The organism is Paraprevotella xylaniphila YIT 11841 (assembly GCF_900683745.1).
GTDB lineage: Bacteria > Bacteroidota > Bacteroidia > Bacteroidales > Bacteroidaceae > Paraprevotella > Paraprevotella xylaniphila.
In genome coordinates this window covers 3183428-3241098 of the sequence record NZ_LR215980.1, presented here as the reverse complement: position 1 = coordinate 3241098, position 57671 = coordinate 3183428, and the positions used below count along the sequence as shown (strand labels likewise).

Here is a 57671-nt window from a genome sequence, read left to right as displayed (position 1 = left end):
CTTGATTGCCTATCGGCTCAAACAGGAATCGATGGTGGAACGAGGCCCGGAAGTAGACATGCCTACCGACTACGGGCACTTCCGCGACATCACTTTCCGCCAGATCAGCAACGGACTGGAACACGTGGCGCTTATCAAAGGAGAATGGGAACCGGACGAACCGATTTTAGTGCGTGTACATTCCTCGTGCGTCACCGGAGACATATTCGGCAGCCAGCGTTGTGATTGCGGAGCACAACTCCACAAAGCCATGCGCATGGTAGAAGAAGCAGGAAAGGGCGTTATCCTCTACATGAACCAGGAAGGGCGCGGCATAGGTCTTTTCAACAAGATGAAAGCCTATAAATTGCAAGAAGAAGGTATGGACACCGTAGATGCCAACGTACATCTCGGTTTCTTGCCCGATGAACGCGAATACGGCGTCGGAGCTCAAATCCTGCATGAATTGGGCGTACATAAAATGCGCCTGTTGACGAACAATCCGGTCAAACGTGTAGGTTTGGAGGCCTACGGACTCGAAATCGTGGAAAATGTTCCCATCGAAGTTCCGGTCACCCCTTACGACGAAAAATACATGCGAACCAAAAAAGAACGCATGGGACACACATTGCATTTCAATAAATAACCCTACTCTCAACGACATAATGGAAACTAAAAACATATATGCTTATAACCCGGAAGAGACGGTACAGGCTTCCGTGTTTTCCAAACTCATGCGCAATGTCTATCGGTGGATGACATTCGCTTTGGCCATTACCGGACTGACAGCCGCATGCGTGGCAGGCAATGCCACACTGATGCAATTCATATTGGGGAATCAGGCCGTTTTCCTCGGACTTATCATTGCCGAACTCGTCGTAGCCTTTACCCTGATAGGCCGTGTCAGCAAGTTGTCATTCACCAACGCCTCTCTATTGTTCATTCTGTATTCCATCCTTACCGGTGTTACTCTGTCTACCATTTTTCTGGTATACGAAATAGGTTCCATCGCCTCTACTTTCTTTGTCACGGCCGGCACATTCGGAACCATGTCCTTAGTAGGATATTTCACTCATAAAGACTTAAGCAAAATGGGAACATATCTCATCATGGCACTTATCGGACTTATCATCGCGACCATTGCGAACTGGTTTATAGCCAGCACTACGCTCGACTGGGGCATCACGTATGCCCTTGTACTCGTTTTTGTCGGACTGACAGCATACGACACCCAGAAAATCAAGGCCATGTTGCGTGAACACGGAATGGGACTGGACGAAAGCACGCAAAAGTTGGCTTTAATGGGTAGTTTCACTTTGTATCTGGATTTCCTGAATTTGTTTCTCCAACTGCTGAAAATCCTTGGAAAAAGAAAATAACAGCAGGGAATAAGATTGATTTTACACCAAAAAGTCACCTTTTTCATCGAAAAGGAGTTAAAAGTGTAGCACATATCCGCAGAATTGCCTAACTTTGCAACATCAAGCCACGAGAATCAATAAATTAAGAAACATATATGAATCAACTATCAGACCGTTTGAACAGACTTTCTCCCTCTGCAACTTTAGCTATGTCTCAAAAAAGCAGCGAGCTGAAAGCACAAGGTGTAGATGTAATCAATTTAAGTGTCGGCGAACCGGATTTCAACACCCCGGACCATATCAAAGCGGCTGCCATCAAAGCCGTAGAAGAGAATTATTCACGCTATTCTCCCGTACCGGGCTATCCCGCACTGCGCGAAGCCATCTCTGCCAAGCTGAAAAACGAAAACGGCTTGGACTATGCACCGGCACAGATTCTTTGCTCCAACGGCGCCAAACAATCTGTATGTAATGCCATCATGGCATTGGTCAATGCCGGCGATGAGGTGATCATTCCGGCTCCTTATTGGGTCAGCTATCCCCAAATGGTCAAATTGGCCGAAGGAGAACCCGTCATTGTAGAAGCGGGCATAGAACAAGATTTCAAGATTACACCCGAACAGCTGGAAGCGGCCATCACGCCGAAAACACGTGCGTTGATTCTCTGCTCTCCCAGCAATCCGACCGGTTCGGTATATTCCAAAGAAGAGTTGGCCAGTCTGGCTCGCGTCCTCGCACGACATGAACGTGTGATTGTCATTGCCGACGAGATTTACGAGCACATCAATTATATCGGCAAACATGAAAGCATCGCCCAGTTCGCGGAAATAAAAGACCGCGTAGTCATCGTCAACGGAGTATCGAAAGCATACGCCATGACGGGATGGAGAATCGGTTTCATTGCTGCTCCCGAATGGATTGTAAAAGGCTGTAACAAGCTACAGGGCCAGTACACTAGCGGTCCTTGTTCCGTTTCGCAAAAGGCAGCCGAAGCCGCTTATACGGGTTCACAACAGTGCGTAGAAGATATGCGCCAGGCTTTTGAACGCCGTAAAAACCTGATTGTCAAATTGGCTAAAGAAATCCCCGGATTGGAGGTGAACAGCCCGGAAGGCGCATTCTATCTGTTCCCCAAATGCAGTTCGTATTTCGGTAAGAAAGACGGTGAACGTGTAATCAACAACTCCACCGATTTTGCCATGTACCTGCTTGAGGTGGGTCATGTGGCTACAGTGGGCGGTGACGCTTTCGGCTCTCCCGAATGTTTCCGCATGAGCTATGCCACCAGTGACGAAAACATTGTCGAGGCCATGAAACGGATTAAAGAAACTCTGGCCCGTCTGAGATAAAAAGAAGTACGTCTTTAAATAATCTAATGCAAAGTATCTCGTCGGAAAACACTGTCGGGGTACTTTTCTTTTTGCACAAAAAATGAATAGTATTTTGGATTAAGACATAATTATAAGTATTATATAGAACACAAGGAATGAGAAAAAACATAATATGGATAAGCCTGTTTTCTTTCGCTATGACCACGATAGCGGAATCTTCTATTGCATCTGCAAATACAGGCATTTTTCCCCTTCTGGCAAAAAACAGAAAGAAAGCAGAGCCCAAAGACTCGGTTGCATCTGATTATAAAAAGCTGACAGGAAGAGACTCGGTTGCCCTCAAAGGAATTGCCAATATCATAAAGAAAAACGGCAGTTTCTATCTGGAATTCCCGACCCGACTGTTAGGACGTGAATTTCTGGTTACCAACCGCTTGCAGAAAGTGCCTTTGGAATTGAACGAGGCCGGAGTGAACAAAGGCATCAATTATGAGAATCAAACCGTCACTTTCGAATGGCAACGCGAAGGGAAGAAATTATGTATCCGCCAACAACGTCTCACTCCTGAAGTTCCTGCCACGGATGCTTTAGCCTCATCTGTAGCGGACAACTATATCAACCCGCTTATTGCCAGTTTGAAAATAGAGGCCGTAGCACCGGACTCCAGTACAGTGGTGGTCAAAATAGACGAGTTGTTCAATGGGAAACAGACCGGTCTTAATGATGTATTCAACAATATCAATCTTGGCACATCCGCTAATTCCGACCTTTCGCGCATTCTGGACATCAAAGCATTTGAAAGCAATATCACGGCCACTTCGGAACTGACTACCATCGTAAGGGAAGGCATGAGTAAAGTAAACGTGACCGTAGTGGTCAGTTCATCACTCAGCCTTTTGCCTGAAATCCCGATGAGAGGACGCAAAGAGAGCAAAAAGGTCGGATATTTCACGAGCCACCGCCTCAGCTATTCCGACCGCCAACAAGAACTTGAAACCCGCCACTACATCACGCGTTGGCGTTTGGAGCCAACAGACGAAGCGGCTTATTTACGCGGTGAGTTGACCTCCCCGAAGAAACCGATTACATTCTATATCGACCCGGCTACGCCGAAGCAACTGCGTCCCTATATCCGTAAGGGTATTTTGGATTGGAACACGGCTTTTGAACAAGCCGGTTTCAAAGATGCCATACGGGTGGAGGAATATACCGACAGTATGGCAGCAGAAGGAGACGATTTGAAATATTCCTTGTTCACCTACGCTGCCTCGGAAAAATCCAATGCCATGGGGCCGTCGGTCATCGACCCACGTACAGGCGAAATCATCGAAGCCGACATCATCTGGTGGCACAACGTCGTATCTTTATTGCGCGAATGGATTGTCATACAGACCGGTGCTGTCAATCCGGCCGTACGGAACCCGGAACTGCCCGACAGCCTGATGGGAGATGCAGCCCGTTTCGTGGCTTGCCATGAAGTTGGACATTCTTTGGGTCTCAAGCATAACATGATTGCATCCTGGGCCTACCCGACCGACTCCTTGCGTTCCCCCGGATTCATGTCACGGGTCGGAGGCACGGCATCTTCCATCATGGACTATGCCCGCTTCAACTATGTGGCCCAACCGGAAGACCACGTACCTTACGTCTCCCCACACATCGGTCCCTACGACCGCTTTGCCATCGAATGGGGATACCGTTGGTATCCGGACGAGGAAACGGAAAAAAGACAGCTCCGTGCACTGTTGGACAGCCATACGGAGAAAATATACAAATATGGAGAGGAACAATCGGCACGCGAAGCGGTGGATCCCCGTTCCCTCAGCGAAGATTTGGGCGACGACGCCATGAAATCGGCAGGCTACGGTATAGAGAACCTGAAACGTATCGTTCCGGATATCGTCAAATGGACAACCACCGGAGAAGAAGGGCAGACCTATAAAGACGCGGCCAAGCTTTACGCCGGAGCCGTCTTCCAATGGGGTCTATATCCTTATCATGTCATGGCCAATGTAGGTGGAATCTATTTGGAAAATACGGAAGTCGGCGACGGCCAAAAGACTTATACTTTCGTGGAAAAGGAGAAACAGAAAGAAGCCGTACAATTCCTAATCGATCAGTATATCACCTATCCGGCTTGGTTGTTCGACACCTCTATCTCGGACTATACCTATATATTAAAAGAGACTCCGCTCGGCACATTGGAACAAAGCCCTAACGCCATGTACAAGAACACGCTGAACTACTTGCTATGGGACTTGTTGGACAACAAGCGTATGGTTCGCATGTTTGAAAATGAATTCCAGAACGGCGAGAAAGCCTTTACCCCCGTGGAAATGGTAGGCATGTTGCACAAACACATCTTCAAGCCCACCATAGCCGGACAAAAACTCGACGTAATGACCCGAAATCTGCAAAAGTCGTTCGTCGATGCACTCATCACGGCTGCCGCCGAAGAGGAAGGTGTGAAAATCAACAAACGCCTCCACGCCCCCCTGCCGGCTTTGAATACCACGGCCTTACCCTGTGCCCACGGATGCTCTTCTGCCATGAACGGCGATAATCGCAATGCCCGCCTCATCGACATGTATAGTACGCAAATCAACCGTGTCAGCGACGCTATCAGTGTCAAACGCGGAGAATTGATGAGCATCCTGCAATTGCTGAAAAACAAACGAAACATTTCCGACCCCGCCACCCGTTTCCATTACGAGGACATGATCCTGCGTATCCAAACGGCACTTGGGTTGACTAAATAAAAACAACGAAAGGAATGAATATGAGAAGAATTGAATGTATCCTCTTGTGTCTGTTCATCGGGATTCTGTCCATGGCGGCACAGACCCGCACCGTCACCGGCTCTGTCTTCGACAAGGCAGACAACCAACCGGTTATCGGTGCCACCATAGCGGTCATGAGCGCACAAGGTACCGTGGCGCATGGCACGACAACTGACTTGGACGGTAAGTTCAAACTGGAAGTACCCTCAGGAACCCAAAACCTGACTTGCCAATTCATGGGTTATACAACGGCCACGATTCATCTTCAGGCCGGAAAAGACAACTATACAGTCTACATGGAAAATGATTCCAAACAGCTGAATGAACTGGTCGTCACGGGTTATCAGGCCATTGACCGCCGCAAGCTGACCTCGGCCGTCACAACGATAAAGATGTCCGATGAGATTATCGGTGGAGTCAACAACATAGACCAGGCTTTGGCCGGACAGATTGCCGGACTGTCTAGCGTGACCTCTTCCGGCTCACCCGGCGCACCGGTCAAGTTACGTATCCGCGGTACGTCCTCCATCAACGGGACGCAAGACCCGCTCTGGGTGCTCGACGGCATTCCATTGGAGGGCACAGACATCCCGTCCATGGAAGATTTACAAGACATAGACAACATCTATCAGACTTCCATCGCAGGTATTAACCCACAGGACATTGAAAGCATCACGGTACTGAAGGATGCAGCAGCCACGGCCATTTATGGTGCCCGGGCTGCAAACGGTGTAATCGTTATCACCACCAAAAAAGGGAAAGCAGGCAAGCCACAAATCAACTTCTCCATGAAGTTGACGTACAACCCCAAGACAGACATAGACCGCCTCAACCTTCTGAACTCTGATGAAAAGGTTGACCTTGAATTAGGCCTGTTGCAGTCCGATTATACCTACCGCGAAAACAAAGGCGACGTAGCCCGCATCATTGCAGGCTACGGGCTGACCGATGCCTACAAGGCCGGAGGCTGGAACGCCCTCTCGCCCGAGGCACAGGCCGACATCAATGCCCTGCGGGCTGTCAATACGGATTGGAACGACATCCTCTTCCGGGACGTGTTCAACCAAGAATACAACGTAAGCCTGTCCGGCGGTTCGGAAAAGGCCACCTACTACTCCGCCTTAGGCTACTATGTGGAACAAGGCAATGTGGAAAGCGTAAAGAACGACCGCTTCAACCTGACACTGAAAACCGACTACCGCATCAACAACAAACTGAAAGTGGGTGCCTCCGTATTTGCCAACCGCCGTAAGCAAAGGTCGTACCTGACCTACGGTGATGGGTTCACTAATCCTGTTTATTATTCACGCATCGCCAACCCCTACCTGCGCCCGTTCGATGATGAAGGGGATTATATCTATGATGTCAACGTACAACATAGCAAAGGCGACATCGTATCAGACTTCAACATTTTCGAGGAACGCGCCAACACATCCAACATCAACACAACGACATCTTTAATGTCCATCTTCGACGCAGAACTCAAACTGGACGAACATTTTAAAATTACGTCCCAATTCGGTTTGCAATGGGACGAAGGCACTATCGAAAAATATGCCGGGGAAAACAGCTACGCCATGCGACGGGAGAAAGAACAAAACACATATTCTTACAGCGATGGCAAACGTACCTTCCTTCCCGATGGAGGAAGCAACAAAATTACGGACAGCCACCAAACCCAATGGACATGGAAAGCCATGGCCGAATATGACAACCGTTTCAAGGATATCCATGAATTGGAAGTGATGTTGGGTACGGAAATCCGTCATAATGAATACAAATCCTTGTTTTCTGCCGCATACGGATATGATAACCGGACACTGACTTCCGTACCAGTCATATTCCCCACGGAAAACTCGGCAGAAGCCCTGCCTCTTCATACCGAAACATTCACAGAAAATGCATTCGTCTCATGGTTTGCCACCGGTTCCTATACGCTACTCCACCGCTACACACTCGGAGGAAGCATCCGCTTTGACGGATCGGATATTTTCGGTGTAGCAAAGAAGTACCGTTACCTTCCGCTCTATTCCGTCAGCGGATTATGGCGTATCAGCGACGAACCGTTCATGAAGAATGTCACGGCCATAGACAATTTGGGACTCCGTGCATCATACGGTCTGCAGGGTAACATTGACAAGAACACTTCCCCTTATCTTATCGGAAAATATGTGCAAGCCACTATTCTGCCGAACAACCCTGAAGATGCATTGCGTCCGCAGAATGCTCCTAACCCTGACTTGCGTTGGGAAAAGACACAAAACGTGAATGTCGGAATGGACTTGTCACTTTGGGACAATGCCATCTCATTGAGCGTGGACTACTATTATCGTAAAGGGACAGACCTTATCGGCATGCGTATGCTGCCCTTGGAAACCGGTTATTCTTCTACCACGGTCAACTGGGCCAGCATGGAGAACCAAGGCGTGGAAGTGGCTTTGACCACACGGAACATCCACACCAAAGATTTCACATGGTTCACCAATCTGAATTTCGGTTTCAACGACAATACCGTCTTACAGGAAACCGTGGCCGAAAACTCCACCACGCCGAGCCGCGAAGGTTACCCCGTGGGAGCTATCTTCGCTTACAAGACAGCCGGACTGGACGATGAAGGCTACCCCTTATACCTTACAAAAGACGGGCAAAAGCTTTCTGCTAAAGACTTTTTCCAACTTAATAACGCCGGTGCCAGTTCTCTGAGCGCAGAAGAACAACGTAACCTGTTGACCTACATGGGCAGCACTGACCCGAAAGTTTCTGGCGGATTCACGAATACATTCAAATACCAACGCGTGACATTGAGCGTCAACTGTATCTTCAACTTCGGGATGCACGTGCAGACCACGCCAAGCTACAGCCTGACCACTTATGACCGCGGTCTGAACACAAACCGCGACATCTTGGACCGTTGGACGCCGGATAACCCTGACGGGAAGTTCCCGAGGCTCATCAACAGCAGCGACAGGCCGGAGGAATATTCTTTTTATGACAACTATCCCATCCTGAACAATTTGGATATTTACGTCAAGAAACAGAACTACTTCCGTTTCCAAAGCATCCGCCTTGCTTACGACCTGCCTACACGTTGGTTGAAGCCTATCGGAGTGAAAAGTGCGTCTGTATCGTTGGAAGGACGTGACCTTTGGGTCATCGCCAGCAACTATCATAATTATCTTGACCCGGAAACGATGGGGAATCCGTACGCCTCCCCCATCCCTAAAAGTTTCATCTTCGGACTTAACGTGAATTTTTAATTAGGAGAATGAACAATGAAGAATAAATGTTTTAACATAGTGTGGCTCATAGCCATCTTACTTTCATTCACAGCTTGTAACGACTTCCTTGACATCCAACCCGTCGGCAAGGTCATGCCCAAAACCGGGCAAGAGTTTCGCGACTTGCTCACCGAAGCCTATTCAGCCATCCCCTCAGACCGCGGTATGGCCACATTCCGAAGCGATGAGTTAACCTTGGAAGGCGAACAAAACCAAGAATCACTAAACTCCTATCTGGATATTTGGTGTTGGAATGATGTCGCCCCCGACCAAACCACACTTTCGTTCGGTTGGCAAAGATACTATTACGTAAACTATATTGCCAATTCCGTCATAGAAAACAAAGACAATATCACTGAAGCTACACAAGCCGAACGCAACCAACTGGCCGGAGAAGCCTATATGTTACGCGCCTACATGCACTTCATCTTGGTTAACCTCTACGCAGCCCCTTACACACATTGCAATCCGGCTGCCACCAAAGGCATCCCGTTGAAACTGAACAGCGATGTCCGCGAAGTGCTGTCGCGCAATACCGTGGCAGAGGTCTATGCCTCCATCTTGTCTGACATAAACGAGGCCGAAAAACTGCTCAACGTAGAGAATTGGCCGGAAGGCGAGACCTACCGGTTCAACACGCTTTCGGCCAACGCTTTCCGCGCCCGAGTGTACTTGTACATGGGAGACTGGGCTAACGCCTATGACTATGCGACAGATGTCGTGAACAGGCATGGTGAATTGGAAGACCTCACCACATCCTCCACATTGCCCAACCACTACCAGTCTGTGGAAGCCATCCTTTCCATGGAACGCCTTTTCATTGCCTCGTCCCTCGGAGTGGGATACGTGAATCCGGAATTGATGTCCCTTTACCGTAGCGGTGACATGCGCCGAAGCAAATTCTACCGGCAGATTTCCGCCAGTGCGACAGAAGTCCTCAAAGCCGGAACCAATGAGTTCCGCTGCACATTCCGCTCTGCCGAGTTCTACCTGACCGCCGCAGAAGCCGCCTTGGAACTGAACGACATGGACAATGCCCGCCATTACCTGACGGAACTGATGAAGAAACGTTACCTTGCAGCCATCTACCCCACATACGAGGCGGAAGTCCTGGCCATGACGCAAGATGAGTTGCGGGAAGAAATCTACAACGAACGTTTCCGCGAACTGGCTTTCGAAGGCCATCGTTGGTTTGACCTGCGTCGTACCACTCGCCAGGAACTGACCAAGACCTATAAGGGAGAAACTTACGTATTGCAAAAGGATGACTCACGCTATACGTTACGTATCCCCTCCGAAGCCATTGCAGCCAATCCGGGACTGGAGGAAGAGTAACCTCCTCCCGGACCCAATATGACAATACTTAATATTCATTTTTTAAATTATCCATTATGAAAAGAACATTACTTATCGCAGCTTGTAGCCTGTTCTTGACGGGCACGCAAGCATTTGCAGCCGACCAACAGAAGTGGTCCAAGTCGGTAGAAAATACCGTGTCGAAATGGGAAGAACTCAACCTCCAAGCCCCCACGGCTGTGGACAATGCAGGCAACACCTACGCCACGGGAGCATTCACGCAACCGATTGTCATCGGAAGCACCGTTCTTGACCCGATTGCCAACAGTGCCTATCTGGCCAAATACGATGCCAACGGCAACGCTCTTTGGGCTGTCGGTCTGCGCGGTGCAGCCACCATTACGGCCATCACCACCGATGAGCAGAACAACGTCTACGTGGCCGGGACTTTGGCCGATGCCGTGGAAGTGGGAAGCACGGATGGCAAAGCGCAAACCGTCAACGGCAAGGCCGGAGAAGTGGAAAACCAAGTGTCCAGTTTCATTGCGGCATACAGTGCCGAAGGTGCGTTGAAAGCTACAAAAGTCATTTGGCCGGAAGCCAATGCAGAAATAGCTTCCAGTGGGCTTTACTTTCCCCAAGAAGGATTTCCATATATAAAAATCAACCACATAGAAGCAAACAACGGAAAGTTGTACGCTTCAGCCATGTATACTGGCGACGTAACTATAGACAATGTACAATGGAAAGGCATATACATGAATATATTTGATTTCATGTATGATGACCTCATCAGTGCCGGTATTTTCTCATTGGATGCATCTGCACTAGACAATGCAGAATCCGTAGCGCAAGTCGGTGTTAAAACCCAATTGGGAGGTGATCAAATGGGAGTAGAAAGTATCAACTTCACGACAGAAAGCAATTCCGTATATTTGTGTTTTGCGGCCCAAGGCACACTGACATTCACTTATCCGAATGGAAGCGAAGACATTACTTTGGCGTTCGATAACACGAATGGAATGGTGGAACATGCTTTCATCACGGCTGCCATCCAAGATGGCAAGGCCACAACAAAAATATTCCATGCAGACTCCCATAGTAATGGAGCGTCTTATAACAACATCGGTAAAATGCAAATAGCAGACAATACCCTCTACATTGGCGGAACGTTCCATCAAATGATGCCTTTCGACAACAAGCTCACCCATGTAGGAGGATGCGACTTGTTTGCCACGGCATTGGACAAGAATTCATTAGAAGTACAATGGACTGCTCAAAGTAGCCTTGATGAAGGCAATGGCGACACCCAACACTTCAACGAGAACTTCACAAGCATGGCAGTAAACAACGGGGAGGTTTCTTTATATGGTTATGTCATTCAAGACCAAAACAGCGAGAAAACCATTACCCAATCATTGGCTTATACCTGCTCAAACGGTACGGCCACAAACAATGATGTCCCCCTGTTGGTAACCGGGGCCGCCACGAACGGCACAACCAAGGCCCTTCTCTCTGCCAACATCACAGACTTCTCCACAACCCTTGCCGCATACACTGTTAGCGGAGGCGACGGTATCAACGGTGTGAAGACTTTGTCTGCCCAACGTGTAGGCAATACGTTCTACTTCGCAGAACCAAACGACATTGCTGTCTACGACCTGCAAGGCCGCATGTTGAAACAAGCGAACCATGCGACTTCCGTCAGCATCGACGACCTGAACCAAGGCATTTACATCCTTTCAAGCGGAAAGAACACACTGAAAGTCCAAAAAACAAGTTTCTAAAAACAGATACTTTTCACACAAGCAAAACCCATCATTCCCGGCACATTCCGGAATGGTGGGTTTCTTTTTACAAAGCCGCACAAGTAAAATCAAGACCGAACCATTTACGGCTAAACACCTTATCTTTTTGAAGCGTCTTTCCGCAATTCACCTATTCCCCAAATAATGCCTACCAACATCAATATTCCAAAAGCTGAAATAAAATAAATCAATCCCATAACTAATTTGTTTTTTTATTAGACAACACGAATAAGATACAACCAAAAACGACAGCCAACAAAACAAAAACAAATCCGATGGTAAAAAGCCACGCCGTATTGATTTCAAGTTGCATTATAGCTGCAAGAATAAATCACTCTCCATCCTTTCATAAAAGCAAAGATATACGTTTTCCCCAAACCCATCAACAAAACAAAGGAATTTGTCTCCCAAAGTTTTCCCAACCGTTTTTTAGTTCGCATTCCGACAAACTGTCAAAACGACAGTTCCACCCTCACGAGAATGCTTCATTCCGAGCCAGGACGAGACGACGATAAAAAGAAACGATTCTCGTGCACCGGACGAAAGCCTTTCTGTCAGTCATTCCACGCCTCCCGCTAACCTTTCGCACACCGGAAAGGCAAGCCGTACGCAGGCCGAAGAGACATGGGAAAGCCAAAGTCGGCATTTGCCTGTTATCGTGTCATCCGGATTTTGACAACAACCGTCTTCCATTTAGAGAAAAAAGGTCCATAAACGTCGTTTTTCGTCCCCCTTTCAGTCGGCTTTTCCACCGGAAAACGGACTTTCCTGCCCAAACATGAGGAGAAAAAAATGTTTTTCTGCGCCGAACGAAAAATCATTCTCATGCGATTGATTCTTAAAATCCATCAACAAAACCCGTAAACAAGGGCACAATGTGAAAATATGTGTTTAAACGACAAGCAAAACCCGTATACATTGCCTTTTTCAAAGGTCTTTTTCCATCCACAAAAACGGCTGTGACCTTACCCCCTGCCTCCCCAATAAGCATTTTAGCGTCAAAAAGACAAAACAAGCCTCTGCCAATAGGACAGGCAACGGTAAGATTCAGCGCATTAAAAAAACACCTATTTCCTGCACAAGGCACGCCGCATCCCTGAAACAATCCAAACGGACACGACGAACGGGGCCGTCAGCGTAGTCATTCCCAAACTCATCCCCCAAACCTGCAAAAGGACTGAGAGCGTGACGGACAATGTAGCCCACGCTGCCCCTGCCCAGGAACGGTCGCCCAAAGCAATGGCGCAAAGCACAGCGTTATATCCCAACAGACCTGCATTGAAAGCTGCATAATCGGAACCGACCATCCAGACCATGCCCAAAGGCAACAAGGCACCCCACACCGTATACAAGGCATGGACGCGGGAATTGAGCAATATGCCGGCCAAAAAGAAAAGTCCGGAAAGCACCGTGCCGCCTTGGAACATCACCTGACCGATATTCAGGCTAAAGGCCCGGAACCAGTCGGCTGCCGTTTCTTCCGGCATCACAGAAGATGACAACAATGAGGGGAACCACCCACGGCAAAGGGCCTGCAACAACCATACGGCAAGGATGAAAGGAGCCGTGAAACCGGGCAGAAGTTTCTGATAAGCGAACACGCGGGCTATCCATGTGGAGAGCATGGAACCCGCCACCAACAAAAGGAGGGAAGCCACCCCCGGCTCCATAAACACGCCGACGGCAATGCCCACCAACGTACCGTTGAAACCATACAAACCATCCTCTATATCTTCTTTTGAATATCCGGAAAAGAATGCCGTCACCGTACCGACAAAATTCCCCAAGAGGGCCAAAAGAGCCAATAGCCACGAGTTGCAAGCTATTCCCACTAACATCAACAAACCCGAAACCGCATTGTTCTGGAACATGACCTGCCCCAACCCTCTGCCTACAATCAAAAATCCCTCTTGCATACCTCTTGTCCTTATAAACGGAAAACCTTCTCCCCCTTTCGGAAGAGAAGGCCTTTCTTGTCTAACTTTTTAAAGATTATGTAATCTCCCCTGTCTTAGAGAGAAATTGCACCCGAAGGACAAACATCAGCGCAAGTACCGCACTCCGTGCAAGCGTCAGCGTTGATTACATATTTTTCACCTTCAGAAATTGCGCCTACCGGACACTCGTCGATGCAAGTACCGCAAGCTACACAATCATCACCAATTACGTAAGCCATATTGATTAGAATTTAAATTATTAATGCCTTGTTTTATTCAAACGATACCGCAAAGTTAGTATTTAAATAGAATCCCCCAAAATATTTTCTCACTATTTTTAGTGATTTTCATCCGAAAAGCCACGGCCAAATGCAATAAGCTGCGTATCTTTGCGTTGTTTTCTAATAAATATCAATGATTCATGAAAAGAATTCTGGCCGTCCTCCTTTGCCTATTGTCCGCGTATGGCATGATGGCACAGGAGCGTAAACTCCAGCATCGTCCGTACATCGACCAAAGGAGATTCCACTATGGGTTCCTCTTCGGCGTACACATGCAGGACCTGGAACTGAAAAACAACGGCTATGTAGACCCGGAAACCGGCGAGCAATGGTATGCCGATGTGGACAACTACAGTCCGGGATTCAGTGTGGGCGTATTAGGTGAAATGCGCCTGAACACCTATTTGTCCCTGCGCCTCGTCCCTACCCTGCATTTCGGACAGAAGCACGTGTCTTTCCATGAACAAAAAACGGGGCAGGACAGTACGCAAAACATCAAATCGACTTATATTTCCGTCCCGTTGGACTTGAAGTTCGCCGCCCCACGCTATAACAACTTCCGCCCTTATTTCATTGCAGGCGTGAACCCGATGGTAGACCTGACTACCAAGAAACAAAAAGCCCTGCTCATGAAACCTTTCGACTGTTATATCGAAGTGGGCATGGGCTGCGACATCTACCTGCCGTTTTTCAAGCTCATCCCCGAACTGAAGTTCTGTTTCGGCTTGGCAGACATCTTACAAAAAAACCGCAACGATTTGATAGACAATTCGCTGCGGAAATTCACCAATTCTTTGGACGGGGCATCGTCGAAAATGATTGTACTGACGCTCTATTTCGAATAAGGGTCAGTCTTCTGTCGGCGACATCTCCAACAGCAGCATGCCGACATAACGCCCGTGCTTGCCCATCTGGTTGCAATACACATCCTTCCCTTCGGCATTTTTCAACACCTCGGGATGCTCGAAATAAGTATGCGAATGGCCGCCCAGCACAATGTCGATATGGCGCGTGGCCGGCACCAGTTCCGTGTCGTCCAGGCCGTCGATATCCCACCCTAAATGGGAAAGGCACACCACAAGGTCGCAGTGCTCCTTGTTTTTCAGTTCGTCGGCCACCCGGTTGGCAGCCGTAACCGGGTCCTCATACGTCACCCCCTTGTAATTCTCTGAAGCAACCATTCCCTCCAACTGCGTGCCCAATCCGAACACTCCGACCTTCACTCCCTTACGTTCCAATATGACATACGGGCGTACCAATCCCTCCAACACCGTGCCTTCGACATGATAATTCGCACAAACGATAGGGAAATCAGCCTCGCGGAATATGCGCGCCATGTTGTCCAACCCGAAATCAAACTCATGATTCCCGATGGTGGCCGCATCATAACGCATTTCGTTCATCAACTTTACTTCCACATCCCCTTTATACAAATTGTAATAAGCAGAACCTTGTGAAAAGTCACCGCTGTCAAAAAGCAGCAAGTCCGGGTCTTCTGCACGCAAATCGCGCACCAGTGCCGCACGGCGCACAAAACCGCCTTTATCCGCCAATGCCGTATCGGACGAATTAGGGTTGACCGGCATCACACAACTGTGCGTGTCATTAGTGTGCACGATACGTAATTCCACTTCACCGCCTTGCGCCGCAAACACGGTGCTTGCCAATCCGCACAAGACCGACCACATCATAATCCTTACCTTTTTCATTGTCCGGTTTCTCATTGTTTGACGATTCTACCCTCCATACGGGCCGTGATTTTATGCCCCTGCGCAGCCGTCCGGCGAATAGACTCCATAATCAAATCGCGTACAGCTATATCCGTGACATTCTTCGACAAATTATCTTTCAGGGCATACATCTTGTCATTACCCTCGGCCAGATAGTCCAACGTGGAAATCACATATATACCATTGGGGTCAATCGGTTTTCCCCCGACCTCGGCACTCAACAAGCGTCCGTCTGCGGTAATGACCAGACGCGCACCGCTGATCCCCTCGCCCCCTACGGCAGCTATCTGTTCCATCAGCTCCGTCAGTTTACGCCCGTCCAAAGAGAGGATGCACAGGTGATTCTCGAACGGGGCTATTTCCAACACATCTCCATACGTCACCTTGCCCTTAGGCATCGTGCTCCGCAGCCCGCCGATATTGCATAGGCCGATATCGGCCATCTTCCCCACCCGGAGAGAACCCTCACGCAACACGTCGGCCACAAAATTCGACAAAAGGCTCTCGGGACGGTCTGCCCGCATAGCCACTTCGCTTTCTCCCAACACCGGCGACATCATGCTGTCTACGGCATGACGATAAGGAGCCACCACGCGCAAAGCCCCGCTATCGGGATTGGCGTCCAGACGACGGGTCACCTCATAACGCCCGGCTTTCACGTCTCCCAATTCGTAACGTTGGGCAAACGTTGCCACAGACCACCCGCAACATACGTATAAAAACAAAATTCTGAATGTTCTCATCATATTTGGTTTGTATTCCACGGCCAAATTTACGAAAAAAAAGTCCATGCCCTGTCAATCAGGCTGAAAAAACACATAAGCCTTTGGTTATTCCATAAAATAGCCGTACCTTTGCACCGCTTTCCGTACAATCGCTGGCAGGATGCAGAGTTCCCTGTTATGTTGTATTGGGACGACAAACAATTTAATGATTAAAACAAACAATGGCAGATTTAATTAAAATTGCAGAAGAAGCGTTTGCTACCGGTAAGGAACATCCCCAATTCAAAGCAGGCGACACCGTTACCGTGGCATATAAAATCGTCGAAGGTAACAAAGAGCGTATCCAGCAGTACCGTGGTGTGGTCATCAAGATTTCAGGCCACCAGAACAAAAAACGTTTCACGGTTCGCAAAATGTCCGGAACGGTGGGAGTAGAACGTATATTCCCGATTGACAGCCCGAACATTGACAGCATCGTAGTGAACAAGATTGGTAAAGTTCGCCGCGCCAAATTGTATTACCTGCGCAAACTTACCGGCAAAAAGGCCCGTATCGCAGAAAAGCGCACAATCGGCGGCGACAAATAAGCCTCATACGTTTCAAAACCACACAGCGTCGGAAAGCATATCCCATGAAGGGAACTTTCCGACGCTGATTTTTTATGCCCTATCTTTCCGGAAGGTCAGACCAGACGCAAGCCCTCGTCCGTGATTTCGATAAGCCTTTTCTTATAAAGGTCGCCCACGGCTTTCTTGAAAACTTTCTTGCTGACACCGAACATCGCGTAAATTTCTTCTGCCGGACTCTTATCACACAAAGAGGTACGGCCGGCATTATGCTGCAAGTGTTCCAAAAGCACTTGCGAAAAATCGTCCACCGCTTCCCTGCCCTGTTTCTGCAAGGTGACATCCAGTTTACCGTCCGGACGGACTTGCTTTATATAAGCCTGCATACGGTCTCCCGTATGTAAAGGCCGGAACAAGTCATTGTCGTAAACCAAGCCGGAAAAACGGTTGTCCACAATGACCTTGAAACCCAAATCCGTTTTTTGCCAGACTAAAACCTGCACCTCATCGCCTTCGCTGTAAGGAGGCATCTCGTCCGACAAATAATGTTCCACTTTGGCCGAAGCCATCAGGCGGTAGCTTTCCTCGTCGATATGCAGATGCACGATATAACTCCGCCCCTTCTGCATCTTGAGCTTCTGCTCACGGAATGGCACGAACAAATCTTTCATCAGCCCCCAATCGAGGAACGCCCCGTAATTGTTTACCCACGCGACCTGCAAATAAGCAAAATCTCCGACTTGGGCCAAAGGCGTCTGCGTGGTAGCGACCAAACGTTCTTCACTATCCAAGTACAAGAAAACATCCAACTCGTCTCCCACGCTGCAACCTTCCGGCACATAACGTGCCGGAAGAAGAATCTCTCCTGCATCGCCTCCATCCAAATACATGCCGAAATCCACGGCCTTAACCACCCTGAGGCGGTTCATCTTTCCTAATTCTATGTTCATAGGGATATATTTTTATCATCGGTTATCAAACCGTCTTTCATGTGAATGGTACGGTCTGTCAAACGTGCCAACCCGTCATCGTGGGTCACAATGACGAACGTTTGCCCGAACCGTTCCCGTAAATCGAAGAACAGCTGATGTAGCTCTCCCTTGTTTTTCGTATCCAGACTCCCCGAAGGTTCGTCGGCAAAGACTACGGAAGGATGGTTGACCAAAGCGCGTGCCACAGCCACCCGCTGCTTTTCTCCTCCCGAAAGCTCGTTAGGCTTGTGGGAAGCCCTGCCGGACAGTCCCATGAAGTCCAACAGTTCTTGTGCCCTCGCCTTGGCTTCGCTTGTGGAAGCACGCCCGATGTATGCCGGAATCATCACGTTCTCGAGTGCAGTGAACTCGGGTAACAACTGATGGAACTGAAACACGAACCCGATGCGCCGGTTACGGAAATTCGCCATTTCCTTGCGGTCCAAGCTTTCCATGGCAACCCCGTCGAGCCGGACACTTCCGCTGTCCGGCTTATCCAACGTCCCCATAATCTGCAACAACGTGGTCTTTCCGGCCCCACTCGGCCCCACGATGCTCACCACCTCGCCCTTACTGATATCGAGGTCGATTCCTTTGAGCACTTCAAGCGAACCGAAACTTTTCCTTATACTCCTGACTTCTATCATAATCCTTCTATAACCTGCTTATCACGTATTGTGCCAAGTAACAGCCGAACACGGCCGGCATATAACTCACCGTGCCCGTCGTGGTCTTCTTGTTCCGTTCTCCCTCTACCTGGACCAAAGCGGCCGGGTCTGCCTGCTGGGCGCAAAACACCACCGGTAACGGACGACGCATGCCGTCTCTTTTCAGCCGGGTCCGCACGGCTTTGCTCAACCCGCAATGAAACGTCTCCCACAAGTCGGCAAAACGGATTTGGGTAATATCCGTTTTCGCCCCGGCCCCCATGCTGCTCACGATCCTGACGCGTCTTTTCATCGCCTCTTCTATCAAAGCACATTTCGGTGCTATCGTGTCGATGGCATCAACGATAAAGTCAAACTTCGCGCTGTCCAGTAAAGCACCGACCGACTGCTCTTCCAGAAATTCATCCCGCACGGTCAAGCCGAGTTCCGGATTGATATCCTTAAAGCGCTGCTCCAACACGCGGACTTTTTCCTCCCCGACCGTCGAATGCAGGGCACACAACTGGCGGTTGATATTGCTTGGTTGCACCCGGTCGGCATCCAACAACGTCAACCGGCCGACTCCGGCACGTACCAACATCTCGGCGGCATACGCTCCTACGCCCCCCGTACCGACCACCAAGACATGTGCCCGGCGGAAACGTTCCATCTTGCCTGGTCCCATCAGAAGCGACGTACGCTCTAACCAATCCGGTGTTGTCATTGGCCATCCTCCTTTCCGTTGCTACGCGACAACCAATTCTTATACCACTCCTTGGCCGCCTCGTAACGCAAATCGGTTGTCAACGGCTCGTTCACGCTCACATCCTTCGTCGCAGCCTCGGCATACACGTCCGGGAAAATCAACATTAACCCCGTATTCATATAGTACTTTTTGATTTGGCGGGGAATGTGGTCGAATGACGGACGGAAAGAAATAGACCCTCTACGCGCCAACACGACCACCAACATGTGGTCTTCTCTGACCTCCCGCGAAATACGTTTCAACTCATTTCCGCCATCGGTCTGGACATATTCCGCACGGATAGACGCGTGGTAAGTTCCCAGATAACGTTGTAAAATCCGAATCGTATCGGGATGGGCGTGGTAAATAATCCTACAGCCCAGTCCTACAGCCAAACGGGCCACGCGCTCTACCCAATGATAAAAACCGGCCTCAAACTGGGCCTTGGCCGGTACGGCAACATGAATGCGGCGAATCGTATTGACCGGCACCGTACAGCGTATCATCGTAATCTGACGGTTCAGGCGGTTCAACAAACTGATCAGCACCGGCCCGAAAAACGACTCGGAAGGAGAATTCTGCATGTGTAATCCTACCACTAATTCGGAGTAATCGTTCTCCTTCATGCAATGGATAATACCATTTGACAAATTAGTAGCCAGACGCACTTTGGTCTGCATCTGCACGTTGGCAGCCGAAGCGATGGCAGATGCAGCCTCCAACAGTTTCATCCCCTGTTCACGTGCCTTGTCATCATTGTCCAACACCACATTGACAGCACTCATCGGAGCCTCCGACTTGTCCTTCCGCATCAACAAAGCCATGTTGACCAAATAATCCACCGTGTCGGGATAGGCCAAGGCAATCAAAGCCGACTCTTCGTCCAACGGACGCGGTTCACTGATATTACCATCCTGTAAAGCCAACCTTCGTGCCGCCACATCCGTAATCAACGAACTGACCACACATGTCACTAATATCAATAATATCGTACCGTTCAGCACATCTTCATTCAACAGCCTCCCGCCGGAAGGCAAAATGATATTATAGCCCACCAATACCGCAGCAAGCGTAGCCGCCGCCTGGGCGTTACTCAGACCGAACATCAGTTCCCGCTCCAATACCGACATCTTAAAGACCTTCTGAGTCACCCACGAAGCGATCCATTTTCCGGCCAACGCCATGGTTATCATCACACCGGCTACTTTCAATGCCTCACCTGACCCGAACAACACACGCAGGTCGATAATCATGCCGACCCCGATAAGGAAATAAGGAATAAACAAAGCATTGCCCACAAATTCCAAATGGTGCATCAGCGGTGCGCTATGCGGAATAAGCCGGTTTAATACCAGTCCGGCCAAAAAGGCCCCTAATATCCCTTCCATCCCAATGAGTTCCATCAAGCCGGCACTCAAAAAGACCATGGCCAACACAAAGATGAACTGAATGACCGGATCGTTGTACCGACGGAAAAACCACCGGGCAATACGGGGAAAAGAATATACGATGAAGAGGGAAAGCAAGATGACTTTCAACAAAAGTACAACGCCGAACCAACCTCCGTGCACCTCCTCACGGAACATGCCCGAGATGAAAGCCAATACCAACAAGGTCAGCGTATCGGTCACAATAGTTCCCCCCACCGCAATACTCACACTGCGGTTACGCGACACCCCGTATCGAATCACGATAGGATAGGCTATCAAGGTGTGCGAGGCATACATACTGGCCAACAGAACGGAAGTCACCAGGCTGTATTTCAGGAGGAACACATTGCTGACGACACCCATCGTCAGGGGAAAAACAAATGCCGCCAACCCCAACGTCAACGCCTGCCAACGAATCCGTTTCATGTGCTGCATATCCATCTCCAAACTGGCCAAAAACATGATGTAATACAAGCCCACGTTCCCGAACAGTTCAAAACTGCTGTCCTTGTCCAACACATGCAAACCGTATGGCCCAATCAACACACCGGCCAAAATCATGCCGACAATGTGGGGTATCTTCAGTTTACCCAATAAGATAGGTGCAAACAGAATGATGCTCAACACTAAAAAGAATATCCACGTGGGATCCGTGACGGGAAAATATGTAGACAAGTCGGGCATCTGCATGAGTATCTGTATTAATTTAAGATGCAAAGTAACGAAAAAGTTTCCATTTTGTATGTCCAATCGTAATAAATTATCTATTTTTGCAACCGGAATCATCACAACTTTTAAAAATTATATGAAATGAAAGTAGCTATTGTAGGTGCGAGCGGCGCGGTGGGTCAGGAATTCCTGCGTGTGCTCGAAGAGAGAAACTTCCCATTGGACGAACTCGTTTTATTTGGTTCAACACGCAGTGCAGGTTCCAAATACAAATTCCGTGGCAAAGAAATCGAAGTGAAGCTTCTTCAGCACAACGATGATTTTAAAGACATCGACATCGCTTTCACCTCGGCCGGTGCCGGCACATCCAAAGAATTTGCCGAAGACATCACCCGTTACGGTGCAGTCATGATAGATAATTCAAGTGCATTCCGCATGGACAAGGACGTGCCTCTCGTCGTGCCCGAATGTAACGCAGCAGATGCCTTGGAGCGTCCGTGCGGCATCATCGCCAACCCGAACTGTACGACCATCATGATGGTCACGGCCCTGCAACCTATCGAAAACCTGAGCCATATCAAACGCATCCACGTGGCTAGCTATCAGGCTGCCAGCGGAGCGGGTGCCGCTGCCATGGCCGAACTGGAACAGCAGTACCGTGAAGTACTGGAAGGCAAACCCGTCACCGTGAAGAAGTTTGCCTATCAGTTGGCTTATAACGTTATCCCCCAAATTGACGTATTCCAAGACAACGGGTATACCAAAGAGGAAATGAAGATGTTCAACGAGACACAGAAGATCATGCACAGCGACGTGCAATGTTCGGCCATGTGTGTGCGCGTACCGGCCCTGCGTTCCCATTCGGAAGCCATCTGGTTGGAAACGGAACGTCCGCTCACGGTAGAGGAAGTGCGTGAAGCCATCACCCACGGCGAAGGCGTGCAACTGATGGACGACCCGTCCACACAGACTTACCCCATGCCGCTCTTCCTGGCCGGAAAAGACGATGTATACGTAGGCCGTATCCGTAAGGACCTGGCCAACGAAAACGGCATGACGCTTTGGCTCGTAGGCGACCAAATCAAGAAAGGTGCCGCACTGAATGCAGTGCAGATTGCCGAATACCTGATTAAAGTGGGAAATGTGAAGTAACAACGACAATCTCATACAAAAAGCGGATAAGATTGATAAAGAATGAATCTTATCCGCTTTATTTTATGATACAACAATATCTTGTACTTAACCTTATTCTTCAAAGATGCAGGCTTGCCTGATGCCGATGCGGCATCCCTTGCTGCCGTAAATCCTCTTCGACTTGTCGGTCCACACGGGACTGATGCCGGTCACTTCCACGCAAAGCGTGTACTTGCCCCGGGGTTTGCAGGGCGTAATGATGCGGATGGCCGTTTCGGGGTATTTGCTGTAATAATCCACGAGCGAGGAATATACCGTATCTCGTTGGGAATCTAACACGCTGACACGGGCATATCCGCCCAACGGGCCGGCTTCCCCGATGAGTGCCGCGTGGGTGCCCTCGAAGCCCATCTCCATTTTGCCGCCCGGGGTGTCCGACACGAGCGCGCCGTCCTCCCTTCTCCAATGTGCGGGGCACCTGATTTTCCCGGAGGGAAGCATCTTGCCCCCTTTCAGGGCATCCGTGGGGCGGAGCGTGCGCATGTCCCATGCCTGCCAGTATTCAGGCATGGATAGTTTTGTGCCTTCCGCCTGCAGGGGCATCCACACGTATGTGGCGGCAGAAGCCTGGCGGGGATACGACCAACGGTCGCCCATGAACAGCGGAATGGTGTCGTTGCCGCGCCGAAGGGGGAAAACGAAAGTGGTCTGCGAGTTGTAGGTGAGCCTGCCTTCCGGGCAGAACAGGCCGCGTCGCGTCCACGGGCCTTCTATCCGTGGGGCGGTGAAGTAGAAATTGTCGTTCTTCTCCCAACTGGTCAGGTTAGAATAGAGCAAGTAATATATGCCCTCCTTTTTGAACATGGCAGGGGATTCTCCGGCACCCTTGACGTGGGCCACTTCGGTTTCCACGGAACGGTAATCGTCGCTCAGACGGTAGACGGGGCCGTGGTGGATGAGCAGGTAGCCCCTGCCGTCGCTGTCCTGGAACGTGCCCATGTCCCAACGCTTGACGGGTTTCCCTTGGTAAAGCAACGGGCCTTGCAACTGGTAGTCCCCGTCGATGGTCTTGCATGTGGCATAACCGATATACGGGTCTTTGTATCCCATGTCGTCGGCGTGCATGAACATGACGTACTCCCCGGTCTTGGGGCATTTCATGACCTTGACACGCTCGCCCACGCGGTTGGGGCCGAGGATGCCGTCCGGTTGCACCCGCAAGACCACGTTCTCGAATTTCCAGTTGACCAGGTCATCGGAAGAGTAGCAGGAAAAGCCCGGGAAGGCATTGCTCTTGTCCGACTTCCATTCGCCGAACAGGTAATAACGCCCGTCCTCTTCCACGATGCAGGCACCATGGGCGTTGACGATGCCGCCCCGGTCGTCGAACCACGGGATGCCGTTGACTATCACCGCCTGTTTTTCTGAATTTAAACAAAAATCCTTGCCTAAGACGAAAACAGGAGAGCAAAAAAGAACTATGAACGATAAAAATATCCTATATTGCATTCCAAGTAAAATTATCTGTTGATATTAAAAGACTCCGGCTATTTCAACGCAGCTATTCAGACACCACATCCGGCCGGATTTGCGAATAGTGTATGTTGTCCAACATCAGATTGATGACATTACGGCTTCGGTTGGATGCCCCCTTCGCTTTATCAACATAGACATCCCTAACAAATATATCTTTAGGCTTCAACCGTTTATCACCAGAAAAATCATAGACATAATCAGCAGAGCCACATTTTATGCCCCTTACGTGAATGCCTTTTATGGAAGTGAGGCGCTCTTCATAAGTAGGCACCAAATCCCTCCATTGGTACATGACATCCATATCCAACCCCACAAGGTAGCCTGTCTTATTACAGGTTATATCTTCCAAATGAATGTTTTCAACAAAACCTCCTCTTCGGCAATTGGTTTTAATGAAGAATAAACACCGTACAGAGCCAAGCACATCACAATGATGCATAAAGATGTTACGTATCCCTCCCGACAGTTCACTGCCTATTCCCAACAATGTATGTCCGGCCAGAATCTTACAATTCCTGATAACGATATTTTCACTGGGCGTATCCAACCTCCACGCGTCCCGGTTCCGTCCCGACTTGATGACTACCGCATCATCCCCTTGGTCAAACGTACAGTTCTCAATCAGGAAATCACGGCTCATTTCCAAATCTATTCCGTCATTGTTATGCCCATTAGCCTTTACATCAAGCCGACGCACAATACCTCCTTTGCACATATAAAGATGAATGGTCCAAAAAGGGCTCTCCCTGATGCTGAAGTCTTCAAGAGGCACATTCCGACAACGATTCAAATGTATCAGATGGGGACGGAGGTTATTCTCCCCTTCAGCCATTTGCCGTTTTTCCACCGCAATATCAGTGGATGCCATCTCATACAGTTTTTTCAATGCATCCATGTGGGCTTGAGGCCGGGCAAACCACTTTTTCCATGTCTCCATTCGCGGAGCCAAGGTCCCGCTGCCCGTAATGGCTATATTTTCACAATCATAGGCATAAACCAACGGAGAATAATTATAACACTCCATACCCTCCCATGAAGTCATGACAGCCGGAAGGTAATCTAAGGGAGCGTCCGTAAAACTCAGCACCGCCCCCTTCTCCAAATGCAGGTTCACATTGCTTTTCAAATGGACAGGCCCGGTCAACCATTCTCCTGCAGGAACGACCACACGTCCTCCACCAACCCGATGACAAGCATCCACAGCCCGTGCTATAGCTTTTGTATTCAATACCTTTCCCCCTTCTTTTGCCCCATACCGGGTTATCGGGAAATCTTTTTGGGGAAATACGCATAAGTACACAGAATCCATAGGAAACGGTGCTTCCACTTCCACTTTCTGATGCTTTACGCCACCAACCCCTGCATACAACGGAAAAAACGACACGAGATATGCAGCTATAAACAAAATTCTCAAAATCATGGCCATATTATTCAAATCAAATTAAAGGACAAAAAACATAATAAACTTCTACCATGAAACCCTTAGTTCCTGTAATCGGGCCGCTTGTGCCCTTACTTCTCCGTCCACAAGGACAAAAAAGCCCTTGCCCCGTCCATACCGTTTGCCCGTACGGTCGTAAAACACAGTCAAGACACGCCCTTGGTAACTCACGCCGTCAAGGCAAAACCACTCCCAAGCTTGTGCCGGCACAAGAGGATGGACGACCACATTATCACCGGTTTGCGGACGGATACCGACCAGTCCGGAAATCAACAAATCGCAATACGTCGAATGGTTATAGTCTTTTCCTCTTTCCACACCTCCTTTTTCCGCAGACCATCCGCCATCCTTCCAAGAGGCCAGTCTCGTACGGGAAATCCAATCACCCGTATAAGGATTCTGGTTTTCGTCTATCCACGGTATGATACGGCCGTCCTCGCAAACCCTCCTTTGAGAACGGCTATATTTCAGGAACTGGTCAAAATAATCCTTCTCGGAAACGACATCCTGGCTATAATTGTTCAACACATTTGCCAATGCCGTCAACGTGACAGAAGTGGCAAAAGGCCAAACCGGTCCGTTCCATTGGCACTCGTGCCCTTCGTAAGACAACCTGAAACGGGGATGCGACTGTTCTGCCGTAGTCAACCCGTAAGGGGCATTGAAACCACTGTCTGACTTCATGAACTTCCACGCCTCTTCAAACCCCTTCCCTTTTTCAGGAAGATTCATGTACCAAGGCGTATATCCTTGAAGTTCGCGCACATCCACAAACGTCCCCTTCCTTTCCGAACGAGTCTTGAAAAAACAGCCCTCTTCATCCCACAAACTGTCCTCGACCAACTTTCTGAGATGCCCGGCTTTCTCGTTATATGCCTTAGCCATATTCCCGTCGCCTAAACATCCGGCCATCTCAGCCAATGCTTTAGCCTCCCCATACATGTAAGCATTGATAGAAGGGCGTTTTCCGCTTCCGCCTATTTGCATCTCCATCCCATCCCGGTCATCATAAGTACTAAACAAGCCATCCGGATTCCGGCCTATAAAATGTCCGCCATTGTTCCACCCCCTTTCCCAAGCCGCGTAATTCTTCACCAGTTCCGGAAACAAATCCAAGACTACATTTTGACGGCGCAATTTATAATACTCCCACAGTGCATTGGAAACCCAAAAGCTATACATTCTCGGATTCCCTTCCGAAAACCAGAAACGAGCATAAGCATTCACGTACCCGGTGTCCCTCAACCAACGGCCTTCATAAATATGATGCGCCGCCGCACAGGCAATCGAGTTATATTTTCCGGACCAATACACTTTCGGAAGGAACTCTGTAAAAATGAATCCATGGGGTATCTTCTTGATATGTTTCCTAAAAGTCCACCAACGAAAATAGTATGTCGTCATCACCTCCTTGTCCGGACAATCAAAAAAGGGAATGTTTTCTTGGAGAAAAGCCCAAGACGAATCGTTAGGAACATGCTGAACATACAATTCATTGTCTTCCTGGTTAAAACGATCTATATAACACTTGTAGTCAGAAGGACGCAAGACATAAAAATCCCTATCCCCGGCATGGGCATAAAGAAGCCCCACGATGACAGCACTTGCCACTGCCATAAACCTTTTTTTCTTCATCTCATTCTTCTTTAAATCACACAAAATATTGCCACTCAGTCCGTAGCCACGGCATAGTCCTGAGGAATAATCAGGAAACTGAAGCCGGCAGCTCCTCCACCCCCGTTCTCCAAGCGGAGCAGGATGCGGTTCCACCCTTGGCGGAACGTGAAAGGTTCGATATGCTCGTCTATATGGTACCAACTCGTACCCTTGTCCTGCCAGACGTCTTTCCCGTTAATCCACACCCGGCCGCTATCGTCCGTCCCGATGGCCACAAGCATGGTCGTAGCCTCATCGAAATACAATTCGGTATAGGCATAATAAGTGGAATGCCCTGTCGTGACAGGCACGGTATTGTGCATGGACTCGCTCTGCATGAATTTCCAACGCAAAGTCCCGTCCAACTGGACTTTCTCGCCTATCATCTTGACCGGGTGTGAATCGGTTTCTTCCGTTCCGATGCCGACTTGCCCATCCGTATAGACGGCATCAAAATCCACTGCGATTTCAGGTTGGTGGACAATGGCAAAATCATCACGACCGTAATTTTCCCATGGCCCTATCATATACCACGTGTTCACATACAGCCATCCCTTACGTTCCGCGTCTTTTGAAAAACGTCTGCCGGGCAAAGCTTGGGCTTTGACCATCATCTCATTCAAACGCGGACCACGATACTCGCTATAAGGTGTCTTTACTTCATCATTGGCATAGTTCACTCCGCCTAAGCCTCCGTCTCCCCATCCTCCGCCGGGACTTCCGAATCCACCGGGCTGGCCTTGTCCGTTCCCAAGTCCACCGCCGGGCTTACCGATGTTTCGCGGAACACCGAAAAGGTTCTCCAGACGCGAACCTGCCAAGCCAACCTGCCGCGAAGCCTGTCCCAACAGCCCCCGGTAATTGTTCAGGTCTGCCGTGCTCCTCACGGACAACCCCGCACTGGCATTACTGCCCGCAGAACGTTTCCACTCCATTCCTCCGGTCTGCATCCGTATCAGTTTCTCAAAATCCGGCATGCGGGTTGCACTTTGTTGCATGGAACTGTATACTTCCGGAAAAGACAATCCCTTCTGCAACGTCTGCTTGGCCGCATTCACTGCCAAGTGGTTTTGTTGGATTTCCCGTTCATACTGCCGTAACATTTCATAGAGTTCCTGCACCGACGGCCGGTTGCCCAACGGAGGTTCGCCGGCCTGCAAGATGGCACGGGCCATGGAAACGTCGTTGGCATCCCTTGGAGCCGACGGCGGAAGCTTACGAGACTCCACTTGAGACAGCAACCGGTTCTTTTGGTTCCTCATCTTTTCCGCCATTTTTTGAAAATGCGACAACTGTGTTTTCAAATTCTTCTTCACGGATATTTCCGACTGTTCCACCAGTTCCTTCGCATACTGGGAAGGTAAAGCCCGGTGTGCCTGCTCCATCTTCATTTTCTCGTTCAATTTGGCCGGTCTCGCCGCACGAGGTTTCAGTGCACCGTGATGTTTCTCCACCGCATGTCCCTCCGGCAATTTCATCGTACCTTGCGTGGAAGATGGAGGGGCAGACAGGATGCCCCATGCCAATGCCGCACAGGCCACAAGCGCTATCCCCCAAGCCACGACGGTGACCTTCCAATCAGTTTTCGTTGTAGTGTTCATCGTATGTTCGTATACCTATATTCGTTAAATTATAAAACTGGCAGGCATCCATCACCTCCACAAAACGTCCGAAAGGCGTATTCTTGTCCATGTCAATGCGTATCCGGCGATCCGGAGTGGCAATACATACATCCCGCAACTGCTCATGCAGGAAATTGGCCGTGCAAGGTTGGCCGTCCCAGTAAAAGTTACCTTCACTGTCCAACCCCACAATCGCCTGTTTGTCATCGGGCTTCAGCTTCACTGCAGCCTGCGATGCCGGCAAGTCCACCGGAATATCCCTGTTCTTGACCTTGGTCATAGTAGACACCAAGAAAAAGATAAGCAGCAGGAACACACAGTCTATCAATGGAGACATGGAAACTTCTGGTTCCTCTTCGTTATTTCCCAAAGGTAGTTTCATAAGGCTTTCCTCCTAAACGGACCCGCGTATGCGTGAATCCTTCTAACTGACATTGATCGAAAATCTCTATTACCGTATTGACCGGAACCGACCGGTAAGCCGCCACCTCTATGGCCACATCCGTCCCCACCTTCTCACGCAAAGCATTCAGATAGGCATTCAAATCCCCGATGGGCAGATAATCGTTCTCCCCGGTATAGGCGTCATGGTTCGCCACCTCATAGACCTGCTTGTCCTCGTCCACGGCTATAATCACGGTATTTTCACCCGAACGGGTCGTAGACAAACTGGAAGTCATCGCAGGCAACGACAGCGGTATCTGCATCTCCCATTTCTTCATCATGGTCGTGACCAAGAAAAAAATCAGCAACAGGAACACGCAGTCTATCAAAGGCGACATCTGGATGTCCACCTTTTCGTCTTCATCCAAAGGCTGTCTCATGCTCACACGGTTTTCTTATTCAAATAAATCGTATTCACCACTTGTTCCACGCCCGTCTCGATTTGTGCCCCCAAATTGGATATCCGGCTTTTGAGGATGAAATATACGGCAATGGAGGGCATGGCCACTATCAAACCGGCAGCTGTCGTAATCAACGCCTTGGAAATGGAGTCGGACAAGATGGAGGCTCCCCCCTCGTCACCGAACAAAGCCACAAGACCGAACGCCTCGATCATGCCCACAATCGTGCCGAACAACCCTAAAAGGGGAGACAGGGAAGAAATGACGGAAAGAGGATAAATGCGTGACAAATGGCCACGGATGTCACGGGCCGCCATGTCACCGGCCGTCTGGCACACCGCCTCCCAGTCTGCATCACGATGCTCTACTATAAAGCCAAGGGCATTACCTAAAGTGGAAGGCTTCTTCCGGCAAAGGGCTACAGCTGCGTCGTAATCTTGCTTCTCGATGCATGCACAAACCTTCTCGGCCAGGCCTTTCGGTGCCAAACGCCCGCGAGTGGAAGTAAAGAAACGCTGAATCGTAATGACCAATGCCAAAATGCCCAATAAGTAAAGAGGATACATGATGAAACCTCCGGCCTTGATCTGGGCCACCCAGTCAATTTGCACCTTCTGCTCCGCTTCTTCATCCGTTTCAACGGGCACATCCTCCAAAGCCACAGAATCCATTGCTGCGTCGTCTATCTCCTCTACAGCCGCCACCTTGCCCGGCAGAATCTTGGGAGCCACATCCGCAAAATCGTCCTGGGTAGCCCCTAAAATGATGTTGTCGAAACCGGCATCCCGACGGGTCGGACAAAGGAAGGATATATCGGTCAGTGTAAAATCGCCAAAGTCCTTCCATAAGTCCCGGGTCACAACCGTCCAACCACCGGTCACTTTGTCGTCCACCTTCAGGCCCGACAAGTCTTTTCCCGGACCGGCCATATAAGTATAATTGTATTTCTTCCCCGGCGCACGTCCTTTCGCGTTTTTCGCGCCCAATTTCAGTCCGATTTCCTCCCCGCCCCATTTAATCCAAGAAAACGTGATATAACGGTATTGTCCCGGACCGGGATTCTCGCGGACAGGAATGGACAGTCCGCTAATCCGTGTAGGAGTTTCGGAGGGCTGCACATAAATATAATGCGTACTCCCTTCCCGGCATCCTCCTTCCCGGACAGCTTTGGGTTCGGAAACCTGCGCCCCCGCCGGCACTTTGTCCTTGAACACCTCATAACGCCCTTTTGCCCCGGCATGGGATGCCCCCAAAAAACAAGAGAGCAACAAAGCCCACACCACCGAACACTTTCTCTTCTTCTGCAATAAATTTCCCATGATTGATAATATTTATATGATTATATGATTCCACATCGGCAAAGATACCGAACACCGCCCTAAAACCGTTCCATTTTTCATTCAAATACATGGCATAAATGTGGAAATTACACTTGATGCCGAAAATGATTCACTTTTGCCCATTTTCATTCAGACAGGCATACCCGGTAAAAACCGCTGCAAGACTCCCTTCTCCATGCCGCTCCCGTCAGCTTCTCCGTCGCCCCCCACACCTCCAGAAAGTTTTCCAAAACATGTTTCATCCTTCAGGAATCCCAATAAAACATTTGTAATTAACCGTTTAAGTCCTGAAAGATGAATAGGCGATGTTTCAGGCCGAAACGCCCCACCCCTACAGGGCGGTTGGAAAAGCCCTTCTTTAGGACGTATTTTTTTTCTGCGGCAAACGATTTTTCATTCTCCTGAGACTGATTTTCCGTTCTGCGCCAAACGATTTCACCACTTACGGCAGGACGGATACATGCCACAACCTGACAAAAGGCTGAAAGATGGAATTATATCCTTCAGCCGCCAAACACGTTGGAATACAAACACTTGAAATCCATTCTGAAAGATGAACCCATTTTTCTGAAAATCCCTTGGTGTATAGACGGGCCATAATGGAGGATACTCATTCAAACAAGACTATGCTGTCCCAATCGAAATCCTTGTTCCAAATCATATAGGGGTAAGGAATCCACTTCCTATCCACATATAAACCGATACGGATATTATCCACGCTCCCGGCACTTCCATCATCCACATTAAGTATGGGCAAAGAGAGATAACGCCCCTGAGCATCCCCTGCATTAATCGCCACATGAACCAACTCCACTTTGAATTTCAAGTCCAACGGACTTCCAGTCGCTTCTTTCGTACGGTCATAATAATAAGTCAAAAGAAAATAAGGTCCCATAAAATCATGCCCATAACGCCGAATCTCAGGCACAGCATAAGCCCGGTAATAATCCGGTTGGAACTGGAGAATGATTTGAGTGGACTTGGCACGGAGATAAGCCTCACAATCCGACTTGGACCAAGTGTCGAGATTATGGTCGGGATATTTCTCCAAATACGTCCGGCAGACGTACGCCACACTGTCTAAAAGTTTCTCCTTCTCGTATGCAGACAAGGGGAATGGATTCTCGGCCACCGTCTTAGTACCCGGCAAAACCACCGGACGGTACCCCTCCATGGCGTAATAATGCCCTTGTACAGATAGAGGCTTCCGTGCGCACGAAACAAATATCAGAGCTACACACGCTATTAACAAATAAAATCTTGTATTCATCATATTCCAACTATTTTTAAATCACCTATATTATTCCTGTCACTTCCGACCATCATTCATATTCCAAATCATATAGGGATAAGGTATCCAATCGTCCAACAATCCACCCTCATAATCAGGTGCATGGAAGCCGTAGCCCAAGTTTTCCAAAATCGGCATATAGAATCCGGAAGCCTGCGCATTCCCAATATTGACGGACACCGCAATAAGCCCCGGAACTACACATGTTTCTCTACCCATTCCATATTCTTCCATGGAAGGATCATAATAATAGGTTAATGTATAATAAGGCACACCATACAAATTCCTGAAACGCCGAATCTCAGGCACAGCATAAGCCCGGTAATAATCCGGTTGGAACTGGAGAATGATTTGGGTGGACTTGGCACGGAGATAAGCCTCACAATCCGGCTTGGACCAAGTGTCGAGATTATGGTCGGGATATTTCTCCAAATACGTCCGGCAGACTTGCGTCACACTGTCCAAAAGCGTCTCCTTCTCGTATGCCGACAAGGGGAACGGATTCTCGGCCCCTGTCTTCTTATCCGACAAGGCCACAGGGCGGTATCCCTGCACCAGATAATAGTGTCGCTTTTGCGCCCGATATTCTTTCAAGACCTTTCTTGAACTGCCGCACCCACAAAATAAGAATATGCCCAAAAGCAATAAAATATTTTTTTCCATCATGTCCATCTTCCTTAACTAATTTAAAAAAACGGAAAGGGTGTGGTGTTCACCCTTTCCGCCTTATGATTTATTGGTCACGCCATTGTTCTTCCATCATATAAGATGACAAGAAGCAATGCCCGTCCAACTCGTCCCCCACAGCATCAGCACCGCACAGCCAATAAATAACCTGAGGTGCAATCAAGATGTTTTCCATCGCCAAATCTCCTGAAGCTAATTTCTTAGGCAATGTATTGGCCATCCTCACAAAAACAGGAGGGGTCTTAAAAACAAAGTCGGGCATCCCTTCCACCCTATTGGGTATTACAGAATCATTTTCCAGTTCTTCCGGAGAAAAACGCCATTCCCCAATCAAATGAGTACGAGCTGAAAAATCGGCAGGCACATCCAACAGACTTGCCAATTCATCTACTTCCACGTCTTCCAATTGAGTATCCCACAAGCGCAAGGAAGCCACATAATAAGGGCTTAACGTGGATGAGGTATTCCCATCATAACCATCATCCCATGCCCAATTTCCACGTCCTATCACAACAGCTGTCGAATCATCCTCAACTCCCATAGCCGACGTTTCTTCGTATTTTTGCCTACGCCCATCATAAGAAACCAAAAACATTCTACCGGCACCAGAGTTCGGTCCCATCCCCAAATAAAGAGAATGCCACCGATCGTCATTGCAAGCCGTAATGCCCTCTTCCAACGTTCCATTACCCGTAACCCTTAATTTCACGACATCACGTTGACGGAACATCCCCCATTGGCCTTTTCCAACCAGATAAGTCCAGTTCGGGCCATTATAGGTTTGTTGTTCCGTAGGAGTATTACGCATATTCATTTCTATGGAAAGTTGTTTCTTATTCCCTATTCCATACAATGCCGTAGTGTCCTCTGCCGTAGCCCATTCCGATGCAGAAAAACGGGCTGCATAAAAAACCTCCCCTTTCATCTCGTACGAAGTATAATGAGGATAATAGAATATGCCGAAAATATCCCGTTCCGGATCTGTGTTGCCGCCGTAGCGACCGTCAGGCGTCCCCCCGTGGTTCGATGTCACGCACACCAACCAGTCTTCATAATAAGCATCTTCGCGAGCCTCAATCGTGGCCAACAATCGTCCCAAACCCGTATCTACCAACTTCAAGGCATTCAGGTATGATGCATTTTCAGCCACGAATCCTCCTGATTTTCCAGCCTCCAACACTCCTTTAAAGGCAGCCAATGTCAACTGGTTATCTCCCTTTTCAAGTTGCCTCTGCAACACCTCCAACGTTTCTTCATCCGAAGAAGTGGTAATCACGGATTGCATCGCGCCGACATAACGGTTTAAGTTGGGCCAGGGAGAAATGCACGACATCAATAAGTTCGGCTCCTTATCCGACACATACTGCACGAGAGTCTTGGCATAAGTAACCGCCGCATCCCCTATCATGAAATCAGGAGTATAAGAATAATCTTTGATACGGTGCATACGGGAATTGATACCTGTAAGCATAGTGGCCCAAGTCAAAGGATCTTCCTCATCATACGACTCACGCCCTTCCGTCAGCAAGGCGTGGTCATCGGCGACCCCCGTCCAAACATACTTGCTATGCCCAAGCATCTTCTGCATGGCCGGGAGGGTTCCTTTCTCCACCTCCTGCTTCACCACAGAACCCACAGCCCCATCTATGTTGAGCCAAAGCACGTAACGTTTCACACTTTTTTTGGATGCCGCCGTGTCTTCTATCCCTCCGGCAATCGACTCAGGTGTATCATACTTCGTGCACGAAACGTACAACCCGCACAGCAACACCAATACGTATTTGAATCGGTTCATTATATCCATATTTCAAATTGTTTTATCGTTTATAAAAAAATGTCCCAAACTCCGAAAACATTTGTTGCCTGTCCTTATGGAAGTTTTCAAAATTCTCTTCATCACCTTCATTCGGTATGAACAAATTGGGCTTGTCGAACACCAAACGCAGGTAACGTGCCGTGACAGGCTGCGGGAAATCTATGAACTGCTCGTTTTTCAACAAACCGTCCACGGTCTGTTCCAAAACATACACGGTGCTCCATTCCTGTTCGCCATGCTGTTCCAAACCGAAGCCTGAAGCATCAGTCGTCTGCAACGTAAATCCGGAAATACAGCGTGCGTCCCCATTCGCATAATAAAAACCATCCATCACCTGCTCCTTTCCCATGTCGATGACCACATAATATGGAAGTTCGCTCGGAGAATCCTGATACCCTCCACTCCAAGGGGAAAGGTAAGAGCTCCAGTAAGAGTAGGGATCGCCATCCAGAAGATTGTCCGCAGTCTTCCAATCCGACTCAGATTTATACTCCTTGTCCTCGTTTTCACGCCCTTCGCTGTCCCAAGCCGCAATCTTCCATGCGCTACGGTTGGCACGGTAACGGAAAGACGAGGTTTCATATTGCTCCACATCCTCAAACGGATCCTCCGCCAACGGGTTTATTTTCCAGATTTGCTTGTCCAATAGAGGATAGCGTGAAGCATATTCACGCTCCGATCCGGAAACAGACATGCCCCAATGTTCATAGAAAGGAGTAAAATCCACCTGATAACGGTCGCAAAGTTCCCTGAAGAAACCCTCATAGTCGTTTCCGGCTCTTCTGTCATGGCTTAATTTATCATAGATGTCCCATTTCGGTTTATCCTGATAATGGTTTTCATATTCGGCAATTTGGACACGCGGTAAAAGATATAGGGACTTTTTTCGGTTCGCCTCTTCTTTAGCCGTATACAAATCCGATGACATCCACTTGGAAGTATCCGCCTCTGCATAGGACAAAGCAACCGGAACTGTAGACTTAAAATCTATCCCCATGTCCGATAATTCTTGTTCCAAACCAATCTCCTTGTTCCTCTCATTCATCCGATACAGAGGCACATAAAAATATTCATCCTCCCATCCCGTCACTCCATTATAAAAATAACTATACTTTTCCGCCACCATGGAATACACATTGATAAAATGCAAATCAGCCACAGAGTCAATATTCAACAGGTCATCATAAAGACTGGCCGTACGTACCAACATCATCCCCTGTTCGTTATCGGAACGCCTCGATTTGTTTTCCCGCAATTGGACATCAAAGACAAAACGGTTGGGAAACATGGGTTGTGGATTTGCCGCATCGGATTCTTTGTCAAAGCCTTGGGTACGATAAATCGTCTCCAACATTTCATCCCACGTAGCCAAACATGCCTCCATTTCCATCGCAAAATCAGGACGTTGGGAGAAATACAAGTCCAACTGGCTTCGCTCTACGGAGAACGCCACGTTTTTTCCTCTCAATTCCAACCAAGGGACTGTCGTAGCTTTCACTTTCCGTTTCCACTCACGCACGTCGGTTTTCCCCAAGACAAAATCCGGAGCCGCATACACATTGCAGAATGTCAACGGGACATCAGCATCCCCTTCTACATCCTGATCGCGCAACACCCAAAGATAACCTCCCAACGAGAAGCGTACGGTATTCTTTCCGGGATACAACGCTTTCCGATAATAGGCAATAGGTTCACGCAAGCCGATATTGTCATTCGTCAAGTCTTCCGTGTGCATACCCACTTGGACGGTCAGTCCCCAAACATTATCCGGCACATAAACCGTCACCAATTCCCCTGCACCCGCATACAACCCACTGCTATAAATGGATTGTGGGCCTTCTTGCATAATCCCCAACTGGATATATTTACGGGATAAATCCAAATAAACCACAGTATCTGCGATACGACGTTCTGAAGCCGTGTCCACCAATCCCGGAAACAAACGGGCTTTCTCGTACATGCTCACATCGATGCCCTGTACCGTATCCACTGTCACACGGGAGGAATCCGCCGCATTATCATCCCACCCGCTATCAAACTCGAAGTCACTGGCTTCACACCCTGAGAACAAAAAAGACATCCCCAAGAAAGCCACTAATATATAGTTCACTAAATATCTCATATTCCTTATGCTTTAATCGTTCGTTGTTAAATCCTTATAGGGAAGCGTACGCCCAATCCCCGTCCATCCCCATGCATCAGGCACGGTAAATCCCAACCATTGGAAAGTTTGGAATGGTATATCGACCAGATTAATGGACGTTTGGAAATAGGTCTTGCTATAAGGCGGTTTGACATTGGTCTCTTCCGACATGCCCTGTTGCCACAAAACATTGGAAGAAAGTGTCATATCCGATTTCCCTGCATTCGGTCCACCATAAATGGAACCATATTGGGAATAGTCCGGCAACACCTCCCCTTCATAATCCTCTTCCCGGTCGCAAGGCCAGTAACCAATCAAATTATCCCAATAAGGATAATCTTTTCCCAGTTCATCCAATCCCGACAGTTTATAATTCTCAGCTATGAAATCAGCCGGCAATGCCACATCGTAGACTTGCACATTGGTCACATAAATCTGTACTGTCGTGGAAGTATTTGAACGGAATATCTGCCCAATGGTAAGGGGAACCTTGTCTCCTGTAGAAACATCCACTGTCAAAGGTTCAAACTCTGCATTCCCATGAAGATCCAAATGCCCGTCTGTATATTGACGGAACTGTTGTTTCTTATAATCAAAAACTACCGTCAATACATGCCATTTTTTATCGTTCAACACCGAAGCCTGGTCTTGAATCGTCCAAATCCGTTTTCCATCGAACCTGGACAAAAGCCTGAAATATTCCGCTCCGGTTTCCCAACCTTCCCCCCCTCGGGGTTCTGTTTGGATGGCCTTAGACACAAAATCCAACCAGTTTTCTCCTCCATTGGGATAGCAGACCATGAATTGGACGGTATAAGATGTGGTGTCTTCCCCCTCTGCCGGCAATTTGAAATCGAACAAAGACGGGTCATTGACTTTGGCATAATCGGTAGCCCCCGTTCCGGAATAGGCCGGAGTGAAATACTTATATACCAATCCCTCATCCGAAGAAGGAGCCAAAATGCGCTCTTCACCGAAACGTTCATTATACATCAAGGTAAATGTATTGCGGTCTTTCATCTCATACACACTTTCGCCCGTATTGTCCGTGACACCTCCATAATTGGACGTTACTACCACCAACCAATCCTCGGCAGCATAATCCGGACGTGCTTGCAAAGCCGCCATGACCCGTCCTATACGTTGATCCGTTTCGGAAAGAGCGACTATGACTTCATCCGTAGGCCACCCGGCACGCTCGCCTTCAGGAACAATAAAACCGGCTTCCAATCCTGCCTGCTGCACTCCATTGTATTCTATAATGGTCAATGAGGGTACCTCGCCCGTAGCCGACAATATTGCCTCAGCATCTTCCGTGATTTGCTCATCCGTACCCCAACAAATCGTATCGGCCTCATCCTTGCATAAGTCGGAAAACTCACGTTCAGATGCCAATACCGCAATACGGCTTTCACCGTCAAGTCCTTTAAGGCGTTCCAAAACCGAAGGCGTATCGGAAGAGCGCTCCAACATTCCTGTCAGCAGATTATCCCATCCCAGACGACTTCCGACCAACGTATCGGAACGGGTATCAGCCAAACCGTCAAACGTATACAATGCCTTTTCCATCATGCCTTTCAGCGTCATCACCTTTCTGTCATTATTTGCCTCCCTTACGGCCGTACCGCTCGCCCCGTCCACCACAATCCAAAGCACATGTTTCTTATGGTAAGCGAAATCCTCATTCGGATAATCCGTCCGCAAACCATCCACCAAGTCATCGTTACAGGCACATAACGTAGCACCCATGCCACAAAAGACAGCCAATTTCCAAATGGTTCTTATCAAAATGTTTCTCATCTTTCTTCTTTTTTACATTAATGATCCAAGTTCACTTCCAACATCAAGACGTTATTGGCTTTCTGGCCATTGAAACGGTCAAAACTTCCCATCAACAACAGTCCATAAGAGCCCAAAGTCGTTTCCGTTTCGGCCACATGATAAAGTTGGCCGTTAAAAGTCCCGGGCACATTGAATTTCTGTTGTGCCGTACCGTCCATTTCCAGAATGAGGAATCCCAATCTCGGCACACCTCCATAAGTAGAGAACGTTCCGGACACAATCACCTTTTCCTTGTCTATCAACTGGGCAAAATTAACCGTACCGCCCCCTATCTCACGAGGTACAAACGTTTCATCCAATGTCCCGTCAGGGTTCAACATGGCCATTTGCTGACGAGGCTGCCCGTTGACATGTTCGAAACCTCCAACCACCATCATTTTATCCAAAGCCTTGTTATAACGCACCATGGTAACATTACCATCCGGTCCCGCACCCAAATTCTCCAAGAAAGCATGGTCTACATTTCCACCCGCATCCAAACGGACCATTCCCGGCACGGGAACACCGTCGAATGAAGTAAAAGAACCAACCAAAACCACTCCATCGTCCTTATCCATGCACGCATCTGCTATGATTCCACCCCCCGCGCCGGAATAGTGCCCAACCTTATCCACCAAACGATAAGTGGAGTCCAACACTCCACAGTCATCCATGCGGAATGCCGATGCGACCGGTGAAATACGCTGTTTGCTATCGACATAAGAAGACGCATATTCATTACATACGTACTGCGTAAGATTACCCACCGCCACTATCTTCTGACCGGAAGTCACAAACGAACGTACAATGGGTTGCAGACTTCCGCCATTCAGTTTGCTAAACGAATAACGGATAGGCTTGCCATTGCTCTCTTTTCCTGCATCCTCGAATACATATTGTTGCGTGGTGTCGGGATGGGCATTGGAACGCAACACCATGATATTGTTAACATATACCCTATCTTTCAAATCATACAATCCACCATTTTTAGGATTATACACTTCAAAAGCAGAGAACATACCGGATACCAACATACGCCCGTCTTCAAAAGCAGATATGGAATTAATATACGGAGGGGTATCCCCTTCAAAGGAGGAAGGTTTCACGCCATAGTCCGTACCAAAATCGGAAGAACTCCAACGGGTCACTACACCTTTGGAATTCACATGCCCGATGCACCAATGTTCATATTGGGCCAAATGCTGGAATCCTCCTACCAGATAGTTGTTTTGAGGCTTGCCATATTGGCTCACCGAACCATACACTATCCCATCCACCACTTTCGCAGACAAATCCCACAACTTATCTACCGAGATATTGCCTTCTATGGGAAAATAAGGGCCGTAAAACACTTGGTTTTCCATCACCAGATAAGTATTGCTCGACACGCACTCATCGGGAACCCTAACCGTCAACGTCGTATCGGTGGCTGCCAATATTTTGGTTTCCTGTTCTCCCAAATAGAATTTAAAAGCATATTCTCCCTTTTCCGGCACACAATAGTTCAATAACCCATCGGCCTTAAACACTACCGTATCTCCAGGATATCCCTTGGCCGGAACCGGATCTTCACTCAGCAACCTGAGGTCGAACTGCACTTTTCCACCTCCATAAGGATCTTCCGAAATGGAATGATCCAGTTCTTCACAACCGGAAAAACCGGTCAGCAAGGATAAAACCCCATATAAGCCCACGCCATATTTCATAACCAATTTCATAACCTATCCTCCTCTTTCTTCCGAATAAGACATTCCTTTTCCCTGCGCTTGACTTCCTCCAAAGGCAAAATACCTGCCCCAATCGCTTTCTGCGCAAAGACATCGCGGTCGAAACCAAAATTATGGTTCGTAAACCTTATGACATGAACCACGCCGTTAAAGGGCTGAATGTCACACGAAGCCACATAAGCATTAATCATATCCATACTGGCAAAATCGTTCACATAAGAATAAAGTATCTGGCGTGGACCGGCATATTTCACTCCAGAGGCATCATAGTACACGACTCCCATGTTCATAGGCTTACCTGCCAACGAGTAATAAGCTCCACCCGGATAAGCTGAAACGGCTGCTGTATCCAACTGGGGGATATCTTTCAAACAGTATTTCCCGGGAATGACATACATGGACAGGAACTCTTTCCATACTTCCGGTCTAATCTGCCGCAAATCTTTCACGCTGTCTTCTCCCATCGTGAAATACAACTTTCTACTCAGATAATCGACCGAAAAACTGATAGACCAGTCTGTCGGGGCAAAAAAGGTTATTTCACCATTTTGGAACACGGAATCCATTCCGGCATAATGGATCATTTCGACCAAGTCCGAAAAATAATGCTTGTCGGGATGCTGTTCCAAATAATCCAATACCGTACCGTTATAATACGGATTGTGTTTGCCCCCATCTTCCAAATAATCGTCATTCTGGCAACCTATGGCAGAAAAAGAGAGCACGACAGCCCCAAACCAAATCAGAAAATTTCTAAGTGAATATCTCATAAATAATAGTTTAAAGTACAACATTTTATTCCCAATAATTATTCAACGTAATCAACGTGTTATTCTCTTGTGCTTTCCTACTGATAGGCCACGTCCAAGCCCCTTCACGGAATTCACTCTTGGTCATGGGATGATAACAATATTGATTGTTATAAACCTTTCCAGTCCGCACCAAATCATAAAAATAATGCCCCTCACCCATTAATTCACGTACACGTTCCCAATAAATGGCATCTTTTAATTCGCTTCCGGACAGCGACAAAGTAGAAGCACCGGCACGTGCACGAATCCGGTTGAGCAAACCGCAGGCTTTTCCATCATCCGTACCTAATTCCGCCAAAGCTTCTGCATACAACAAGATGGCATCTGCCAAACGGAACACAATCTGATTACCCGAATTGGAGGTCACGCTCTTTCCATCATACAAGTCCACATGTTCAAATTTCTTCACTTCTTTAGGGTCTGTGTCCATGGTAGAGTAAATATTCTCATTAAACCAATACGTCACACGCTCGTCCGGTTCAGAAGGAGGATAAATCCGGGTCAGGAAATCATAAGTGTACTGAACGTATGGTTGACTACGGAGATCAAATACAGAATACATGACTTCGTTGGAATAAATGGCATTTTGGTTAAAAACCTCATTCCCGTTAATGTAACTCAGATTCTGCACAATCTCGAAAATACCTTCATTGCTTCCCCCACGGAACAACGTAGCCGTCTGACTTAAAGGCAACAACGTGTAAGCCTCACCGCTTTTTTCCACCAATTGCTCTCCATAATCCACCACAGCCTCGTAATAAGTGTTCTTCTGCGACTCATCAAAACCAGCCAGCCACATGTTCACATGCATCAATAGGGCCAAAACAGCCCCTCTTGAAGCCCGTATGGCTTTTTTGTCAGAGGAGTATTGTGTCCAGGGCAAACAGGTTACATCCGGATCATCCACTAAAATCTGGTTCAAATCCGCAGCAATGTTCTTCAGCACCGTTACCATATTGGTCCGCGGCAAAGGTTCTTGATGATAGGCATCCGTATAATAAGGCACATCTCCAAAATTACGCACTAAGAAGAAATAGGCCAAACCACGCATGAAAACAGCCTCAGCCTTATACGCCTTCTTTTCGTTTTCCGAGACACTCGTACGGTCAATCTCTTTCAAAAGGATATTGGCAGACTGGATAACTTTATAAAAGTTCTTCCATTGCATGATAGCCTCAGCCCGCTCATTATCATCATTCGGATAATGCTCCCTAAGCCCATTCAAATCATTAGACACCAAATCCTTAACATAATCTAAATTCCCATCCGTCTCTAACGGAGCACAACGCAAGTCCCCAGAGTAAAGGATATAACAGGATTTTTGCATCGTAGCGGCACGGAACTCCGTATAGATGCTGTTCACAAACCCTTCTACGGATTGCACGGATGCTTCATCCCACATTTCATCTCCTGACAGGTGTTCCTCACTCGTCGTATCCATCAGTCCACAGCTCCCCAACAAACAAGAAGACAGGGAAGCCACTGCTATTATATATTTCATTTTAAATAATCGTCTCATATTCATTTTTATTCATTATCATAAACCGATAGTCAAACCCATGGAGAAAGTCCGGGCATTGGGATAACCTCCCGACTGGTCCCAACCGATAGAACTTACATTCTCCGGATTGATTCCTGAATATTTCGTAAAAGTGTAAAGGTTGTTCAAACTCATCCGGATGCTGGCATGGCGGATGCGGATAAAGTCCGTCCACTTCTTAGGCAACGTGTAAGATAAGGTTATGGCATTAATCTTAAAATACGAACCATCTTCCAAAAACAATGTCTGGTCGGCACGGAACGGCTTTATCACGCTACTGTGCTGGTAATCGTATGGATTGGGATAATCCGCATGCGTATTGGTCGGAGTCCAAAAATCATACGCACTGATAGGAGTCAGTGCCGCATTCTTATACATCCCATCCCGACCTTCTATATTCGGGTCATTCAAAGATGCGAAATTATTAGCCAATACCTGATTTACAATGTCACGACGAAGCGTGAACGAGCAACTGGTAAACAGAGCCAGATTCTTGTAACGCAGATTCAAAGAAAGACCTCCGATAACACGCGGTTGGGAATTGCCGACAATCGCTTTATCTTTCTCATCTATCACATAATCCCCGTTCAAATCAGCCCAAATAGGATCACCAGCCTTGAAATACGCATTCGGATTGTCGGCCGAAACACCTTCACCTCCGACTCTCAAACGAAGTCCCGTGGCAGGATCGACCGGCACATCTTCGTCTGTGGCATACACACCTTTATATACGTATAAGAAATTAGACATGGCATTCGAACCCAACTTATTCACAACCTCCGCGTTAGAATTGATAATCATACGGGCTTCGTCCGGCAACTTTGTCATCACGTCCCGATTAATCGTAAAGTTCGTCATGATGTCCATGCTCCAGTTGCTTTTAGGACGGAAAGGACGAACCACCAAAGCCAACTCCATACCATAATTGACCAAACTCACCTCAGTAGTAGGCACCATATCAAAACCGTTATGGTCGGCCAGTTCAATCGAACTCAACTGATTGTCCACTTGCTTATAATACCAATCTCCCTGAAAAGACAAACGATTGTTCCATAATCCGAAATCCAAACCCACATTCCATTGCGTTGTTGTAATCGGGTCTATATTATTATTCGGCATATTCTTGAAATCAATGGGAATCACGGTATTACCATTATAAGTATCGCTTCCTAACAAGTAGTTTCCCCACACGTCATATTTCGTAGCCTTATATTTGACTACCCTACCCCATGATGCCCGGATGGCAGAATAATCCACCCAATTCCAATTCAGTTTTTTAAAGAATTTCTCCTCATCGAAGTTCCAACGCACGCTCACACCGGGATTGACGACCCATTTCACGCCCCGGCCGTAAGCTGAATTGGCTTCAGGACGTATGGTCGGCGTAATCACATACTTATCTTTTCCTCCTGTGGGATTTTTAAATCCTATAGTCGGAGCAATATTGAAAGACACGGTATTATCTTCCTCCGAAGTCACAGCCTCTGCCCATGAAGAAGCATAACCAAGCGGCCCCCATAAATAATCATTGACCAGTCCGGTCTGTCTGATTTCATTCCCGTTACTTCTATTGGAACTGATTTCTCCCGTCACGGTGAGGCCGTATTTAAGAATCCCCGTCGAACCGGAATAAGACAAACTGGTACGCCCATAAAGCCTGTCGCTATATTTGCTCAATCCGTAAAGTTGTGCTTGATTGCTGTTCAACATACCGGGAGTGAACTTCTCATTTTCCGTATTGTTATAAATATACCCGGCCGTAACATTCCACCGGATATTCCACGGCAACTGATAATTCATGTTTATATTGGCATCGTACGAAACACTTGTCGTATTTTGTTCCACCATCAAGGCTCCCAAAGCTGCATTCGAAGCACTATATATGGACGGAGGAGGCAGCAAGGAAGAAGCAGAAGCTCCACTGGCCACACCGGTCTGCTGCAGCGCGTTTCCACTTCCAGATCCCGTAATACCCAACGTGGCATTGACCCCGACATACAAATTGAACTTCTCTGTCGGCGCATATCCCATATTGGTACGGATTCCGTAACGGTTGAAGTCCGTATTGGTAATGATACCTTCTTCCGAATAATAGTTTCCGTTTATCTTATAATTGAATTTCGTACTTCCACCTTTTACCGACAAGTTGTAGGTCTGGTTTACCGTGCGACGATAATAATTCCCCTGCCAGTCCGTATTGTTATTGTAATAAGGATTCAAACTGTCTGTCAAAGCCTGATTCCCGTTCACATCATAATAACCATTCCAACGCGACGTGTCGTTTTGTAGAATTTGGTCGATACGGGACATTCGTTCTGCCCGTCCCACCAACACATCCCGAAGACGCGGAGGAATATTCACTTTCATATCCATTGAAAAATCAATCTGGGGTTTGGCTGAATTTCCACGTTTGGTGCGAATCAAAATCACACCGTATGCACCACGTGAGCCATACTGTGCCGTGGCTGCCGCGTCCTTCAATACTGTTATGTCCTCTATATCCTCGAAAGACAGACTTGACAACGGGCTGACCCCAGAACCTGACAATAATCCATTAGCATCAAAATCACCTACATCTTCTTGCGGAATTCCATCAATAACAAATAGGGGAGCGGAAGAACCCAAAATATATTGTTGGTCATCTCCTTCACCTACACCCTGAATTGAAATATCAGATATACCCCGGATGGTATAAGTTCCGATTGAACCTGGCGCGCCATTGTTCTGCTGTACGTTCAAACCGGCTACCCGCCCTTGCAGCAGCTCCATGACATTGGAAACCGGAGCCGGTGGCAAATCTTTTGTATTCACGACCGTTACGGAAGCTCCCACGTCAGCCCGACTCTGTGACTGGTAAGCCACCACCACCGTCTCGTCCATCGCATTCACGCTCTCTTCCATAAATACGTCCATGTCCTTTTTGGCTTTCGCCACTTTCATTTCCACCGTCCGGAAACCCATATAAGAAAATATTAGAGTAGCATTACGGTCTGCCTTCAACCTGAAGCTTCCGTCCATTTTGGTTAATGCACCATTTCCCTTCTCGCCCTTTTCACCACGGACCATGACCGTCACGCCGGGAATAGGTTCACTACTCTCGGCCAACCTCTCGTATACATGTCCGGAAACCTCCACGACCTGCCCGTAAACCCGGTTCACGAATAAGGAAAACAGGCAAATCAAAGCCATGATATTTAGTTTCTTCATTTTTCAACTTCATTATAAGATTAATAATTATCCCTGAACTCAGGATTACCCCCAGAAAACACAAAGATGATATCCCAATGTCCTTCTTTATAAATGGCAAAATCAAAGGCCATGGATGCCCTTACACGATAAGTTCCTCTCATCAATCGGTCATAAGCAAAAACCACATGGGCCTTGTCACCTTCTTTATTCGTATAACGAGTTGGCAATTCATTCAAAGGAATCGGATACGCCACCTTGTAACGTACATAATCGTCCGTCATTTCCATATCGAAGCCATGAAGCAAATTCGTCCAATCTGTCTTAGAGAATTTCCGGGGAGAAATCGGTTCGTAATCCTTTGTCATGAAACGAAAAGTCAACGTATTGTCCTTAGACGTATTCTCCAGATTTTCGCGAAAATAGACCTTGATGTCTTCTTCATTCATCACACCGAAGAAACCACTTGTACCCTCCTTATACATTCCTTGCACTGAAAGAGGATGTACAAAGTCCTCCGTGATGACTCCCGTCAGTTCATCCATGTTCGTCGGTTCATAATCCCGTTCACGTTTGGGTATTAAACGGAAACCCGTATATTCTTTCCAACCACCGGAATTTACCGCACGGATGTCAAATATGTAACCGGAATCCGGATCGCATTTGACGAACGACGAACGTGCATTGGCCCATAATATGACTTCTCCAGAATGCTTACGCACCTGCAACAGGCTACGATTCTCATATCCTCTTTTCGCCTCAATCTCCTCCAATGAAGTTTCGGTTCCCAAATAAGGGGATTTCCACACCCTCACAGGGAACTCATCCGTCAATTCCGGAGCCTCGCTACCATCGTGGCGTACCACCCTGGAAATCGTAAATGTAAGAGGCTGAGTGGAATTCCCTGCACTGAAATTGTCGGATGCCACATTGTCACGCCCTAATACGGGACGGTACATCGTTTGCGTAAAGGCAGCATCCTTGTCAAAAGAGTCCAGACTCTCCGGCAAGAAGTTATCCACACAAGACTGCAACACGCAGCCTCCCATAGCCACTGCCCACCAAGCGCATATATTATTTCTTTGTCTTTTCATTCCCATAATTATAAAATAATTGTTCCATTCCATTAAAACCAAACTCATGGCCGTCCGACAACACATGAACACAGCCATTATTTGCCATGATATCAAACGATTCCACTTCGGCCTTCACCCAAGTCGATGTAACTTTGGAATCCCACGTTTCTATCAGACGCATATAACGTGTCCCGACCTCTTCCGCACCGGAAGCCGCTCCCCGGCCTACTTCCATACGCATCAAATGGCCATACGACATACAGGGCACTTCCGTTGCACCTACGTTCAACACATCCTCCATGGAATACCGTCCATCAAACAGGTAACAGTACAACATGGAATCCAATTGGTGGCGATAATCATAATGCCGCGTAATATAAATAGTATCGTTATCTTCAGTGGACACTTGGTGCACAATCGTATCCACCACGGTAAAAGGTTCTATCAACAAATCTTCCAACCCCAAATGCTTGCCTTTCCCATAAGCTTCACGATACCGGTTCAGACCGTCGAATGCCAATCTGAACGATTGGTCCGTTACAGCAAATAAAGTTACCTCTTTACGTTTCTGCAATGAATCTTTCAATCCAGGAAGGCGCCCTGCCAGAAAAAGCAAAGAATCATATGTTACATCAGGATGAGCCGCCTTATCCGCAAGATAATCATACAACGTTCCCTCATAACGCACCGTGGATTCTTCCAAGGGATAAGTGCCAGACTCATACTCCTGACAAGAAACCCATCCGAGCATCAAAGCTCCAAATACCAATACATTAAAAACAAACAGTCTCATGGTACCATAAATTTAATTATTCCAATATTCATTTTGCCGAATCAAATTATTCTGCCGGATAACCTCTTCGGATACCGGCCAGTAAATGCCTCCATTCTCCATCCTTGCTAAAAAATCCGGGTCATCCTGAAGAATACGCTGCCGACGAATCAAATCATACCAACGGTGCCCTTCACCTATCAGTTCCCGACGACGTTCTGCAAAGATATTGTCTATCAGCTTGTTCACGTCCTCCCCGAAATTTTTCTTGAACGACACTTGAGAAAGCCCACGCTTTACCCGTAACAGGTTCAGTTGTTCCACAGCATCATCCACCCGGTTCAAAACCGCCAAAGCCTCCGCGCGCAACAACAGCATATCCTCCATACGGGACAAAAGGATGGAAGAACCGAATACCGCAAAATCGCCATCCTTACCGGCTCCATTCTGCACCACATTAATCTTCCTGAAAACGGGCTTTGCATAAGTCATATCAATATAAGCCGAACGGTATTTCGATCCGGCAACCGTGTCTATGCCAAAACGTAAGTCTTTCCAATCGTCATATATACGGAAAAGAGAGTCCTTCGTTACATATAAGTCAGGATGTACCTTCCGGATGTAAGGTTCGCACAAGGTCCATTGTTCCAAATGCCCGCTCTGTGTCACATCTTTATTATCCATAAAATTAAAAGCCACTAAACGGTAAGGTGCATAAGTAATATACGAAGCGTTGAAAAGACCTTTCGTATCCACAATATTATCCACTTCCAAAATATTCTGTAACGACCCGGTCATGCCTATCGCCTCATAGTTTTCCAATACGTAAGTGGCATAAGCCTCTGTATCGGCATAGTTCCCTTCCCAAGCCGACAAATGGGCCAGAATGGCATAGACCGAAAGTTTATTGAGCAATTTGCCTCTCCAAAAGGTAGGGTCTTGCCAATAATACTTATTATTGCTCGAACCGAACTCGAACGGAAGTTCGGCAGCTGCTGCCAACAGCTCATTCTTGGCATATTGCAAGACCTTGGCAGAAGAAGAACGGCCGATTTTCGGAAAAGAGCCATTGTCGTAAGAATAAGTGACCAAAGGGACATCCCCCCAAATCCGTACCATATAAAAATAGGCCAGTCCGCGCAAGGCATGTGCTTGCGCCACATCCCACTTCAAAGTCTGTTCGGAATAGGCTTTGTCCTGTCCTAACACGTTTCCTACATTTTCTATAAATACGGAAGCCGCATTGACCACGGCATAAAACCTCCGCCAATCCGAAATTTCATCTATCATGGGAATATTACGGTTCAAATCATTATGAATGATGGCATCCAAATCAGCTCTTCCGTATGCCGTAAAATCACCGCTGCGCAACTCTCCGCAAGCCCAATGGGTGTTATTATCAGCTAATGCCGCGCGCATCAAACCATACATACCCATTAATCCGGCACGGGCATCCTCCAACGTATTCCAATTATGCTCATCGGGCAACGTGTGATGCGACTCGTTCTCAAGGAAATCCGAACATGCGGACATTCCGGAAACAACCACCAACGCACATATTCCCCATAAGAGTTCTCTCATGTATAAAACTATTTTTTTCATTTGTTTTCCTTGAATGGTTAAAAACTACAACGGACACCCAACGTCACAGAACGCGGTATGCCCATACCGTAACCTCTATAATATCCATCGAAATCCACTAACTCAGGATCGTCGCCACTGAATTTCGAGACGGTAAACAGATTGTTTCCTGACACATACACATATACATCATGTTTTGGCGTAGGAACAGAATACCCCAAGGTAACCGACCGCAACTTCAAGTAAGAAACCTTTTCCAAATACAAATCCTGATCTGCCCGGTAAGGATGCACCTCACTCAATGCATTGTAACGAGGATAATCCATCGGGACATTACCGCTTTGCCAGAAGAAGATTTCCTTCACACCTGCCAGATTATCTCCTTTGTCAAGGGTTGTGAAATCATACTGTTGATAGGCCCTGTAATTCATGGCCGACTGTCCCGCCGCAAAAAAGAACGAAGCCCCCAAATCAAAACGTTTAAACTTCAGTTGAGTCGAGAACCCTCCGGTGTATTTCGGCAAAGAATGGCCTTTCAGGACTTTGTCCTCATCCGTTATCTTATTATCACCATTCCTGTCTACCCATTTCGGGTCACCGGCTTTCATTTCCACTCCATTTACCGTCATCTTTTTCCCGTCTTTCACCGGGACTTCTGCATCGGATTGGTAAATCCCGTCATTCTGCAGGACATAAAAACGGTCTACGGCTTCTCCTACCCTCAACAACCGTCCGTCGACCTCCGTTTGCTGAAGCCCACCGGGAAGGGCTGACAATTCATTGTGGTTGAAAGCAAAATTGGCACCGACCGACCATTGCCACCCGTCACCAGGCTGTTCAATCAACTTTCCGGTAAGAGACAGTTCCACACCTCGGTTCGTAATCTCCATACCTTGTTTATATTGCCCTGTATAACCAAACTCATGAGCCACCGGCACCTTTACCAACAAGTCCTTGTCGCGATTGGAATAAAAAGCAAAGTCCAACGTCAGACGGTCTTTCAACCAACTGGAACGCATCCCGACCTCTGCCTTGTCCGCATAAGGCCATTTCACGCCAAAACCGACCCATCCGAACGTATAAGGACGGGTAGTCGTGGCATATTGGTTATAAGAACTGGGAATCCAAGAACCGCTCCAACCGATGTTCTCTGATGTATATTGCGGCCCCATCCCATAACGGTCGGAAGGAAGATAACGCCCGACACGTGCCCATGAACCATATAAATCCAATCGGGACAACCAGGAAACATTTTCTAATAAAGAATGCTTGATACTCCATTGAACCTGAGCTGCCGGAGTAAAGAGCCAACGATGATTGGATTGCACGGTCGTCGCACCGTCATAACGTAATACCACACCGGCAGAAAGATAATCCTTCCATCGGTAAGCGATGTTCAAAGATGAATTCATGAAATGCACTTCCTCCTGATCCAAGAAATTAAACAGTTCAAAACCTCCTCCCTTGGTACTATGCTTGTTATCGTCATCCCCGTCATAACCTTTGGAGTAATTATAATGATAACGGTCCTGGTCCATGGAGCCGTTCACGTCGAAAGAAAGGCGATGGCCGTTTTCCATATCCCAATCATAACCCAAATAGAAGTCTCCTATAAAACGACGGTTGTATCCGGAGTAATTCGACACATAACTCATGGACTCCATCATCGTAGAAGGCCAAAACGCATTCCTGACATCCGTCTCATAGTCGAATTTTACGGACAAGCCAGCCCTTAGAGCCTTCCACACATAATTCAGAGATAGGCTTCCGTTTATCGCCATGTTGTCATTCTTGTCATCCGTACCACTCAAATAAGAGTCATAGATGCCTGCCCCTTCCGTCGTCGGAGGTACGGGCGTAGCCAAAGACGGAAAATACTCCATTTCTGCATAACGGTCACGCAAGGTTTTGTTTCGCGAACGCGATGCCTTAACGGCTTGCAAGATTGTGCTCACCGTCAGTCCTTTTACGGGCATCATGTTCAGATAGAAATCGATATTGTATTTCGAGTAATCCGTATTGTCGGCCATCCCCTCATTGGTTGCCGTACCCACAGAAAACAAATAATTGGCAATCCCTTTACCTCCCCCGACGGAAGCATTCACGTTATATTGCAACTGGGGAGTGTTATAATAATCCTCAGCCCAACCCGGCGCCCCGAAAAACATGGGGTCGGTACGGTCTTTTAAATAAGCAGGAAGATAACGGTCCAAATCCGTGCCTTCGGGGTAAAATCCGGCACGGAAATTCCGCTCGTCGTTCGCGTTAGTCATCCGTACATCCCCGTTCGAAGCCATGGATGCCGTCAGACTGGCATCCACTGTCACGTTGGGTCCTCCCTTATATCCGTCACGGGTCACGATCCAAATGGCACCGTTGGCAGCCAACGGCCCTAATTTTGCCAACTCATAAGGATCTTTTACGACTTCTATCGACTCGATATTGGCCAAATGCAATCCGGCCAAAAGGTTGGTCGCCGTACCCAATGGATTCACGTCGTTATTCTTCACACTATAAGAATAGGCCCGGTTCTCTATCACCGGTACACCATTTATATATACGGCCGGCTGAGTGGACATGGCATCCACTTTAGAAAACAAAGGGACGGATGTTCCCCGCAAGAACATGGCTTGCTGCGTTCCGGGTTCCCCACTCGGCTCCTGTACATACAGTCCGGCCACCTTTCCTTTCAGGTTTTGCTGAAGGGAAATATAGGGCGAACGGTACACCTCCATCATCGCCACGGAATCAGGCGAACCTAACGCCGCGTTCCGCTTTTGCGCCTCATACCGGGAAAACCATCCTTTCTGCCCACCGGCACTATCTTGCCGCAAAGAATCCTTTTTCAGACTTCCTCTCTTGGCTACCGACACAAGCTCCCCGGAGCCTGCTGACGACATGGGATACTTGTTTCTCATGCCATACACATTTCCTACATAAAGCATGGAAAAGCAGCATGCCGTACAAACCGGATAGATGATTAGACGTATTGTCTTTCTCCTGTTTTTCATACATAATTTTAGTTAATTTGACAAGGCACAAATTTAAAGGCTTCTTAAAAAAAAGCGGGACTATTTTCAACCAACTTCATCCAATTTTAGACCAAATTTCAAATCCGGAGGACAATAATCATTCATTCATGGATGTTTTTTATTCAAAAATAAACGATAATACATTCATAATCTGACATTTAAAAATCAGCCGAATCTTTCTATGAATCAAAGGCAAGATAAGAGGTTATACAAAGGGATGAAACCCATTTTAACCTTATTCCGAGTGGAATCCTTTTTCCATTTTCATCTTCGCCATCAATCCACAAGACCTCGCTTGCGCAGAAATTCCGTGGGAGTAATGCCGAACTGTTCCTTAAAACAGGTTGACAAGTACTTCGCACCGGAAAATCCGGTGGAATAAGCGATGGCATCCAATGAGGTTTCCCCGCCCTCCAAAAGTTCGTAAGCATGTTTCAGGCGGATGTTTTTCACAAATTCCACAGGAGAAAGATCCGTAATAAGCTTTATTTTACGGTAAAAGGAAGATTTGGACAGTCCGACTTCACGTGCAATGGTATTTATATCCACATCGATTCCTTTCTTCATATTATGTTCTATAATCGAAATCACCTTATCCAGAAACTTTTGGTCAAGGGCGGACATTTTCAACATGGCCGTCTTCACTTCCCCCTCCTGCCTGAAGTCTTTTTGAGCACTGCGTTTATGTTCCAGAAAATTTTCCACCCGTGCCTCAAGCACCCTTAATTCAAAAGGTTTGGCCACGTAACCGTCACACCCTGCCTTATAACATTCCACCCGGTCTTCCGGGGCATTTTTTGCCGTCAACAAGATTACCGGTATATGGCTCGTATTAATATCGGATTTCAGCCGACGGCAAAGCTCAAGGCCATCCATATTCGGCATCATCACATCACTGATAACCACATCCACGGCATGTTCTTCGATGACAGACAGGGCTTCCACCCCATCGTGTGCCAACAAGACCTTATGGCGACACATAAAGACGCGGTGCATCACGTCTAAAAGGTCGGCATTGTCATCCACCAATAACATGGTTCCATTCACCTCACCTTGACCGCCTTTTTCTTCCAGTACGGCATATCCCGTAATTCCACCCTCTTCCTGCGGCAGCTCAAGTTCTTCTGCCGCAGTTATTTCCTCGCGGGGAGCAATTTCTTCCGGTAAATAGGCTGACTTGTCCACGGGTAAGAGGATTGTAAACTCCGTTCCCTCTCCCACCTTGCTTTTTAAGGAAATCTGTGCGTGGTGGATTTCCAACAGTTCTTTCACCAAAGACAGGCCTATGCCGTTGGCTTCGATGGCCGCATCGGTAGCGGCGGTATAGAACCGGTTGAATACAAAAGGCTGTTTCTCCACGGGAATACCCACTCCCGTGTCCTTGACCCGAATCAGCGCGGAACATACACCATCATGCTCCATAACGGAAAGAGAAACTGAAACCTCACCGCCCTCGTGAGTATATTTATAGGCATTGAACAACAGATTATACAAGACTTTTTCCAATATGTCCCGATCGAAATATGCCGATTCAACACCTTGCTCTACCCGCACGGCAAAATACAAGTGCTTCTTGTCCATCAGCACGGAGAAATTCATCCGGCACAGTTCTTCCACAAAGGCAGAAAGATTCCCTTCGGACACCTGCAACTTCATTTTGCCGTTCTCAATCTTGCGGAAATCCAACACCTGTTGGATGAGATGTTTCAGTTGCCGCAAACTATTCCTCATCTTGTCCAGTTGGGGAATCTTGTTCTTGTACGTCATGGCCATATCATCTATCAGGCAGGATATGATGGTGATAGGCGTAAGGAAATCGTGGGATATGTTCGTGAAGTAACGCAACTTGGCTTGTGTCAGTTCCTCACTCTTCTCCTTTTCTATCTGTACGATTTTCAATTCATTGCGCAGCCTGACACGATAAACGGCCCATCGGTAACATCCCAACAAGGCCGCAGCCACAGCCAATATATATAAGGTGTAGGCCCACCACGTCTCATACCACGCAGGCTGACGTATAATAGTATAGGATACCGTGTTCGGACTCCATCGACCTTCGCTGTCGGTAGCCCGTAGTTCGAGGACATTTTCCCCCTTGGGCAATTTATTATAGTAGGCACGGGGCAGGTCGTTTCCTGTATACACCCAGTCATTATTCACGCCCTTAATCCGGTAAGCATACAATATTTGCCGGGGAGAAGAATAATTCAACGTTGAAAAATCAATTTCAATATCATGGGCATCTGCCCCTAATATGAGTTGATGCGACAAGGCATCCATCCGGCAATTTCCCGGGAAGTCGCCGTCCAAGATTGATTTTCCGGACACCTTCACATCCGTAAGCGCCACATCCACGGAAGAGGCCGTCCCGTCTAACCAGGAAGTTCCCTTGAAACAGGTTATGCCGCCGTCACGCCCGTAATAAAACATACCGTCACGGTAGGAACAGGCATTCCGTTCAAAAGAATGCACTCCCATATTATAAAGCCCGGCATACGATTTCACCACTTCGTTGTCCGGATTGAACTCCAACACATTCTTGGCGGTGGAAATCCATATATGCCCATCCTGGCCTGCCATGATGTCGTTGACCGTTTCATTGATATAGGTATAAAACAAAGAAGAATAGTCCTTGAAGGCATTCGTTTGCGCATCCCAAGCCTGCACGTTACCCTCCATCGTGCCAATCCATACTTTCCGGTGCTTCACATCTGCACAAAGTGCCTCCACATTATTGGACAACAACCCACCGTCCCGTGCCGCGAAATGCCGGACGGCACATTCCACAACCTTTCCGTCCCGGTATGCGGGAACCACACGGTAAAGCCCATGCCCACGGGTTCCCAACCAAAGGTTCCCCCAACCGTCTATCGCCATTGACGAAATATCATGAACGTCTACACGCAATGTCGTCTGGATATCCCCTTCACCGTTGCACACAGCAAGACCATATTCGGTCACAATCCACACATTGCCGTGGGTATCCTCCTTCATCGCCAAAGGTACACCCACGCCTGCCGCCTTTAAGTCTATGACCTTTTTAAGCGTAAAGGATTTTACCCCCCCCCCGCGTTAAAAATACATAAATCTTATGAAAGAATTTCGCGCCGACCCATACCTCGTCCTCTCGTGAGGAAGGAGAAAAGAATGCCGACACATCTCCCAAATCGTTCTGGAATTCCGGTGGAACCATGTCACGATAAAAAGACAAAGAGTTATCTGCCGGATTATACCACCCAAGCCCCAACCGGTCGTAATTGATCCAGAAAAGTCCTGTATTATCCTTAAAAACACCCCGGACGATAGGGCTTATCCCTCCGGTAATACCCTGCAACGGGGGTAAGGACAAGTTAGTGATTTGCGCATCGCTGAATACCAATTGGTAAGCCCCGTTCCCCGATGCAGACAGCCAAATATTGCCGTCACGGTCTCCATAAATACGGTTGAACAGGTTATTGGTCTGGGCTGCCAACTTTTCCGAAGGAATGACGGTCAACCGGCCGTTCTCTGCCCGGGCCACCGTCAGCCCGTAATACCCCAGCATCCACAGACATCCCCAATGCTTGTCCTGATACAGGCAAAAGGCATATTTCAGGTTTTGCATGTCCTTATCCTCTGCCCCGGACAACACATCTCCCACATAACAGACATTTGCCCCGGCATCCAAGTCCATCCGGAACAAGCCTTCACCCCAAGTGGAAAGCCAATACGTCCCGGACTCGTCCTGACAAAGCCGGAAAGGATTGTCCGTCCTGCCCAAACGGGGCATACGCTCAAAGCGGTTAATCGTCCTATTGTAACGATACAGGCCTTTTTCCCAAAAGCCTACCCATATCGTACCGGCATGGTCCTTGTAGACCATGTTCACGCTCGTGACCGGAAGGCTGGAATCGAACGACTCCACTTCCTTTAAATCCGGACTGACCCGGACCAGTTTCTTATAAGAACCCACCCAGATATACCCCTCGTCATCGGTCACGATGGAACGGATTTCATAGTCTGTCAACAAAGAGTCTGTGAAAGAAATGAAGTGATTGGCCTTCTTGTCCCACGCACACATCCCTTTTTGCGTACCAATAAGGAGTTTTCCGTCCTTCGTCTCGGCAATATCCTTAATATCGTTGTGGGGCAACAATGCCGGGTACATGGGAGAAGAACGAAAGACATGAAGCCCGTAACCGTCGTAACGGCACAGTCCGTCGGTAGTGCCCAACCAAAGCACGCCTTCCCGGTCCTGATGCAAGCAATAGACCTTATTGGAGGGCAACTGCCCCAACAACGGAAACGGTTTCACTGAAATCTTATCCAAAAGGCCGGCGCAAGCCCAAGCCGCAGACAATGAAAATAAAAGGGAAAAAACTATACTTCTTTTTTTCATGGTGCCCAATCGCTTTTTCGGTTGCAAAAATAATAAAATATATGTCTACATGCCATATTTCTGCGTTCATTTTTCCCCTTAAATTTTCTGCGCCAAACGATTTTTCAATCTCAGCCGAACGATTTTTCAATCTGCGCCAAACGATTTTCAAATGTGAAGAGCATGTTTTCCCGTCTTCTGGGAACACCCAAAAAGCACAGCTCCCGTCCCACAAAAATCCCCACATAAACGGGGATACAGGTCTTTCCGCTGTCCTGACGGCCTGAATGATTTTTGCCATTCTTGAACGATAATTCTCCCGAACCGGAATTAGATTGAATTTTGGCCTACTTTGAACAAAAATCGGCCTTGGGTTTTCTTATTTTTCATGAATTTTGCAGCGGTATAAAACAAGAGCGAAAGAACAGGTATGGTTTTGCAAGGTATAAAAGACGTTTTCAGGATAACGATTTATCAGACTGTTCATGTATCATTAAATAAATAGAGAAGACAATGAAAAGGAAGTATGTAAAAGTCATAGCAGCCGTAATAGGGATGGCCATAATGAACGGTCATCCGCTTACGCTCAATGCAAAATCGAAAAAGAACCGGACGGCAACTCCGACGGGCATCACCATCCACGGATATGGAGAGACCGCATCGTTTTCCGTAGATTCCAAGAACTTGCGGACGGATGAGCCCATCCAAGTTTCGGCTACGCA

Annotated in this window: 42 protein-coding genes (2 of these 42 running past the window's edge); 11 read left to right on the top strand and 31 right to left on the bottom strand. The window is 47.9% G+C overall.

The window, feature by feature from the left end:
- The 7 genes from E0E47_RS13490 to E0E47_RS13460 form a co-directional block, all read left to right on the top strand.
- On the top strand, positions 1 to 625 hold the 3' portion of the coding sequence (locus E0E47_RS13490) for a bifunctional 3,4-dihydroxy-2-butanone-4-phosphate synthase/GTP cyclohydrolase II (protein ID WP_008628388.1). 590 nt of this gene lie to the left of the window's left edge; 625 of the gene's 1215 nt are visible here — the last part of the coding sequence; its start codon lies off the left edge, out of view; its stop codon occupies positions 623 to 625.
- 19 nt (positions 626 to 644) lie between these two features.
- On the top strand, positions 645 to 1358 hold the full coding sequence (locus E0E47_RS13485) for a Bax inhibitor-1/YccA family protein (RefSeq protein WP_008628386.1): 714 nt from the start codon (positions 645 to 647) through the stop codon (positions 1356 to 1358).
- 137 nt (positions 1359 to 1495) lie between these two features.
- On the top strand, positions 1496 to 2689 hold the full coding sequence (locus E0E47_RS13480) for a pyridoxal phosphate-dependent aminotransferase (RefSeq protein WP_130893969.1): 1194 nt from the start codon (positions 1496 to 1498) through the stop codon (positions 2687 to 2689).
- A gap of 137 nt (positions 2690 to 2826) precedes the next feature.
- Positions 2827 to 5430, top strand: a complete 2604-nt coding sequence (locus E0E47_RS13475; protein ID WP_130893968.1) for a zinc-dependent metalloprotease — start codon at positions 2827 to 2829, stop codon at positions 5428 to 5430.
- Between the two features lie 20 nt (positions 5431 to 5450).
- Entirely contained in the window at positions 5451 to 8708 is a 3258-nt protein-coding gene (locus E0E47_RS13470) for a SusC/RagA family TonB-linked outer membrane protein (protein ID WP_172604715.1), read from the top strand.
- A gap of 15 nt (positions 8709 to 8723) precedes the next feature.
- Positions 8724 to 10064, top strand: coding sequence for a RagB/SusD family nutrient uptake outer membrane protein (locus tag E0E47_RS13465; protein ID WP_130893966.1), 1341 nt, complete (start codon positions 8724 to 8726; stop codon positions 10062 to 10064).
- 56 nt (positions 10065 to 10120) lie between these two features.
- The gene (locus E0E47_RS13460; protein ID WP_130893965.1) at positions 10121 to 11812 is read left to right on the top strand and encodes a T9SS type A sorting domain-containing protein; all 1692 of its coding nucleotides are present in this window, start codon (positions 10121 to 10123) and stop codon (positions 11810 to 11812) included.
- Between the two features lie 1088 nt (positions 11813 to 12900).
- Here the strand turns inward: E0E47_RS13460 and E0E47_RS13450 are convergent.
- On the bottom strand, positions 12901 to 13749 hold the full coding sequence (locus E0E47_RS13450) for an urea transporter (protein ID WP_130893964.1): 849 nt from the start codon (positions 13747 to 13749) through the stop codon (positions 12901 to 12903).
- A gap of 95 nt (positions 13750 to 13844) precedes the next feature.
- Complete coding sequence (locus tag E0E47_RS13445) at positions 13845 to 14009, bottom strand: 4Fe-4S binding protein (protein ID WP_008628372.1); 165 nt, start codon at positions 14007 to 14009, stop codon at positions 13845 to 13847.
- 182 nt (positions 14010 to 14191) lie between these two features.
- Between E0E47_RS13445 and porT the strand changes: the two genes are divergently transcribed.
- Positions 14192 to 14896, top strand: coding sequence for a type IX secretion/gliding motility protein PorT/SprT (gene porT / locus E0E47_RS13440; protein WP_130893963.1), 705 nt, complete (start codon positions 14192 to 14194; stop codon positions 14894 to 14896).
- Between the two features lie 3 nt (positions 14897 to 14899).
- Here the strand turns inward: porT and E0E47_RS13435 are convergent, their stop codons facing one another.
- Positions 14900 to 15775, bottom strand: coding sequence for a bifunctional metallophosphatase/5'-nucleotidase (locus E0E47_RS13435; protein WP_130893962.1), 876 nt, complete (start codon positions 15773 to 15775; stop codon positions 14900 to 14902).
- On the bottom strand, positions 15772 to 16527 hold the full coding sequence (locus E0E47_RS13430) for a 5'-nucleotidase C-terminal domain-containing protein (RefSeq protein WP_232038447.1): 756 nt from the start codon (positions 16525 to 16527) through the stop codon (positions 15772 to 15774). Before E0E47_RS13430 ends, E0E47_RS13435 begins: the two co-directional genes overlap by 4 nt.
- Before the next feature lie 200 nt (positions 16528 to 16727).
- Here E0E47_RS13430 and rplS point away from each other — a divergent pair, with 200 nt between their 5' ends.
- Positions 16728 to 17093, top strand: coding sequence for a 50S ribosomal protein L19 (gene rplS / locus E0E47_RS13425; protein ID WP_008628369.1), 366 nt, complete (start codon positions 16728 to 16730; stop codon positions 17091 to 17093).
- A gap of 95 nt (positions 17094 to 17188) precedes the next feature.
- Here the strand turns inward: rplS and E0E47_RS13420 are convergent, their stop codons facing one another.
- From E0E47_RS13420 to E0E47_RS13405, 4 genes are read right to left on the bottom strand one after another with little or no spacing between them, the layout of a single operon-like run.
- Entirely contained in the window at positions 17189 to 18022 is an 834-nt protein-coding gene (locus tag E0E47_RS13420; RefSeq protein WP_130893960.1) for a CvfB family protein, read from the bottom strand.
- Positions 18019 to 18690 (bottom strand): ABC transporter ATP-binding protein, encoded by a 672-nt coding sequence (locus E0E47_RS13415; RefSeq protein WP_130893959.1) that lies wholly within the window; start codon positions 18688 to 18690, stop codon positions 18019 to 18021. The genes E0E47_RS13420 and E0E47_RS13415 overlap by 4 nt, the downstream gene beginning before the upstream one ends.
- A 7-nt stretch (positions 18691 to 18697) precedes the next feature.
- Positions 18698 to 19414 carry a tRNA threonylcarbamoyladenosine dehydratase gene (locus tag E0E47_RS13410; RefSeq protein WP_130893958.1) on the bottom strand — a complete coding sequence of 239 codons (717 nt, stop codon included), beginning with the start codon at positions 19412 to 19414 and terminating at the stop codon, positions 18698 to 18700.
- Positions 19411 to 21651, bottom strand: coding sequence for a cation:proton antiporter (locus tag E0E47_RS13405; protein WP_130894390.1), 2241 nt, complete (start codon positions 21649 to 21651; stop codon positions 19411 to 19413). Before E0E47_RS13405 ends, E0E47_RS13410 begins: the two co-directional genes overlap by 4 nt.
- Positions 21652 to 21675: 24 nt before the next feature.
- Between E0E47_RS13405 and E0E47_RS13400 the strand changes: the two genes are divergently transcribed.
- The gene (locus tag E0E47_RS13400; protein ID WP_130893957.1) at positions 21676 to 22686 is read left to right on the top strand and encodes an aspartate-semialdehyde dehydrogenase; all 1011 of its coding nucleotides are present in this window, start codon (positions 21676 to 21678) and stop codon (positions 22684 to 22686) included.
- Between the two features lie 93 nt (positions 22687 to 22779).
- On the opposite strand, the gene E0E47_RS13395 is transcribed toward E0E47_RS13400, so the two are convergent.
- The 23 genes from E0E47_RS13395 to E0E47_RS17380 form a co-directional block, all read right to left on the bottom strand.
- Complete coding sequence (locus E0E47_RS13395; protein WP_130893956.1) at positions 22780 to 24177, bottom strand: family 43 glycosylhydrolase; 1398 nt, start codon at positions 24175 to 24177, stop codon at positions 22780 to 22782.
- Between the two features lie 52 nt (positions 24178 to 24229).
- On the bottom strand, positions 24230 to 25630 hold the full coding sequence (locus E0E47_RS13390; RefSeq protein ID WP_130893955.1) for a glycoside hydrolase family 28 protein: 1401 nt from the start codon (positions 25628 to 25630) through the stop codon (positions 24230 to 24232).
- Between the two features lie 42 nt (positions 25631 to 25672).
- On the bottom strand, positions 25673 to 27262 hold the full coding sequence (locus E0E47_RS13385) for an MGH1-like glycoside hydrolase domain-containing protein (RefSeq protein ID WP_232038446.1): 1590 nt from the start codon (positions 27260 to 27262) through the stop codon (positions 25673 to 25675).
- Positions 27263 to 27315: 53 nt separating this feature from the next.
- Positions 27316 to 28902, bottom strand: a complete 1587-nt coding sequence (locus E0E47_RS13380) for an OmpH family outer membrane protein (protein WP_130893954.1) — start codon at positions 28900 to 28902, stop codon at positions 27316 to 27318.
- Entirely contained in the window at positions 28880 to 29305 is a 426-nt protein-coding gene (locus E0E47_RS13375) for an ExbD/TolR family protein (protein ID WP_008625844.1), read from the bottom strand. The genes E0E47_RS13380 and E0E47_RS13375 overlap by 23 nt, the downstream gene beginning before the upstream one ends.
- Entirely contained in the window at positions 29283 to 29747 is a 465-nt protein-coding gene (locus tag E0E47_RS13370; RefSeq protein WP_130893953.1) for an ExbD/TolR family protein, read from the bottom strand. Before E0E47_RS13370 ends, E0E47_RS13375 begins: the two co-directional genes overlap by 23 nt.
- Before the next feature lie 2 nt (positions 29748 to 29749).
- The gene (locus tag E0E47_RS13365; protein WP_172604714.1) at positions 29750 to 31087 is read right to left on the bottom strand and encodes a MotA/TolQ/ExbB proton channel family protein; all 1338 of its coding nucleotides are present in this window, start codon (positions 31085 to 31087) and stop codon (positions 29750 to 29752) included.
- Between the two features lie 631 nt (positions 31088 to 31718).
- The gene (locus E0E47_RS13350; protein WP_197730276.1) at positions 31719 to 32381 is read right to left on the bottom strand and encodes a hypothetical protein; all 663 of its coding nucleotides are present in this window, start codon (positions 32379 to 32381) and stop codon (positions 31719 to 31721) included.
- Positions 32382 to 32417: 36 nt separating this feature from the next.
- Positions 32418 to 33065 carry a hypothetical protein gene (locus E0E47_RS13345; RefSeq protein WP_197730275.1) on the bottom strand — a complete coding sequence of 216 codons (648 nt, stop codon included), beginning with the start codon at positions 33063 to 33065 and terminating at the stop codon, positions 32418 to 32420.
- A gap of 67 nt (positions 33066 to 33132) precedes the next feature.
- Positions 33133 to 34890 carry an alkaline phosphatase family protein gene (locus tag E0E47_RS13340; protein WP_130893951.1) on the bottom strand — a complete coding sequence of 586 codons (1758 nt, stop codon included), beginning with the start codon at positions 34888 to 34890 and terminating at the stop codon, positions 33133 to 33135.
- A 13-nt stretch (positions 34891 to 34903) separates the two neighbouring features.
- Positions 34904 to 37024, bottom strand: coding sequence for a M60 family metallopeptidase (locus E0E47_RS13335; RefSeq protein WP_130893950.1), 2121 nt, complete (start codon positions 37022 to 37024; stop codon positions 34904 to 34906).
- A 12-nt stretch (positions 37025 to 37036) separates the two neighbouring features.
- Positions 37037 to 38845, bottom strand: a complete 1809-nt coding sequence (locus tag E0E47_RS13330) for a hypothetical protein (RefSeq protein WP_130893949.1) — start codon at positions 38843 to 38845, stop codon at positions 37037 to 37039.
- A gap of 17 nt (positions 38846 to 38862) precedes the next feature.
- Positions 38863 to 40584, bottom strand: coding sequence for a DUF5124 domain-containing protein (locus E0E47_RS13325; protein WP_130893948.1), 1722 nt, complete (start codon positions 40582 to 40584; stop codon positions 38863 to 38865).
- On the bottom strand, positions 40581 to 41363 hold the full coding sequence (locus E0E47_RS13320) for a fasciclin domain-containing protein (protein WP_232038445.1): 783 nt from the start codon (positions 41361 to 41363) through the stop codon (positions 40581 to 40583). The genes E0E47_RS13325 and E0E47_RS13320 overlap by 4 nt, the downstream gene beginning before the upstream one ends.
- Before the next feature lie 25 nt (positions 41364 to 41388).
- On the bottom strand, positions 41389 to 42906 hold the full coding sequence (locus E0E47_RS13315; protein ID WP_172604713.1) for a RagB/SusD family nutrient uptake outer membrane protein: 1518 nt from the start codon (positions 42904 to 42906) through the stop codon (positions 41389 to 41391).
- A gap of 36 nt (positions 42907 to 42942) precedes the next feature.
- Positions 42943 to 46152, bottom strand: a complete 3210-nt coding sequence (locus tag E0E47_RS13310) for a SusC/RagA family TonB-linked outer membrane protein (protein ID WP_130893946.1) — start codon at positions 46150 to 46152, stop codon at positions 42943 to 42945.
- 20 nt (positions 46153 to 46172) lie between these two features.
- Positions 46173 to 47225: a DUF5007 domain-containing protein gene (locus E0E47_RS13305; RefSeq protein ID WP_232038444.1), complete on the bottom strand. Its 1053-nt coding sequence runs from the start codon at positions 47223 to 47225 to the stop codon at positions 46173 to 46175.
- A complete protein-coding gene (locus E0E47_RS13300; RefSeq protein ID WP_130893944.1) occupies positions 47206 to 48000 on the bottom strand; it encodes a hypothetical protein in 795 nt (264 codons plus the stop codon). Before E0E47_RS13300 ends, E0E47_RS13305 begins: the two co-directional genes overlap by 20 nt.
- Before the next feature lie 12 nt (positions 48001 to 48012).
- Positions 48013 to 49581 (bottom strand): RagB/SusD family nutrient uptake outer membrane protein, encoded by a 1569-nt coding sequence (locus E0E47_RS13295; RefSeq protein ID WP_130893943.1) that lies wholly within the window; start codon positions 49579 to 49581, stop codon positions 48013 to 48015.
- A 17-nt stretch (positions 49582 to 49598) separates the two neighbouring features.
- Complete coding sequence (locus tag E0E47_RS13290; RefSeq protein ID WP_232038443.1) at positions 49599 to 52571, bottom strand: SusC/RagA family TonB-linked outer membrane protein; 2973 nt, start codon at positions 52569 to 52571, stop codon at positions 49599 to 49601.
- 297 nt (positions 52572 to 52868) lie between these two features.
- Positions 52869 to 55604, bottom strand: a complete 2736-nt coding sequence (locus E0E47_RS13285) for a hybrid sensor histidine kinase/response regulator transcription factor (RefSeq protein WP_232038442.1) — start codon at positions 55602 to 55604, stop codon at positions 52869 to 52871.
- Between the two features lie 28 nt (positions 55605 to 55632).
- Positions 55633 to 56886, bottom strand: a complete 1254-nt coding sequence (locus E0E47_RS17670) for a ligand-binding sensor domain-containing protein (RefSeq protein ID WP_232038441.1) — start codon at positions 56884 to 56886, stop codon at positions 55633 to 55635.
- Between the two features lie 7 nt (positions 56887 to 56893).
- Positions 56894 to 57250: a hypothetical protein gene (locus E0E47_RS17380; protein ID WP_008625875.1), complete on the bottom strand. Its 357-nt coding sequence runs from the start codon at positions 57248 to 57250 to the stop codon at positions 56894 to 56896.
- Positions 57251 to 57462: 212 nt separating this feature from the next.
- On the opposite strand from E0E47_RS17380, the gene E0E47_RS13275 reads away from it, so the two are divergent.
- Positions 57463 to 57671 carry the start of a carbohydrate-binding protein gene (locus E0E47_RS13275; RefSeq protein WP_130893941.1) on the top strand. The gene runs 1234 nt beyond the window's last position, so the window shows 209 of its 1443 coding nt (coding positions 1-209); the start codon lies at positions 57463 to 57465; its stop codon lies off the right edge, out of view.

Bases quoted from the DNA above. Each gene is read 5' to 3' on its own strand.
- E0E47_RS13485 (WP_008628386.1), top strand. From the start codon at position 645: ATGGAAACTAAAAACATATATGCTTATAACCCGGAAGAGACGGTACAG.
- E0E47_RS13480 (WP_130893969.1), top strand. From the start codon at position 1,496: ATGAATCAACTATCAGACCGTTTGAACAGACTTTCTCCCTCTGCAACT.
- E0E47_RS13475 (WP_130893968.1), top strand. From the start codon at position 2,827: ATGAGAAAAAACATAATATGGATAAGCCTGTTTTCTTTCGCTATGACC.
- E0E47_RS13470 (WP_172604715.1), top strand. From the start codon at position 5,451: ATGAGAAGAATTGAATGTATCCTCTTGTGTCTGTTCATCGGGATTCTG.
- E0E47_RS13465 (WP_130893966.1), top strand. From the start codon at position 8,724: ATGAAGAATAAATGTTTTAACATAGTGTGGCTCATAGCCATCTTACTT.
- E0E47_RS13460 (WP_130893965.1), top strand. From the start codon at position 10,121: ATGAAAAGAACATTACTTATCGCAGCTTGTAGCCTGTTCTTGACGGGC.
- E0E47_RS13450 (WP_130893964.1), bottom strand. From the start codon at position 13,749: ATGCAAGAGGGATTTTTGATTGTAGGCAGAGGGTTGGGGCAGGTCATG.
- E0E47_RS13445 (WP_008628372.1), bottom strand. From the start codon at position 14,009: ATGGCTTACGTAATTGGTGATGATTGTGTAGCTTGCGGTACTTGCATC.
- porT (WP_130893963.1), top strand. From the start codon at position 14,192: ATGAAAAGAATTCTGGCCGTCCTCCTTTGCCTATTGTCCGCGTATGGC.
- E0E47_RS13435 (WP_130893962.1), bottom strand. From the start codon at position 15,775: ATGAGAAACCGGACAATGAAAAAGGTAAGGATTATGATGTGGTCGGTC.
- E0E47_RS13430 (WP_232038447.1), bottom strand. From the start codon at position 16,527: ATGATGAGAACATTCAGAATTTTGTTTTTATACGTATGTTGCGGGTGG.
- rplS (WP_008628369.1), top strand. From the start codon at position 16,728: ATGGCAGATTTAATTAAAATTGCAGAAGAAGCGTTTGCTACCGGTAAG.
- E0E47_RS13420 (WP_130893960.1), bottom strand. From the start codon at position 18,022: ATGAACATAGAATTAGGAAAGATGAACCGCCTCAGGGTGGTTAAGGCC.
- E0E47_RS13415 (WP_130893959.1), bottom strand. From the start codon at position 18,690: ATGATAGAAGTCAGGAGTATAAGGAAAAGTTTCGGTTCGCTTGAAGTG.
- E0E47_RS13410 (WP_130893958.1), bottom strand. From the start codon at position 19,414: ATGACAACACCGGATTGGTTAGAGCGTACGTCGCTTCTGATGGGACCA.
- E0E47_RS13405 (WP_130894390.1), bottom strand. From the start codon at position 21,651: ATGATTCCGGTTGCAAAAATAGATAATTTATTACGATTGGACATACAA.
- E0E47_RS13400 (WP_130893957.1), top strand. From the start codon at position 21,676: ATGAAAGTAGCTATTGTAGGTGCGAGCGGCGCGGTGGGTCAGGAATTC.
- E0E47_RS13395 (WP_130893956.1), bottom strand. From the start codon at position 24,177: ATGCAATATAGGATATTTTTATCGTTCATAGTTCTTTTTTGCTCTCCT.
- E0E47_RS13390 (WP_130893955.1), bottom strand. From the start codon at position 25,630: ATGGCCATGATTTTGAGAATTTTGTTTATAGCTGCATATCTCGTGTCG.
- E0E47_RS13385 (WP_232038446.1), bottom strand. From the start codon at position 27,262: ATGGCAGTGGCAAGTGCTGTCATCGTGGGGCTTCTTTATGCCCATGCC.
- E0E47_RS13380 (WP_130893954.1), bottom strand. From the start codon at position 28,902: ATGAACACTACAACGAAAACTGATTGGAAGGTCACCGTCGTGGCTTGG.
- E0E47_RS13375 (WP_008625844.1), bottom strand. From the start codon at position 29,305: ATGAAACTACCTTTGGGAAATAACGAAGAGGAACCAGAAGTTTCCATG.
- E0E47_RS13370 (WP_130893953.1), bottom strand. From the start codon at position 29,747: ATGAGACAGCCTTTGGATGAAGACGAAAAGGTGGACATCCAGATGTCG.
- E0E47_RS13365 (WP_172604714.1), bottom strand. From the start codon at position 31,087: ATGGGAAATTTATTGCAGAAGAAGAGAAAGTGTTCGGTGGTGTGGGCT.
- E0E47_RS13350 (WP_197730276.1), bottom strand. From the start codon at position 32,381: ATGATGAATACAAGATTTTATTTGTTAATAGCGTGTGTAGCTCTGATA.
- E0E47_RS13345 (WP_197730275.1), bottom strand. From the start codon at position 33,065: ATGATGGAAAAAAATATTTTATTGCTTTTGGGCATATTCTTATTTTGT.
- E0E47_RS13340 (WP_130893951.1), bottom strand. From the start codon at position 34,890: ATGGATATAATGAACCGATTCAAATACGTATTGGTGTTGCTGTGCGGG.
- E0E47_RS13335 (WP_130893950.1), bottom strand. From the start codon at position 37,024: ATGAGATATTTAGTGAACTATATATTAGTGGCTTTCTTGGGGATGTCT.
- E0E47_RS13330 (WP_130893949.1), bottom strand. From the start codon at position 38,845: ATGAGAAACATTTTGATAAGAACCATTTGGAAATTGGCTGTCTTTTGT.
- E0E47_RS13325 (WP_130893948.1), bottom strand. From the start codon at position 40,584: ATGAAATTGGTTATGAAATATGGCGTGGGCTTATATGGGGTTTTATCC.
- E0E47_RS13320 (WP_232038445.1), bottom strand. From the start codon at position 41,363: ATGAGATATTCACTTAGAAATTTTCTGATTTGGTTTGGGGCTGTCGTG.
- E0E47_RS13315 (WP_172604713.1), bottom strand. From the start codon at position 42,906: ATGAAATATATAATAGCAGTGGCTTCCCTGTCTTCTTGTTTGTTGGGG.
- E0E47_RS13310 (WP_130893946.1), bottom strand. From the start codon at position 46,152: ATGAAGAAACTAAATATCATGGCTTTGATTTGCCTGTTTTCCTTATTC.
- E0E47_RS13305 (WP_232038444.1), bottom strand. From the start codon at position 47,225: ATGAAAAGACAAAGAAATAATATATGCGCTTGGTGGGCAGTGGCTATG.
- E0E47_RS13300 (WP_130893944.1), bottom strand. From the start codon at position 48,000: ATGAGACTGTTTGTTTTTAATGTATTGGTATTTGGAGCTTTGATGCTC.
- E0E47_RS13295 (WP_130893943.1), bottom strand. From the start codon at position 49,581: ATGAAAAAAATAGTTTTATACATGAGAGAACTCTTATGGGGAATATGT.
- E0E47_RS13290 (WP_232038443.1), bottom strand. From the start codon at position 52,571: ATGAAAAACAGGAGAAAGACAATACGTCTAATCATCTATCCGGTTTGT.
- E0E47_RS17380 (WP_008625875.1), bottom strand. From the start codon at position 57,250: ATGGCAAAAATCATTCAGGCCGTCAGGACAGCGGAAAGACCTGTATCC.